General features: G+C 43.6%; 50 protein-coding genes (1 of these 50 running past the window's edge). 19 read left to right on the top strand and 31 right to left on the bottom strand.

All coding sequences use genetic code 11. The features are described from left to right. Nucleotides 1-54: the 5' end (the start) of a cation efflux pump FieF gene (gene fieF / locus FN961_RS21345; protein WP_144042193.1), read on the bottom strand. It extends 816 nt beyond the left edge of the window; only the first 54 of its 870 coding nucleotides appear in the window; its start codon is at nucleotides 52-54; its stop codon lies off the left edge, out of view. Nucleotides 55-143: 89 nt separating this feature from the next. After that, nucleotides 144-641 (bottom strand): Spy/CpxP family protein refolding chaperone, encoded by a 498-nt coding sequence (locus FN961_RS21340; RefSeq protein WP_144042192.1) that lies wholly within the window; start codon nucleotides 639-641, stop codon nucleotides 144-146. Between the two features lie 232 nt (nucleotides 642-873). Here FN961_RS21340 and FN961_RS21335 point away from each other — a divergent pair, with 232 nt between their 5' ends. After that, on the top strand, nucleotides 874-1,557 hold the full coding sequence (locus FN961_RS21335; protein WP_144042191.1) for a response regulator: 684 nt from the start codon (nucleotides 874-876) through the stop codon (nucleotides 1,555-1,557). Further along, nucleotides 1,557-2,927, top strand: coding sequence for an ATP-binding protein (locus FN961_RS21330; protein ID WP_144042190.1), 1,371 nt, complete (start codon nucleotides 1,557-1,559; stop codon nucleotides 2,925-2,927). Before FN961_RS21335 ends, FN961_RS21330 begins: the two co-directional genes overlap by 1 nt. 23 nt (nucleotides 2,928-2,950) lie before the next feature. Here the strand turns inward: FN961_RS21330 and FN961_RS21325 are convergent, their stop codons facing one another. Then, on the bottom strand, nucleotides 2,951-3,604 hold the full coding sequence (locus FN961_RS21325; RefSeq protein ID WP_144042189.1) for a TetR/AcrR family transcriptional regulator: 654 nt from the start codon (nucleotides 3,602-3,604) through the stop codon (nucleotides 2,951-2,953). Nucleotides 3,605-3,724: 120 nt separating this feature from the next. Here FN961_RS21325 and FN961_RS21320 point away from each other — a divergent pair, with 120 nt between their 5' ends. Next, complete coding sequence (locus FN961_RS21320) at nucleotides 3,725-4,621, top strand: LysR family transcriptional regulator (protein WP_144042188.1); 897 nt, start codon at nucleotides 3,725-3,727, stop codon at nucleotides 4,619-4,621. 88 nt (nucleotides 4,622-4,709) lie between these two features. Here FN961_RS21320 and dddY read toward each other — a convergent pair whose 3' ends face one another. The 3 genes from dddY to ardA form a co-directional block, all read right to left on the bottom strand. Next, nucleotides 4,710-5,954, bottom strand: coding sequence for a dimethylsulfoniopropionate lyase DddY (gene dddY, locus FN961_RS21315; protein ID WP_144042187.1), 1,245 nt, complete (start codon nucleotides 5,952-5,954; stop codon nucleotides 4,710-4,712). A 153-nt stretch (nucleotides 5,955-6,107) separates the two neighbouring features. Next, entirely contained in the window at nucleotides 6,108-6,461 is a 354-nt protein-coding gene (gene ardB, locus FN961_RS21310; RefSeq protein WP_144042186.1) for an acrylate reductase cytochrome subunit ArdB, read from the bottom strand. A gap of 28 nt (nucleotides 6,462-6,489) precedes the next feature. After that, complete coding sequence (ardA, locus tag FN961_RS21305; protein WP_144042185.1) at nucleotides 6,490-8,007, bottom strand: acrylate reductase flavoprotein subunit ArdA; 1,518 nt, start codon at nucleotides 8,005-8,007, stop codon at nucleotides 6,490-6,492. A gap of 287 nt (nucleotides 8,008-8,294) precedes the next feature. Between ardA and FN961_RS21300 the strand changes: the two genes are divergently transcribed. Continuing rightward, nucleotides 8,295-9,215: a LysR family transcriptional regulator gene (locus FN961_RS21300; RefSeq protein ID WP_144042197.1), complete on the top strand. Its 921-nt coding sequence runs from the start codon at nucleotides 8,295-8,297 to the stop codon at nucleotides 9,213-9,215. A 283-nt stretch (nucleotides 9,216-9,498) separates the two neighbouring features. Here the strand turns inward: FN961_RS21300 and FN961_RS21295 are convergent, their stop codons facing one another. Together FN961_RS21295 and acuI are read right to left on the bottom strand one after the other, a co-directional pair. Further along, the gene (locus tag FN961_RS21295; protein ID WP_144042184.1) at nucleotides 9,499-11,499 is read right to left on the bottom strand and encodes a hypothetical protein; all 2,001 of its coding nucleotides are present in this window, start codon (nucleotides 11,497-11,499) and stop codon (nucleotides 9,499-9,501) included. A gap of 299 nt (nucleotides 11,500-11,798) precedes the next feature. Next, on the bottom strand, nucleotides 11,799-12,779 hold the full coding sequence (gene acuI / locus FN961_RS21290) for an acrylyl-CoA reductase (NADPH) (RefSeq protein ID WP_144042183.1): 981 nt from the start codon (nucleotides 12,777-12,779) through the stop codon (nucleotides 11,799-11,801). Nucleotides 12,780-13,048: 269 nt separating this feature from the next. On the opposite strand from acuI, the gene FN961_RS21285 reads away from it, so the two are divergent. Then, nucleotides 13,049-14,602, top strand: coding sequence for a YjjI family glycine radical enzyme (locus FN961_RS21285; RefSeq protein WP_144042182.1), 1,554 nt, complete (start codon nucleotides 13,049-13,051; stop codon nucleotides 14,600-14,602). Next, complete coding sequence (locus tag FN961_RS21280) at nucleotides 14,592-15,470, top strand: YjjW family glycine radical enzyme activase (RefSeq protein ID WP_144042181.1); 879 nt, start codon at nucleotides 14,592-14,594, stop codon at nucleotides 15,468-15,470. Before FN961_RS21285 ends, FN961_RS21280 begins: the two co-directional genes overlap by 11 nt. Nucleotides 15,471-15,823: 353 nt before the next feature. On the opposite strand, the gene FN961_RS21275 is transcribed toward FN961_RS21280, so the two are convergent. After that, the gene (locus FN961_RS21275) at nucleotides 15,824-16,426 is read right to left on the bottom strand and encodes a hypothetical protein (protein ID WP_144042180.1); all 603 of its coding nucleotides are present in this window, start codon (nucleotides 16,424-16,426) and stop codon (nucleotides 15,824-15,826) included. Between the two features lie 1,027 nt (nucleotides 16,427-17,453). Further along, nucleotides 17,454-18,404, bottom strand: a complete 951-nt coding sequence (locus FN961_RS21270) for a LysR family transcriptional regulator (protein WP_144042179.1) — start codon at nucleotides 18,402-18,404, stop codon at nucleotides 17,454-17,456. Between the two features lie 166 nt (nucleotides 18,405-18,570). On the opposite strand from FN961_RS21270, the gene trmL reads away from it, so the two are divergent. Continuing rightward, entirely contained in the window at nucleotides 18,571-19,035 is a 465-nt protein-coding gene (trmL, locus tag FN961_RS21265) for a tRNA (uridine(34)/cytosine(34)/5-carboxymethylaminomethyluridine(34)-2'-O)-methyltransferase TrmL (protein WP_144042178.1), read from the top strand. A gap of 16 nt (nucleotides 19,036-19,051) precedes the next feature. Here trmL and FN961_RS21260 read toward each other — a convergent pair whose 3' ends face one another. From FN961_RS21260 to FN961_RS21230, 7 genes are all read right to left on the bottom strand, one after another. Continuing rightward, nucleotides 19,052-19,564 (bottom strand): hypothetical protein, encoded by a 513-nt coding sequence (locus FN961_RS21260; RefSeq protein WP_144042177.1) that lies wholly within the window; start codon nucleotides 19,562-19,564, stop codon nucleotides 19,052-19,054. After that, complete coding sequence (locus tag FN961_RS21255; protein WP_229814767.1) at nucleotides 19,545-20,123, bottom strand: hypothetical protein; 579 nt, start codon at nucleotides 20,121-20,123, stop codon at nucleotides 19,545-19,547. Before FN961_RS21255 ends, FN961_RS21260 begins: the two co-directional genes overlap by 20 nt. 162 nt (nucleotides 20,124-20,285) lie before the next feature. Then, a complete protein-coding gene (locus FN961_RS21250; RefSeq protein WP_144042176.1) occupies nucleotides 20,286-21,731 on the bottom strand; it encodes a M16 family metallopeptidase in 1,446 nt (481 codons plus the stop codon). Continuing rightward, nucleotides 21,728-23,059 carry a M16 family metallopeptidase gene (locus tag FN961_RS21245; RefSeq protein WP_144042175.1) on the bottom strand — a complete coding sequence of 444 codons (1,332 nt, stop codon included), beginning with the start codon at nucleotides 23,057-23,059 and terminating at the stop codon, nucleotides 21,728-21,730. Before FN961_RS21245 ends, FN961_RS21250 begins: the two co-directional genes overlap by 4 nt. A 57-nt stretch (nucleotides 23,060-23,116) precedes the next feature. Continuing rightward, on the bottom strand, nucleotides 23,117-24,427 hold the full coding sequence (locus FN961_RS21240) for an amidohydrolase (protein ID WP_144042195.1): 1,311 nt from the start codon (nucleotides 24,425-24,427) through the stop codon (nucleotides 23,117-23,119). Nucleotides 24,428-24,682: 255 nt separating this feature from the next. Continuing rightward, nucleotides 24,683-25,318 carry a class I SAM-dependent methyltransferase gene (locus FN961_RS21235; protein ID WP_144042174.1) on the bottom strand — a complete coding sequence of 212 codons (636 nt, stop codon included), beginning with the start codon at nucleotides 25,316-25,318 and terminating at the stop codon, nucleotides 24,683-24,685. A 22-nt stretch (nucleotides 25,319-25,340) separates the two neighbouring features. Beyond that, complete coding sequence (locus tag FN961_RS21230; RefSeq protein ID WP_144042173.1) at nucleotides 25,341-25,697, bottom strand: hypothetical protein; 357 nt, start codon at nucleotides 25,695-25,697, stop codon at nucleotides 25,341-25,343. 328 nt (nucleotides 25,698-26,025) lie between these two features. Between FN961_RS21230 and FN961_RS21225 the strand changes: the two genes are divergently transcribed. Next, on the top strand, nucleotides 26,026-28,119 hold the full coding sequence (locus tag FN961_RS21225) for an EAL domain-containing protein (protein WP_144042172.1): 2,094 nt from the start codon (nucleotides 26,026-26,028) through the stop codon (nucleotides 28,117-28,119). A 245-nt stretch (nucleotides 28,120-28,364) separates the two neighbouring features. Here the strand turns inward: FN961_RS21225 and FN961_RS21220 are convergent, their stop codons facing one another. Beyond that, on the bottom strand, nucleotides 28,365-28,961 hold the full coding sequence (locus tag FN961_RS21220; RefSeq protein ID WP_144042171.1) for a tRNA-uridine aminocarboxypropyltransferase: 597 nt from the start codon (nucleotides 28,959-28,961) through the stop codon (nucleotides 28,365-28,367). Between the two features lie 208 nt (nucleotides 28,962-29,169). On the opposite strand from FN961_RS21220, the gene FN961_RS21215 reads away from it, so the two are divergent. Further along, nucleotides 29,170-30,156: a hypothetical protein gene (locus FN961_RS21215; protein WP_144042170.1), complete on the top strand. Its 987-nt coding sequence runs from the start codon at nucleotides 29,170-29,172 to the stop codon at nucleotides 30,154-30,156. 108 nt (nucleotides 30,157-30,264) lie between these two features. On the opposite strand, the gene FN961_RS21210 is transcribed toward FN961_RS21215, so the two are convergent. Next, nucleotides 30,265-31,467, bottom strand: coding sequence for a multidrug effflux MFS transporter (locus FN961_RS21210; RefSeq protein WP_144042169.1), 1,203 nt, complete (start codon nucleotides 31,465-31,467; stop codon nucleotides 30,265-30,267). A gap of 108 nt (nucleotides 31,468-31,575) precedes the next feature. Between FN961_RS21210 and FN961_RS21205 the strand changes: the two genes are divergently transcribed. Beyond that, nucleotides 31,576-32,544 (top strand): LysR family transcriptional regulator, encoded by a 969-nt coding sequence (locus FN961_RS21205; protein ID WP_144042168.1) that lies wholly within the window; start codon nucleotides 31,576-31,578, stop codon nucleotides 32,542-32,544. 75 nt (nucleotides 32,545-32,619) lie between these two features. Here FN961_RS21205 and FN961_RS21200 read toward each other — a convergent pair whose 3' ends face one another. Then, nucleotides 32,620-34,491 (bottom strand): methyl-accepting chemotaxis protein, encoded by a 1,872-nt coding sequence (locus FN961_RS21200; protein WP_144042167.1) that lies wholly within the window; start codon nucleotides 34,489-34,491, stop codon nucleotides 32,620-32,622. 351 nt (nucleotides 34,492-34,842) lie between these two features. Between FN961_RS21200 and FN961_RS21195 the strand changes: the two genes are divergently transcribed. After that, nucleotides 34,843-35,196 carry a hypothetical protein gene (locus FN961_RS21195; protein WP_144042166.1) on the top strand — a complete coding sequence of 118 codons (354 nt, stop codon included), beginning with the start codon at nucleotides 34,843-34,845 and terminating at the stop codon, nucleotides 35,194-35,196. Between the two features lie 53 nt (nucleotides 35,197-35,249). Here the strand turns inward: FN961_RS21195 and FN961_RS21190 are convergent, their stop codons facing one another. The 3 genes from FN961_RS21190 to FN961_RS21180 all read right to left on the bottom strand — a co-directional run bounded on the left by FN961_RS21190 (nucleotide 35,250) and on the right by FN961_RS21180 (nucleotide 38,780). Beyond that, on the bottom strand, nucleotides 35,250-36,467 hold the full coding sequence (locus FN961_RS21190) for a hypothetical protein (protein WP_229814766.1): 1,218 nt from the start codon (nucleotides 36,465-36,467) through the stop codon (nucleotides 35,250-35,252). Between the two features lie 122 nt (nucleotides 36,468-36,589). Continuing rightward, nucleotides 36,590-38,008, bottom strand: coding sequence for a tetratricopeptide repeat protein (locus tag FN961_RS21185; RefSeq protein ID WP_144042164.1), 1,419 nt, complete (start codon nucleotides 38,006-38,008; stop codon nucleotides 36,590-36,592). Nucleotides 38,009-38,066: 58 nt separating this feature from the next. Beyond that, nucleotides 38,067-38,780: a hypothetical protein gene (locus tag FN961_RS21180; protein WP_144042163.1), complete on the bottom strand. Its 714-nt coding sequence runs from the start codon at nucleotides 38,778-38,780 to the stop codon at nucleotides 38,067-38,069. A gap of 211 nt (nucleotides 38,781-38,991) precedes the next feature. On the opposite strand from FN961_RS21180, the gene FN961_RS21175 reads away from it, so the two are divergent. Together FN961_RS21175 and FN961_RS21170 are read left to right on the top strand one after the other, a co-directional pair. Then, nucleotides 38,992-39,516 carry a DUF2780 domain-containing protein gene (locus FN961_RS21175; protein WP_144042162.1) on the top strand — a complete coding sequence of 175 codons (525 nt, stop codon included), beginning with the start codon at nucleotides 38,992-38,994 and terminating at the stop codon, nucleotides 39,514-39,516. Between the two features lie 130 nt (nucleotides 39,517-39,646). After that, on the top strand, nucleotides 39,647-40,096 hold the full coding sequence (locus FN961_RS21170) for a tellurite resistance TerB family protein (protein WP_144042161.1): 450 nt from the start codon (nucleotides 39,647-39,649) through the stop codon (nucleotides 40,094-40,096). A gap of 76 nt (nucleotides 40,097-40,172) precedes the next feature. On the opposite strand, the gene FN961_RS21165 is transcribed toward FN961_RS21170, so the two are convergent. Next, a complete protein-coding gene (locus tag FN961_RS21165) occupies nucleotides 40,173-40,997 on the bottom strand; it encodes an HDOD domain-containing protein (RefSeq protein WP_144042194.1) in 825 nt (274 codons plus the stop codon). 294 nt (nucleotides 40,998-41,291) lie between these two features. On the opposite strand from FN961_RS21165, the gene FN961_RS21160 reads away from it, so the two are divergent. Further along, the gene (locus tag FN961_RS21160; protein WP_144042160.1) at nucleotides 41,292-41,903 is read left to right on the top strand and encodes an energy transducer TonB; all 612 of its coding nucleotides are present in this window, start codon (nucleotides 41,292-41,294) and stop codon (nucleotides 41,901-41,903) included. A 67-nt stretch (nucleotides 41,904-41,970) separates the two neighbouring features. Here FN961_RS21160 and yjeH read toward each other — a convergent pair whose 3' ends face one another. Continuing rightward, nucleotides 41,971-43,233 (bottom strand): L-methionine/branched-chain amino acid transporter, encoded by a 1,263-nt coding sequence (gene yjeH, locus FN961_RS21155; protein WP_144042159.1) that lies wholly within the window; start codon nucleotides 43,231-43,233, stop codon nucleotides 41,971-41,973. Nucleotides 43,234-43,479: 246 nt separating this feature from the next. Between yjeH and FN961_RS21150 the strand changes: the two genes are divergently transcribed. Then, nucleotides 43,480-43,908: an Lrp/AsnC family transcriptional regulator gene (locus FN961_RS21150; RefSeq protein ID WP_144042158.1), complete on the top strand. Its 429-nt coding sequence runs from the start codon at nucleotides 43,480-43,482 to the stop codon at nucleotides 43,906-43,908. A 14-nt stretch (nucleotides 43,909-43,922) separates the two neighbouring features. Here FN961_RS21150 and FN961_RS21145 read toward each other — a convergent pair whose 3' ends face one another. The 6 genes from FN961_RS21145 to FN961_RS21120 are packed head-to-tail and all read right to left on the bottom strand — an operon-like array spanning nucleotide 43,923 to nucleotide 51,343. After that, nucleotides 43,923-44,405 (bottom strand): hypothetical protein, encoded by a 483-nt coding sequence (locus FN961_RS21145; RefSeq protein WP_144042157.1) that lies wholly within the window; start codon nucleotides 44,403-44,405, stop codon nucleotides 43,923-43,925. 12 nt (nucleotides 44,406-44,417) lie between these two features. Next, nucleotides 44,418-45,077 (bottom strand): TorD/DmsD family molecular chaperone, encoded by a 660-nt coding sequence (locus FN961_RS21140; RefSeq protein WP_144042156.1) that lies wholly within the window; start codon nucleotides 45,075-45,077, stop codon nucleotides 44,418-44,420. A 54-nt stretch (nucleotides 45,078-45,131) separates the two neighbouring features. Then, a complete protein-coding gene (locus FN961_RS21135; RefSeq protein ID WP_144042155.1) occupies nucleotides 45,132-45,809 on the bottom strand; it encodes a DMSO/selenate family reductase complex B subunit in 678 nt (225 codons plus the stop codon). Nucleotides 45,810-45,821: 12 nt separating this feature from the next. Beyond that, complete coding sequence (locus FN961_RS21130) at nucleotides 45,822-48,338, bottom strand: DMSO/selenate family reductase complex A subunit (RefSeq protein ID WP_144042154.1); 2,517 nt, start codon at nucleotides 48,336-48,338, stop codon at nucleotides 45,822-45,824. Between the two features lie 33 nt (nucleotides 48,339-48,371). Then, complete coding sequence (locus FN961_RS21125; RefSeq protein WP_144042153.1) at nucleotides 48,372-50,378, bottom strand: MtrB/PioB family decaheme-associated outer membrane protein; 2,007 nt, start codon at nucleotides 50,376-50,378, stop codon at nucleotides 48,372-48,374. A 14-nt stretch (nucleotides 50,379-50,392) separates the two neighbouring features. Continuing rightward, entirely contained in the window at nucleotides 50,393-51,343 is a 951-nt protein-coding gene (locus tag FN961_RS21120) for a DmsE family decaheme c-type cytochrome (protein ID WP_144042152.1), read from the bottom strand. A gap of 843 nt (nucleotides 51,344-52,186) precedes the next feature. On the opposite strand from FN961_RS21120, the gene menD reads away from it, so the two are divergent. From menD to menE, 4 genes are read left to right on the top strand one after another with little or no spacing between them, the layout of a single operon-like run. After that, nucleotides 52,187-53,896 carry a 2-succinyl-5-enolpyruvyl-6-hydroxy-3-cyclohexene-1-carboxylic-acid synthase gene (gene menD, locus FN961_RS21115; RefSeq protein ID WP_144042151.1) on the top strand — a complete coding sequence of 570 codons (1,710 nt, stop codon included), beginning with the start codon at nucleotides 52,187-52,189 and terminating at the stop codon, nucleotides 53,894-53,896. Next, a complete protein-coding gene (menH, locus tag FN961_RS21110) occupies nucleotides 53,896-54,678 on the top strand; it encodes a 2-succinyl-6-hydroxy-2,4-cyclohexadiene-1-carboxylate synthase (protein WP_144042150.1) in 783 nt (260 codons plus the stop codon). The genes menD and menH overlap by 1 nt, the downstream gene beginning before the upstream one ends. Beyond that, nucleotides 54,675-55,730, top strand: a complete 1,056-nt coding sequence (gene menC, locus FN961_RS21105; protein ID WP_144042149.1) for an o-succinylbenzoate synthase — start codon at nucleotides 54,675-54,677, stop codon at nucleotides 55,728-55,730. The genes menH and menC overlap by 4 nt, the downstream gene beginning before the upstream one ends. A gap of 8 nt (nucleotides 55,731-55,738) precedes the next feature. After that, nucleotides 55,739-57,262 carry an o-succinylbenzoate--CoA ligase gene (gene menE, locus FN961_RS21100; RefSeq protein ID WP_144042148.1) on the top strand — a complete coding sequence of 508 codons (1,524 nt, stop codon included), beginning with the start codon at nucleotides 55,739-55,741 and terminating at the stop codon, nucleotides 57,260-57,262. Nucleotides 57,263-57,671: the final 409 nt, after the last annotated feature.

Genomic DNA, 57,671 nt, shown 5'->3' with positions numbered 1-57,671 from the left:
GGCAGCGCGGCTCGCTAACTTGACCCAGAAATCGTATTGGGAAGTTTGGGTCATAGGATCACATTACTACTAAATATTTACTGTAATAGTAGGAGAAGAAGATGATCCTAAGTGTATCTTAAATCATTAAGAAAAGCCGAGCCTTAGTGGGCAGCTTTACCTTCACCCTTCTTGTTGCGTCTTTTTTCAAACTTCTCTTTAAACTTTGCCTTCTGCTCAGGTGTTAGCAATTGATAAATGTCATTTTGCACTTTTAGCATAGCAACCCCTTTTGCTTGACGACTTTGCTGCTTAGCATTAATGAACTCTTGTGCCTTAGCTTCATCAAAATTGTCTGCGCTGATCAACGCGAAAAACTCTGCTTTATTCTGTTTACGCGCCTCTTTAGATGAACCTTCAGCTTTCATCGATGCTCTTTGCTCTTTTACTAGTGCCTTTATCTCTGTTTTTTGACCGTCTGTAAGGTTTAAGCCTCTAAACATTTTACGGATATCACCATGATGCCCCGTACGTTCGCTTTTCATATGATGCGATTTATCTTTATGCTCATGATCACCACCCGCATACACAGTAGATGTCATTAATGCTGTACTTGCCACTATGGCAAGCAGTCCTGCTTTGAAAGTATTCTTTTTCATCATTCTAGCCTCATCAATTTATAGGGGAACTGCTCTCGCAATTTTCACAATCTAGTGTAGCGAGCCCAATGTAAGTCAGGGTTCCAGTTTCGTAAAACACTGTAAATATATGCGTAGCTCTGTGTTTTTAACTATCTAGCAGACATTTACGTAGACTTACATTGATAAACTACAATTGACATCTAAAAGGGTATACTCATCTCGTTAGTATCTAGTTTGGGAGCAATGGGAAAGAATGAACCATATTTTATTGATTGATGATGATTTAGGACTGTCCGAATTACTCGGTCAGCTTTTAGAGCTTGAAGGTTTTAAGCTGACGTTAGCCCATGATGGTGAGGTAGGCTTAGCATTAGCCCTTGAACAAAAATTCGATCTTATTTTGCTCGATGTAATGCTACCTAAACTCAATGGATTTGAAGTTTTAAAAGCATTACGAAGCAAAAAACAGACCCCAGTGCTAATGCTGACAGCCAGAGGAGATGAAATTGATCGTGTCGTTGGTCTTGAAATCGGCGCCGATGACTATCTGCCTAAACCTTTTAATGACAGGGAACTCGTTGCGCGTATTAAAGCAATCATTCGTCGTACCAATATACAAGCTGACGAGGCTCACTCTAGCATCCATGAGTTTGGCGACATTAAACTAGACCCTAGCAGGCAAGAAGTTTACTGTCAGGATGTGTTGCTAATACTAACTGGCACAGAGTTCGGGCTTCTCTTCGAGATGCTGCAAAACGGCGGCGAGCTAATAAGTAAAGACACCTTAAGTGAAAAGGTGTTGGGTAAGAAGTTAATGCCTTTTGACCGCAGTTTAGATATGCATCTTTCTAATTTACGCAAAAAGTTACCTGAACGTGCCGATGGTCGCCCTCGAGTCAAAACCATCAGAGGAAAAGGCTACATTTGGCTTCCATAATGTCACCTGACAAAATTCCTAATCGCATATTCATCAAGTTGCTACTTGGGTTTTGGCTTTGTAGCTCTATCATTATAGCTGCGGTGGGTTTGCTGCCTTTATTGCAGCAGAAACACGACCGTGCACCTCTGCCGCAGCATTTAGAAAACCTACTTTCAAGGCAAGCGAACCGTATTAGTGAAGAACCTAAGCTGCTTGAACAGCAAAACCTTAGGCGTCTTAACCATCGTCGAAATTTTAAAGGTAAACCTGTTCGTCTCTATTTAGTCGACGATCAAGGCAGAGTAATGAACACCGACAAGGTTTCTCGCGGCTTACGGCGCTTTATGCTGATGGCAGATGAAGTAGATCAACCTATCAGCCATCAATTTAAAAACGAGTTACTCTTCGGACCCTACAATTTTGATGTATTGGGGAGACAATACTCACTCTTTGGAAGACTGGCCGATCACCACCCCAGACCTTGGTTCTTCTTCTTCGCAGAAAATAAACTACTCACTTTAGGGTTAGCCATAACCTTGTCAGGCCTACTTTGTGGTCTGCTTGCCTGGCATCTTGGTAGGCCTTTACGCACCTTGAAGCTTAGCGCTAATGCACTGGCAAATGGCGACTTAACCTGCAGAGTCGATGATGAAACAACCAATCGAAAAGATGAAATAGGCCAGCTAGCCCAAGCATTTAATAGCATGGCCGATTCTGTTGAGAATATGGTGAACAGCCAACAGAGGCTGATTAGCGACATATCACATGAACTTCGTACGCCATTAACACGCTTACAGCTCGCACTCGCCCTGTCTCGCAAAAAAGGTCATGAGTCAGCTGAGATAAGTCGAATTGGCTATGAAGCTGAGCTGCTTGAAAAGATGATTGCAGAGCTGCTGGAGTTATCTAAGGTCAAACTCAATGCTAATGAGAGTAAAAGGCACCTTGGCTTAGCTGAAACATTAGGTCAAGTTTTAGATGATGCTGAGTTCGAAGCGGAGCAACAGCAAAAGAAACTGTTGATCGATATCAGCGAAGAGATAGAACTGCCTCTTTACCCTAGACCTTTATCAAGAGCCATTGAAAATTTACTGAGGAATGCGATCCGCTATTCAAACTCTAGTGTGTCTATTCAGACTATTGAAGCTCAAAGTAAAGTGATGATTGAGATTATTGATGATGGCCCAGGTATCGAGGATGAAAAAGATCTTAAGGCCATTTTCAAACCTTTCTATCGCCCTCAAAGTGCTAGAGAACGTGAGTCTGGAGGGTGGGGCTTAGGATTAGCTATCGCAGAAGCCGCTATCTTAGCTCATCAAGGACAGATTTCAGCTGAAAACATCCAACCACACGGATTGAAAATAACCATTAACTTGCCCACGATATAGTTATACCAATAATGGGATTAGTATTACGCCGCCTGAACGACTTCGAGCTCGCTAAGGCGGTATAACCACTTCTCGAAACTCACTTGATCTGGAATGCGCTTATCAGAATGTCCCATCAAGTGAGTTAACGCGTAACTAAACTGATAATAAAGGTTTTCATCGTCATAACGCTTACCCGCATCATCACAATTAATCTGGGCACCACGTAGGTAATTTGCAACCAACTCCCCTCGATCAAACCCCTGAACCAGCCCTATTTCTTTGATGAGCTCCCTGTTCCAATCCATATATGCCTTATAAACAGACTCGAACGAAGCTAGATTAGCTGCAGTAGCTTGCTCTTGTAACTCAACATTAGGTATCACCCGAGCAATAACGAATCTTTGGTATAACAAATCATCCCTTAAGCACCAGCAGTGATGCATTAAAAAGCGCATTAGCGGATCAACGTGCTCTATCTGATCAACCACTGTTCTTGCAAGCCTTTTATGAAAATGAGCCGTGGCAACTGACATCACTAGATCCGCTTCTGTCGGAAAGTGATTATAAATGGTGCCTTTCGATATCTGACTGGCATTAACCAGGTGTGAACGGCATAAATCAAAACTCTTATGCCCACGTAAACAGCGTTCAGCAACCTCTGTCAAATAACATCCTCGCTGCTCCCAACTACTCATATCGACCTCTTCACACTTTAAACATAAATTTAATTCAACTTCACATTCATAAAGTATCAAGTTATCAAGCAAGGGGGTATTGAGTAATAATGATACCACTATGAATAAACGTAATAGTCGATGTTAAAAATAGAACTGTTAGAGAGCTTTATTGCCATTGTCGAATGTGGCAACCTTTCCAAGGCTGCCGAGAGACTATATCGAACTCAATCTGCAGTCAGCTTGCAAATTAAAAAGCTAGAAGAGATTGTGGGTCAGTCTTTACTCTTGAGAGACAATAAAGGAGTCACGTTAACTGATTCAGGCAGGACGCTTCTAAACTATGCCTATAAGATGATGCAACTTAGCTCTCAAGCGATTGATGAACTAAAGGTATGTCAAAATCGTAAAATAATACGACTTGGGGTACCAACAGACTATATTTCAAGATACCTAAGCAGTTGTTTGATTGAGTTTATTCGTGAATTCACCTGCATTGAACTGGTCATAGACACAGATGTCAGCGGCAATTTGTATAAACGTCTCCAGAAGGGGGAGTTTGATCTTATTGTTGCGACCCATTGGCAACCCCCAACCAATGGTGAACTTTTGTTTGAGCGCCATTTTCACTGGGTAGCCGCTAAACATGGTAGCGCTCATTTACGTGACACGATCCCTATGGCTCTTTACCCAGAAAATTGCCCCATACGTGCGCAGGTTTTTGTTAATCATCAATTATCGATGAGACCCATTAATGTACTGCTATCAACGCCATCACCTCAAGCACTTTGCATGGCAGTTGAAAATGACTTAGCTATCGCTCCCATTGCCGAGTTTCGTATTAACGATAAAATGCAGATACTTGATCCCAATGAACATGGCTTACCGCAGTTACCGGTGTTTAACGAGTCTTTATATTTGAATCCTGAGACGCAAACCGACGCCACATTACAGTTAATAACCTTAATGAAAGCCAACGTTGCAGAGCTGGCTGTATTGCCTAACGCTTTCATTGATCTCGAAAGTGAATCTCATTAATTGGCATACGATTAAATAAGTTTACAAATTCTAGGGGGCGGGTAGTTAGGATAGTCCTGCCCCCCAACTACCAGCACTTATCTAATGATTACCACTTAACTTTGGTTAAATCACATTGAATAACTTCCCCTTTTTTTGCTGGGATACCTAGGTTATTTGCCGATTCACACAATAAAGTCGTGCCATAGTCATTACGCGTATCGTGTGCATTACTACGGGCCCAAACAGATACAATGGCACGCTCTTGCGGTTTAGCTTCACAACTACCGTCGATTTCAAATCCGTGTATCGTATTTGGGTGGAAATAGATCAGAGGATCTTGTTCTGCACTGCCAGATAACCACATCGCGTCTACATTAAGTTGACCAGCGTCGAACTGAACACGCCGCATCTTATTATCTTCTTTAATGGTTTTAACTAATGGAGAGTTTTCGCGAATTGCCATCGTTTGAAACTGATTAATGCATGCAGGTATGCGCATGTTGTAATACATCTCAGAAATCGCATGATTATGAAATGGATATAAAGTATCAACAATTTGCACTGTCATTCCTACTTCTGCACCGACTTTCTCACCATTGATTTGATCAATACGAAGTAAACCCCAGTGGCCGAAAACTTCAGCATAGGCATAACCACCACGAATATTGCTAAAGTTTTTGTCATTACGCTTACTTTCTTCTGCGTACATTGGAAACCAACCTGCAGATGCCCAAAGATTTGGCAAAGAGTTAGCACTGATGTCATAAGGGAATACCGCTGGCATCTTAATTTCGTTACCTGTCACCATTTTGTAGAAGTTTTCAGTGAAGCTATAACCGAACTGTTGAACTTCTTTATCGACCACTTTTTTATCAAAAAACTCTTTAAAAGTTGTACGATCAATCCATTTAGCAACGGGAGAGATCTCAGTTAACTTACCTCCTGGACTATAGTTCCAATTAATCTCTTTGCGGGATCCAAAACATTTTTTAGCTTCATCAGCATTGTTAAGTACTTGATGGATATTTTTTACCATCAATTGCATATCACGCTGTTCCATCACACATATTTTTTGACCACCTTGAGTGGAATCAACCAGAGCGACATCTGAATTCAAACATTCACTACCATTATCATTGGTCAATGCAATTGCAAAGCCTCTTAGATAAGTTAAGGTTTCATCCCATAGAACATCGATATATTTTTGCTCATTCACACTGTATTTAGGTTCTGCACCTAAACATTCGAATTCAGCCCCTTGGATATCTTTAGGATCAAGAAAGTCAGGAATACCTGTTGCTATAACGCTATTAGAACAAAACAAAAAACCAAATATAATTTTTCTATTCATACCATCTCCACTGTTCATCAATAAATAACCAGCACGTTTCGGGAAGCTTAATAGCGAAGAATTTAATTATTGGAAAGTGCGCAATCTATTTGAGTAAATAGATTGCGACAAAAATTGGAAAAAAAGTGGAGTTATCCATTAACAAATAGATGACTATTCCTGATGTTTATCATATTTGAACGTATGACAATTGCTACAGATAGGCTTCTTAGCCACATGCTCACCATGACACTCTACGCAAGGTAACTCTTTACCGTAGTGTAAGTTGTTGTGTGGGTTCTGCCATTTATCCTCTTCGCTTCGTGCACTTTGCTCAGCTAAATCATCAACATCATGACATTGCAAACAAGCTTGATCTGAAGGAAATTGCTTAATGCCATTGTCATGACACGCCTTACAATCTTTACCAATCACTTCTTTATGATAGTCACGTTGCTCAATTGCCTGAGCAGATAGCGTTAACAAGCAACCCAATGCTAATGCTAAAACAGCTTTTAATTTACTCATTACTCATTCCTCATTTTAACTGGCAGATTTAGGCTTTCATGATGCTGCGGGCAGCAGTCATCCCCATCACCATACATTCTGGAATTGAGCAACTACCTAAGCGACTCACACCATGAATACCACCAGTCACTTCACCAGCGGCGTACAAGCCTTTAATTGACTTACCAGTAAGGCTATCCTTAACCTCTGCTTTGGTATTAATCTGCACACCACCTTGGCAGTAATGCACTTTTGGCCATAGGCGAACCACTGTAAATGGCGCCTCAATGAACTTGCCTTTAGCTTCCGTCATGTTCTTACCAAACTGAGGATCATTTTGAGTCTTAACGTATTCGTTATACTCTCCAATTTGCTGCTTAAGCGGTGTCAATGGCACCTCAAAGTGCTTAGCTAAATCTTCAATTGAATCAAACTTCCAACCTACGTTGTACTTAATCACTTTCTTGGTGTTCGGGTGTTTTTTCGAATCTTTGTAGCTTGTGATCAAAATAGGTGGCAGTGCATCGCCCTTGGCATCACGACAATTCAATTCAGCATCTGCGCGAGTTTTACGATCAGCGATTTCGTTCATGAAACGTTGACCCGTTAAACGGTTAATTGCGATTGAATGCGGAAAATTATAGATTGAATAGTTAGACACATAACCGAAACCGCCTTCATCGGGCGACGCCCAAGGACCAGACTGAATATGGGCTAAATGAACTGGAACAGCACCAAGACGGAACATCTGATACATACCTTCACCTGTTGCACCGGGGGCATTAGTACAACCAACTTCCGCTGTTAAAGTAGGATCTTGTGACATACGCAAATCGATGTTTTGTGCAAAACCTCCCGTCGCCATAATAACGCCGCGCTTCACACGAATGTTGGACGTTTTACCAGGTTGATCTTCACCAAAATAATAATTATCATGCATTTTTACGCCAATAACTTCATCATTTTGACCAAGAATAAAACCTTCAAATTTGGTGCGATTATGAGTGTGCACCCCAATTTTACGGCACTCTTCAAGCAATGGCTGAGTGATACCCGCGCCGCAGCTCACTGTAGTTTGGTAAGTACGAGCAACAGAATGTCCACCTAACTGCTGTAAGTAAGGGTGATACTCAGCTCCGACATCCAGTGTCATCTGTAATGCTTCCATTGCATGCTTAGCAATATGATCTAGCAAAGCGACATCAGCAATACCACGACCAGCATTAACCTGATCCTGAACCATAGTATCGACAGAATCTTTTATGCCTTCTTTTTTCTGCATCGGTGTCTGCGGGGCTGCAAACAAACCACCATTAATGGCTGAATTGCCGCCGTAGTAAGACATTTTCTCAAAAATATGCACATCTTTTGCGCCTTGACGCGTAGCTTCAATCGCAGCCGCGAGTCCCGCAAAACCTGAACCGACAATTAGAATTTCAACTTCTTTGTCCCATTCAACTCCGTCCGTTTTTTCAGAAATTGCCATCGCTGGCGCTGCTATTGCGATACTTGCAGCTCCTATTCCTTTTATGAAATTACGGCGTCCAAGCAGATTATTTGTACTCACCGGTCATCACCCTTATTATTTTAATTGACGGAGAAATTATAGAGTTGGAATGACTTCCAAAATGGGAATGCAACGCCAGTTGTGTTTATTGAAAATGATTAGATTTCATAAATTGAAGTTAAGTCTAAAATTATCAAACTTCACAACCTCAGTAGCAGAAAGGAATGAGTTCCAAAATTCGATCCAGACTTAAACCAATCGGTATAGGTGCAAAGGAAAACAAGCGCTCTTAAGACATGGCTGTTAAGCTGTGCCCATTGAACGTTCAAAAGAATGACCTACTGGATATGGAACTAGAAGATATCTATCGGCAGGATTTAAGCTTGCTTATCGCACTGCAAATTTTAGTTGAAGAGTGTAGTGTCACTCAGGCAGCGAAACGCTTACACCTAAGCCAGTCAGCCACGAGTCGCATTTTATCCCGCCTTCGAGAAATGCTTGATGACCCGCTATTTTCCCGCGTTGGCCAAAAATTAGTGCCGACACAATTCGCACTAGACTGCTACCAGCAACTGCAACAACCCACGGGGCAGCTCATCGAAATGCTCAGCCCGAGAGCTTTCGTTCCCAGCGAGTGCCATCAACACTTTACTGTTGCTGTGACCGATTATGCGATGCAAGCTCTGATCCCTTTCATTCTGCCTGACATCTATTCCAAAGCACCAAATATCAAATTAGAGATCATTCCGGTACAGCATAGAGAACTGCAATCACAACTGAGTGTTCAAGGCGCTGATATGGCTATCTGTCGTGCCATTGGACAAACTCAACAATTGAACCAAGAGTTTCTGGGAAAAGTCGGCGTTAGCTGCCTGTTGTCTTCAACGCATCCACTTGCCAACCAAACATTAACCTTGAAGGATTACCTGCATTTTCCCCATGCAACCATTGCCATCAGCGACGGAGTAAAAGCCTTACTTGATGCAGCAATTATCAGTTACCCGCCAAGAAATGAGCTATTACGTACCCCACATTTAGATAGCGCCTTGGCATTATTACAATTTCACCCGGCCATTATCACCCTGCCTGCTGGCATGGCAGAGCTTGCCGCCTCCAAGCATAGATTAAGAGTCAAACCACTCCCTTTTGATATTCCGCCGTTAAATTACAACCTGTTTTGGCATTCAAGGGCTGAATTAGATAAAGCACAGCAGTGGTTAAGAGGAGAGGTCCGCCAATCAATACGTAGATTACTTAAGGCTGAATAAGTATTCCAGACACAACCCCCTCCTACACAACCTGACCTCCAAGGACCAAAGATACTCCAGATATCTTTAATGGCATTCCCCACATCCCTGTGGGTCAAGGAGGGAATGCCATTAAATATAAGGAACATTTATGGCCATGGTGTTCGAGGATATCTTTGATAGATAGGTCCTTATACAACCCCCCTCCTACACCATCCATGGTGTTCGGGGATAAGTATATCCTTATACAAAAAGCCTCGCTAATTAGCAGGGCTCTGTTTAACGATATATTCAAAACAATGGATTACCGGACTTTATAAGTAACAGTTCCTGTTTGAGTATCTCCGTCTTTTGTCGTATAGGTATAATCAAAAGTAACTCTGTTTTCACTGCCCACCATATCATCAGCAAGGTAGATATATGTGTAGTTTGAATATCGATAGCCAGAATCCAAACTGGTCCCAACTTGAGGATAATAATAATTATAACTAAGGCTTTCATTTTGAGCAGCTTTCAACAAAAATGTCTTATTTGCATAATATGGCTGACCATCAGCCACCACTCTAATTTCCCTTTGGTAGTCTTGAGCGACTCCATTTTCAATGTATGACGTTAATGTAAAGGTCAGTTCATTTAGGTTATTAATTGAAGTGGGTGTGTAAAGCACTACATTATTTGAATTTCCGCACCATCCACAATTTACTGCTACATCAGCGGTGTTTTTTGCAACAATTAAAGCACCATTAGTTGTGTGGTTTCTATTATCCAGCACAACATCATTCACATTAAATGCAGCCTTGGATACATTAAACGCTTCAGAATCATCACTATTAACATTTTCCTCTTTATCAGCAATCACATTGACTAACTTACCCACACGGTACTGATATTCTCCATCAACGAGTTCACTGACTGGAGAAGCGGTTAATTTAGTACCGTTAAATGTTAGTTCAACACTGGTATCTACAGCCACTTGCTCTATAGATACATAAGTTGTGCCTGGAGTAATCCCCTCATCATTCTGAGTGTTACCTGGGATGATAGTCACAAAATCATTAGCTAAAAGTTCAACACTTGTCTGCTTATTACTTTCTTCAACTAATGCAACTGGCGCAGAGTAAAATAGCTCGAGGGTCGTATCTTTAACATTATTGGAAAGAACTTCTATTGATGGAGATTGGTAACTAAATGTTGATAAATTCACCGCTAAATTCAGCTCGCCCTCTACCACTTCCGTTTTAAAGTCTCGATATTGAGAGCCAGAAATAGAAACAGTGTATTGCTGTTCAAACTCTGTTTCATAAATATTCACATCAGCACTCGTATAATTAAGATCGCCAACCTTAAAGCTCGGAATTTCAACACTAAGGTAACCACGATAAGCAGCATCTAATACATATTGGCCTGTGGCAGAATCATAATCAAAATACGCATTTCCATTATCATTGTTTCCTGAAGATACGCGCGCGCCCTCTAACACTTCCCCCTGATCGTCTAATACGGTTAATCGTAAACTGTATTCATTTAGCTGGTTGATCTCTTTGAGATAGAGGGTATCTTCTGCCCAAACCTTACTTGCACTCAATAATTGAGATGCTGTACCGTTCTGGTCAAGCTCTAATTCAAAGTCATTAACACCATCACTATCAACGTCAAGTTTCGCATGAATTTCTGTTGGGATCCCTTCAGCCAATGTGAGTTTATATTCACCAGTTTCCTTTGTGAAACTTGCTAAATCATCTGGCTGCTGAAGTACCAATCTATAAGCATCATATCCCTGATTGTTACTTACTTCATAAAGAGGGTATACAGAGAGATCTTCAACAAAAGTATTCTCTCCAGTCTGAAGTAGAGTCAGTACTTTCTCTTTAGGTTTTCCAACGATAAGTTCACCCAGAGCCTGATTAACCACTTGCCCTTGACCTGATAATCTCGTTAAAGACTTATATGTCATTGCAACAAAAGCTTCTGAAGGACTGCCTACTTTTAACGTGAAGTCACTATATGCAGGCTGCTTCTCCAGTAAAATTTCTGTATCTGATATAGGTACGGGAATTGACCATTCACCAGAAAACTTAATTGATACCTGAGCATCAGACAGGTCAACATCGTCTGTCGCGCCTTTCAAGGTGCCCGATAAAGTGATTGGTAAAGCATTAGTGGTATTCTGATCTTGCAGTAGTTGGTTTTGTGCTTCTAAAGCTGCAACAACATCATCGTTATTATTATTATCTTCAACTTCAAGACAGCCAGACATTGAGAGCGCAGCTGAAACAGCTAACGCTAATTTAATACGATTAGACATTAAATAATTCCTTTTATTCTTATAGTGATGAGTTCATTCAATTCGTTGATGAATGAGCCATTGGGAAATTGAGATTGGAGTGTTTTCCTTAAACCCAATCGTCAAACAAACAGCCAATAAGCAACAAAAACTTAACAAACAAAAAAGGAAATAACAACTATGAAAGGGATGAAGAAGACTAAAAAGAACATTAAACTAAATCATTGTTATAAATTAGATAAATCATTCAGCTAAACGAATTAAAGAAGTGAATTAAAACTCGGTATAGGGAGGTTTTGTCTCCCTATACTTTCTACATATTACAGCTTTACGAGTACTCGGCCTGTCACTTGGCCTTTCACTATCTTATCTGCATATTCAGGAACTTGATCTAGAGTGATCGTTTGTCCAGCTGCTTGATAATAGCTTTCAGGCAATAATTCCAGTACTTGTTTCCAAGCTGCTTGACGCTTTTCAAATGGGCAAGAGACAGAATCAACCCCCAGTAAGCGTACGCCACGAAGAATAAATGGCATCACGGTTGTTGGCAGTGCAAACCCACCAGCAAGACCACATATTGCAGCTGCGCCGCCGTAGTTCATCTGAGCTAACGCCGTTGCCAGGACTTTATTACCTACAGTATCAACGACACCTGCCCAACGTTGCTTTTCTAGCGGCCTAGTATCTTGCTCTAGCTCGCTACGCTCAATGACTTCTGCAGCGCCCAGTGAGCGAAGTAGTTCACTGTTTTCTTCAGCTCGACCAGTACTAGCAACGACTTTATAACCAAGTTGTGCCAACAAGGTAACTGCTACTGAACCCACGCCACCACTGGCACCTGTGACCAAAATATCACCTGACTCAGGTTGAATATTTGCTTCCTGAAGTGCTTGCACACAAAGCATAGCTGTTAAGCCTGCAGTGCCAATCATCATCGCCTTTTCGGCATCACAAGCTTCTGGCATCGGCACTAACCAATCTGCGTTAACACGTGCTTTTTGAGCCATGCCGCCCCAATGGTTTTCACCCACTCCCCAGCCAGTTAGAATCACTCGATCGCCCGCTTTATAACGAAGATCAGAAGATTCAATAACAACACCCGCAAAATCGATGCCCGGCACCATAGGGAAATTACGAATGATACGCCCTATTCCTGTCACCGCTAAACCATCTTTGTAGTTCAGTGATGAACATGAAACGTCCACCAGCACTTCACCTTCTGGCAGATCTGATACCTGAAGCTGACCAACATTTGCCAGGGTAGATTTACCCTCTTGAGTTAATATAAGTGCGTTGAACATGGTGAACCTCTCTAAAATGATGAAGTGACATGATAATGGAACACAAGTCATGACTGAAGTGCATTATTTGCATTGAGTTAATGTACCCACTGCATATTAGTGCTCTATAACATTATCCCACTTCCCCCTAACACTCAATTCGACCAAAAGTGCGATTTCACTCTACGGATTTCTCTTTTCGAAAAGAATGCTTAACGGCTTTTCACTTTATGGGAGTACTGATTAGCGAATAAAATATTAACCATACTAAATAGATGGATATTACCCCGATGGCTTTTCAAGATAACCTAGTTAAGATCATAAGCGACCCTAATTTATCACCAAAACAAAAATCTAACTATTTAGCGTTAGCCGCGGAAGCCAGCTTACCTTATCTGCCCATATCTAAAGAGATCAACCAAGCAAAAGAAGCGGGGATTATCTGTGATATGTTTGAAGGCCACGCACCTTTTAAACCTCGATATGTACTGCCAGATTACGCCAAATACCTGCAGCAGGGTTCTCAATATTTAGAGCTGACACAAGCCACCAATTTAGATGAAGCCCTTAATGCGTTAACGATTATCTACCACCATGTCCCATCGGTCACAAGTATTCCTGTTTATCTAGGACAATTAGATGACATCTTAATGCCTTACACTGATGGCGTTGACGCTGAAAGCATTTACCGTAAGCTCAAGCTCTTCTGGATAATGTTAGATCGCACCCTTCCCGATGCCTTTATGCATGTGAATATTGGCCCGAGCGATAACATTATCTGCCGTACTATTTTACGAATTGATGCTGAGCTCAAACAGATCGCGCCAAACCTAACCTTTATGTACGACCCCGACATTACGCCTGATGACCTATTACAGATCGCTACGAGTAACATCTGCGAATGCAGCAAACCGCATATTGCCAACTACCCTATTCACGCTAAAGCCTATGATGGCCAAGGCTTCGGGATTGTCAGCTGTTATAACTCACTCCCTTTAGCAGGAGGCGCGAACACTTTAGTCCGCCTCAACCTCAAGGAAGTAGCATTAAAGGCACTGAATGTTGAAGATTTCTTTGCCAATACTTTGCCTCACTACTGTCAGTTAACTTACGAATTAATAGAAACCCGGGCTAAGTTCCTCCATGAAGAGTCAAATTTTTTCAATAGCTTTTTAGTCAAAGAGGGCTTAATCGAAGAGTCCCGTTTCGCCCCGATGTTCGGCATTTACGGTATGGCTGAAGCAGTTAATATCCTGCAGAACAATCCCGAATTAACTGAAAATGATCTTGAGAAACCAAGTAAACACTATGGTCATAATCAAACAGCAAACCAACTCGGGCACCGCATCTCTAAAGCGCTGGATACCATAGTTAAGTCAACGCCAGTCACCTACGGCTACCATGGCCGCGCCCTGTTGCACTCACAAGGCGGCATTAGCATAGATAAAGATGTCACTCCCGGCGTTCGTATTCCTTACGGAACAGAGCCCAACCCAATAGCCCATATTCAAGCGTTAGCCGAACATCATCAATACTACACCTCAGGGATCAGTGACATTCTCACCATTGATGAAACCGTGAAATACAATTCACAAGCCATGTTCCAGCTCTGCAAAGGTGCATTAAGTTTAGGATTTAGAGAGTTTACCGCTAACGTTGCATCCAATGATCTGGTTCGAGTCACGGGTTACATGATCAAGCTTTCTGATATCGCAACCTTTAAACAGCAAGGCTCCCGAACCAATACCACAGGGCTAGGCGCAGAGGCAGCTGAAGTGACGGGTATTTTGAACCGAAAACCGAGAGTCGCTGCACAAGAGTTATCGCCTAACTATGCAGAATAAACTGGCAACCGTCAGTCAGATATTGCCTTTTTCTTGTGTTGACGGGCCTGGAAGCAGGCTCGTTATCTTCCTGCAAGGGTGCAATTATAACTGCAAGAACTGCCACAATCCTCATACCATCAATTGGTGTGATCATTGTGGTGACTGCATTTCCACTTGCCCTACACAGGCACTGACGTTAGTGACGACAAAAGGTATCTCGCGAATAAATTGGGATAGCGACCTTTGTACTCAATGCGATATATGTTTATCGGTATGTCCTAAGCAATCTAGCCCAAAGACACGTCAATACGGTATCGACTCTCTAGTCACGCTGATTCACCATCAACGCCACTTTATCAACGGCATCACAGTCAGCGGCGGCGAAGCAAGTTTGCAGCTGCCCTTTATTATCGAACTGTTTAAAGCGATTAAATCCACTGAAGCGTTAAGTCACCTTACTTGTATGATCGACACCAATGGCAGCTTAAGCATCAGTGGCTGGCACAAGTTACTTCCTGTTCTCGATGGTGCGATGATCGATCTAAAAGCGTGGCAGGAAGAAACACACAGATATATTACCGGCCGCGACCATCACAGAGTGTTTCAATCACTCGAACTGTTATCACAACACGCAAAGTTATATGAAGTGCGCTTATTACATATCCCCAATATCAGCGACTTCGATTCTGAGATAGAGGCCGTCGCAACCTATCTTAAGCAGTTACCTAACAGCGTTCGAATCAAACTCAACGCCTTTCAACATCACGGTGTCACAGGCGAAGCCCGCCAATGGGGCACTTGCAGTGAAGCACAGATGCTTGAGTTAGCGGCACGGCTAACTGAACGTGGTGTGACTAACCTGGTGTTACCCAATGTTTATTTGTAGGCTTGGATCTAAGCCTCGTCAGATTTCATCGGAAATGAGTACTCGGTAAGTGAGTCATAATATTCCACATCTTATGTGTAGGTTCATATGCGAGAATTCACCGCTAGTTATATCTAAAGCGATGTAACCTTTAGTCTCCTAGTCATTTGATACAGGGAATCAGCTTCCTGCATCTGTGGTTCCAATGGCTTGCAGCCGGCGTATGTGGAGACACTGCCGTGACACGCTGCAAGTCCATCCATGGAAGCTCGGCCATGACGTCCATGTCATAGACGGTCACGGCCGCATCTACACTAGGTTAGAAAAACACAAAACCGAGGCGGCTGTGTTTTTAACCGAACACAAGAATCTAATTATTTTCGCACACTTCTTAATAGATTCTTAAAACATATGTAGCTTTGTGTAATTTTTTTGTCTTTTTCGACTATTAAATTTTCAAATTCAGTAGAGTCTACGCAGCTATGGTTAGAATTAACCAACCCGACTGCACTATTAAATATATCTTTAGATTTTGTAAATAATTGATTAAATTTATCTTGCTCTTGTGACGACAAAAAACTTAAAGAAAAGTCCATTGACCGATCAAATGTCGCCAGTTGTAAGTTAAAGTTCGCGCGTAAATCTAAATAATCCTTCTGATGGTTGTATACAGTTACCTTCGTGTAGATATCTAAGTATTCATCAAATGATTGATATAGCAACCTTAACTGAGTTTCTAAATTAACTATGGATTTAAACTTCTCTGCGTGATCAAACTGACTTTTCCATGTATGGAGAGCAAATAGAGCAATAAGCATCGTACACGCTGTGATTATGACGCCTCCAACGGAAGACATAGCTTGTATCAAAGCTAAGAACTCTTCAGTTGTGTCATCAAATGAAACTCCGATGGCAACTCCTATCAGCAGAAAAAGTACTGCAATCAAGATACCACCCATAAAGAATATAATTTTCAAATATGCTCAACCTTTAAAATATGTAAACACTGGCTAAATGGTGAATATTTATTATCAATCAACTACCTTTTAAAACCTAATAAGAGTTGTTGATTAGTAAGTGTTAATTGGCCACATTCTACTTACAGGGGACACACATTCCCCATCGAAGTTGACGAAATGCGCAGATAAAAATGCCGTAGAGCCATCATGGATGATGGTTCAGGCTCGGGGGGACATGGATGTCCCATCTGAGTCGTTAGGCGATTTTTGTTGGAGCATGAGACCCGTACCTAATGCATGTAACTTCGTCGGGGCGTCATGGTGGATGCAAGGAGGATAAGGACGAGCAGTCCTCCTTGCCCGGGTGTGGGATGGAATCCCACGACTTTAGTTGTTAGGCACAGTCTAACTATAGAGTTCAGGCGCAGCCTGATAAGTGGCAAGGCAATGACCTTTATCAAACGAAGTTTAACTCTGCCCTCAAGTGCAACTTAACTAAATTTGAGTCCGAAATTTAAGCAAAAAAAAGCATCCCTGTGGGATGCTTTTTTGTTTTGCTGCCTAACACAAATATAGATTTGTTAGGCTTACTAAAGTTACCTGTAAGGGCCTTTAGTTGTATCCGATAGTGTTCTACATAAGTCGGATTGAAAAGTAGCCCGGTCGAAGCTTCTAATAGCAATGCCTCAGCACTGTCGAATCCGGCTCAGCCAGCGTAGCGGGCTAATGTCGAACTCCCAGTTGATTGAGTCTTCGTTATATCAATGAAAACCCCGACCTAAACTGCTAACTTCACACTATCAAAATAATGTGACCCACGTCAAACTTTTATTTTTTTACGTTTAAATGCTGTTAAAACAGGACCTTTAAATCGTTAACGCTACTTATAAGCATTAAAGTCACATATATAAAAGTTATTCACTACAAGGTCTAACTGAATAAACGACACATTACCCTGCTGGAGGCAATAAACTGCAATGTGAGTAAGACTTTCTAAGACACCATCAAATAACAATACAATCGGATATTCATCAATAAATGTAAATTAAACCTTCATTCGAAGGCTGCTAAATTCTTGTGTGGTAAACGCTACTATCTGCTCATACAACCACCGGTGGGCGGGATCATTCATACTCTGCCTGTGCCACACAAGGCTATAGGCCACTTCGCCATAATCAAGTGGTAACGCTTTAGTCACTAACCCTCGCGCCTGAAGTGCTGATTCAGCCCAACGGCGAGAACAGGTAAACAAAAGCTCACTGTGATGACACATCAAGGCGGCACAGCCAAAATCAGGTACTGATATAGGCACCACCCTATTGTAGGCCTGTTGAGCCAGTAACATCTCAAAAAATGGGGTATTCAGATCAGCGTCAGCAATACCAATATGGCTATAATCTAAGTAATTATCCAGGGTCATTAGTGTTTGAGTAGCTAATGGATGTTCTGGATTCATCAAGCAAACCATCTCATCGTTAATCAAAGTTTCCCATACCAGTTCACTGCGTGAAATAGGCGGCTGGCTTAAATCGTGGGGCAATATAATGAAATCCAACGCCCCCTTCACTAAACCATCGAAACCTACGGTATCTTTAGAGCAGATATCTAAGCGAATATTGGGAGCTAAATTAAGGACATGGGCGCTCAATTTTACCGCCAATAGTTCAAAGGTACTCTCACGCATGGCTAGCGAGAAACGTCCCTCATAGTGAGCTGGATTAAAAGTTTCTTGGGTGATGATTTGATTCATATCATTAATAATCTGGTGCACGCCCGGTCCTAAACGACGGGCTAAAGGTGTGGCCACCAGCTTGTTGCCATGACGGTAAAAGAGCTCGTCATTCAAACTGAGTCTTAACTGGGCAAGGGTTTTACTCACCGAAGATGGACTCAGGCATAAACGCTCAGCACTTGCAGTCACACTTAAGGTATCTAACATCACATGTAGAGTGATCAGGTGCTTCATGCTGATCCGAGAGAGTTTAGCGAGATCCATTAAGACTTCCTTTGAACGGGTGCTGTATTCATCAACTGGAATATAGACGTAAACATCGATGCGGTATATTACTAAGCCCCATAATCACGACTCGCCTCACTGAAGTTTTCCGCTGCTTCATTTTTTACCGTATAATCACGGCTCTTTATTATTTAGGCAGGCCAGCATGTTTCATATCGCGCTTTACGAACCCGAAATCGCTCCGAATACCGGTAATATCATCCGATTAATCGCTAATAACGGCTGCAAACTGCATTTGATTGAGCCATTAGGTTTCGATTTAGAAGATAAGAAACTGCGCCGTGCAGGGTTAGACTATGCTGATTTGGCCAATGTCACTCACCATAAAAATTTCGAGGCTTTTCTTGAAGCGATGGAAGGCAAGCGCATTATGGCTTGTACTACCAAAGGCAGTCGACCGCACACGGAACTGAGTTTTGAGAAAGAAGATGTATTGCTCTTTGGGCCTGAAACCCGTGGATTACCTATTGAGATTATCGAGTCTTTACCAACCAGCCAACGTCTTAAAATTCCCATGACACCATCAAGCCGCAGTTTAAACTTGTCCAATGCGGTTGCGATTATTAGTTATGAAGCTTGGAGACAAATAGGATTCGAAGGGGCAGTATAATTAGGGGGCAGCAACACTAGTTTGCAACAGGGATCATCTCGATCCCTCGATAAAAAAGATAACGATCACTGTCGTCATCCAAATACTGCATATTTTGCAGCCAAAGCCATCCAAATTCTTTAGCATCGAACCTCAGTTGAATAAGCGCTGGGCGTCTGTTCAACTTGCCTTCACCTAATAACGAATAACTGCCTTGATTAACGTAAAGGCTAAACTCCTGCTCCTTATCTTCATCGACACCGTCGAAATAGATCAAAAAGGTAGAATCACCTCGAACTCTAAACCACCATGTTTCACTAAATGGATGTTTTGCGCTGGGGTTAACCGTTAAGATCAGCTGACGCTTATCATCAGAACAGACTGCATTGACATGAGTTTGTATCGGTTTCTGTTTTAACTTAGCAGAACTGCCCTGCCATTGACCGTCGAGCGCACTGCAAAACTCACTAAAATTGGCTCTCTCGGCCCATGTTGTAATGGGTAAAAATAGACAAAAAAATACCCCATACTTAAAACAGTTCAATATCATCCTCTGTGGTTTTTTGATGTTCTTCTTTATATTGCTCTAATACTTCACTAACAGGCGTACCTTTCAGTAGAAGCTCGAACATTTTCCTTTCGCAGTCAAGTGAATAACTATCCTGAATCCTATCTTGCAGTTTCTGCCATGCTTCAGGCGATATTCTGCGCTCTTTACTGTTTAGCACTTCTTCCATCAAAGCCAAACCCATGATCACATGTTGTAGACGCTGCGAAATACGATCATAGAACTGAAAAGCAACCACTCCCTCGTTCACTTTATCGACCAGAATGGTACTATGTGCCATAACTAGAACAGGGGTATTGCTCTGCGTAGACAGGAAATCATTCACCTCACCTAAGTGCTCTGCCATATCGGTAAACAGTGCCCCCAGACTGGTGACATTGTGCTCACCATCAGTTAATGACAGCTCTATCTGCGCCATGGCTAATATTATTACCTTTATACTTTCTCGGACATGACACCAATCAACGGTATCATCCACGTCGGAACCATTCGTGTTCTCAAACGTTCCCTCTGAACTCTTAGTCACCACACCAATCTCCAATCTCACATCCCTTTGCATAAAGTGTAGAACAGCAAAGCAAAAATGAAAGGAGACCTAAGATGCGAAAGGGAATAAAATTTGAAAATAAAGAGACTTGTAATCATTACAATTTCCAAGTCTCTAACAAGCTTATTTGCAGCCGGTAGACTGAACAAACAAGGGTTAACCTCCGAAGCCTATGGCTTGTATATCAACCTGAGTCACTTCGCCATATTCGCTGGCCACTTCAGCGATTTTTTCCGCATTGCCAATCAAGACAAACTGTAGATTTTGTTGAGGAAAGTAGTCACGAATTAATCTTTTCGTTTCCGCTAAAGACAAACCATCAACATTTGATTGAAAGTCATTGATAAAACGATCATCAAAACCATATAAATACATGTCGGAAAGTAAACCTGCTAACTGACCACTGGTTTCATACTTAGGTGGAAACTGACCTTTTACATAAGCTTTGGCCGAATCTAATGTCGTTTGATCAATACCGACCTCCCACAATCTAGCGTAGGTTGCTAGAGCCAGCTCTATGGTCTCCTTGGTCGTTTCCGATTTGGTAAACGTGCTGATCCTAAATACGCCACCTTCTGAGTAAGCGATAAACCCAGAACGAGCACCATAGGTCAGACCCGCATTCACCCTTAGTTCATCATTTAACCATGAGGTAAATCGGCCTCCTAAGATGGTATTAATGACCTGTAAGCCAACATAATCAGGGTTGTCTCTGGCAACGCCTTTGCCTCCGATAAGAAACGTTGTTTCTATGGCATCGCTTTTATCGACTAACAACACCTTACTCGTGGTTAACTTGGATTTCGCTGACGTAAGATCCGCCTTAGCTATCGGCTCAACATTTTTCCACTCACCAAACAACTGCTCCAATTTAGCCTTCATTTGAGGCACGTCGAAGTCCCCCACCAAGGTAATTGCAGTATTAGATGGCTGATAGTAACTCTTATGAAAAGCCCTTAATTGAGAAATCTCAAGTTCTGCTAATGAGCGACTATTACCAGAACTGGTATTGCCGTAGGGATGCTCACCAAATATCAACTTATCAAAATAACGGCTAATCACTGAACGTGGGCTCTCTTTAGCCTGAGATAGACCTGCTATTTGACGCTGGCGAAGTTTATCAAACTCCTCCTTATCAAAATCGGGAGACAACAGCAGACTTTGCACTAATGGCAGCATAATATCGCTGTCTTTAGCCATAAAATCCGCTTCAAGATAGCTGCCCTCTTTACCTGCATCGGCATTGATAGCAGCGCCTAAGAAATCAACCATAAGCTCAATCTCAGTTTTACTTTTTCCTTTCGCTCCCAGTAACAAACTTTGTGCCGTCATGCTTGCCACACCGGCAGTCGTATCATTAATCGCACCCGCCCTTACAACGGCGTTGACGGTAATTAATGGCACCTCTTTTTGCGGCATAAAATAAAGGGTTAAGCCATTATCAAGCACATACTGCTCATAGGCTGGAACACTAAAGCTCCCCGTTTCGACCACTTGACTTGGAGGCGTATTCGCACAAGCTGACAACATCAGCACGCTACCTAAGGCCATGGCAGCCATCAGCTTATTTGAACGATTAGATAGATGAGTTAATGTGTTCATTCATCAGCTTCCTCTGTGGCGGCTAAAACGGCAACGGTACGGTTGGCACGGCGTAAGTAAGTTTGTGCGACTCGCTGAATATCAGCAGGCGTCACCTTGTTGTAAGCCTCTGGCGCATTAAAGAGCTTATCGAAACTACCAAAGTAGAGCTCATAAGTACCGATGGTATTGGCCTTGCCGTTAATCGTTTCCATCGAACGATAGAAGTTCATCAACTTAATATTCTGTACTTTCTCAAGCTCCTCTTCGGTGACTCCGACACGGGCAATGTTATTTATCTCAGTAATCAAGTTGAGTTCCAGCTCCTTGGCTGTCACCCCTGGGTTTGCCACTCCCATCACATAGAAGAGATTAGGATCTAGCGTCATTGGCAAATACGCTTCAACTCCTAGAGCGAGTTGTTTCTCGACCAGTGATTGATAAAGACGCGAACTATTGCCTGTCGCTAAAATAGTAGCGAGAAGATCCAGTGCGTAATAATCTGCATGAGATGTAGCAGGCACATGATAAGCCAACATCACATTCGGCGTGCTCACCGAGGCTTTTTGCACAAAGACGCGGCGCTCTCCTTTTTGTAAAGGCTCTACAGTTTTAATCGCTTTGGGCGGTACTTGCGCAGGAATTGGGGCAAAGTATTTATCGGCCAACGCTTTCACTTCCGCCAGCTTTACATCACCAGCAATAATCACAACCGCATTGTTTGGAGCGTAGTAGGTTTTATGATATTGAACCAAGTCATCCAAGCTCCAAGCTTCAATGTCAGACTCATGACCAATAACAGACCAGCTATAAGGATACGCCCTAAATGCGGCACCTTTTATCTCTTCTTGCAGCGTTCTCCAGTTTGAGTTTTCCAATCCAGTGGTACGCTCTGATGCAACAACACCACGCTCACTTTCCACCATTTTGGCATCGATATCTAAACTCGCGATGCGATCGGCCTCAAGATCGAAAATAGTTTCGATGGCATTCGAGGGGAACCAATCTGTATATACCGTTAAATTTTCAGTGGTATACGCGTTATTTGCCCCACCTGCGGCTTCCATGGTGCGATCAAACATCTTGGGACCATATTTAGCCGATCCGTTAAACATCATATGCTCAAAGAAGTGTGAAATACCGGTGATACCCGGCACTTCGTTACGGGATCCCACCTTCCAGAATAGGTACATATTCGCGTTTGGAATTGAAGCGTCTTCCAACACCATTATTTTCATTCCATTATCTAGCGTAAAGCTGGATATATCTTTCGCTTCAGTGGCCTGTACGGCAGTTGAGGCAAAAATTAGCCCTGTTGCCATCACCAGCCCAGTTAATCTACTGAACATCAGTCTCTCCCTAACTTTAATCAATACTTTCAATAAAATACTAAATCGTCCAAATACTTACTTCAATGACGTCACCGCAAGTTGTGTCAATGCCTCTACCCCAACCACCAATGCGCTTTCATCGACATAGAAGCGAGGTGAGTGGTTACTCGCAGCCGTTTTATGATCGATTCCTGCTGGAGTCACACCTAAAAAGAAAAACAAACCCGGTGTTTCCAGCGCATAATAGGAAAAATCTTCCGCTCCAGTGATAAGTCCAGGTTCAATCAGCATCTGTTCGCCGACGATATCAGCTAATACAGGTTTCATCTCAGCCACCAGCTGCACATCATTCACAGTAACTGGATAGCCCTGATCTATCAGCGTCGTAGCAGTAGCGCCCATGCTTTGTGCAATCATGGTTGCCGTGTTAGCAAGTCTTAACTTAATGTCTGCGCGCATATCCTGATCGAAGGTACGTATTGTGCCAATAAGCTTCACTTCATCAGGAATAATGTTCGAGCGTATACCACCATTTATCGCACCAAAACTCACCACGGCTGGTGCTGCGGTTACATCAACCTGACGGCTGATGATGGTCTGAACTCCGTTGATAATCTGCGCTGACGCGACAATAGGATCGACCCCATTCCAAGGACGAGAACCATGAGTCTGCTTACCGCTGACTTTGATGGTAAATGAGTCCTCACTAGCCATTGCTGGCCCCGCTCGTAAACCTATCATGCCTGTTGGCATACTTGAGGTAACGTGCAGTCCGAATATCTTTTCTGGCTTCCTGTCAGCAAAAAGTCCCTCTTTCAGCATGAGTTCAGCCCCTCCCTCTTCGCCAGCTGGCGCACCTTCTTCTGCTGGCTGGAAGATAAACATGACATCTCCCTTTAACTGATCTTTCACTTTTACCAAATTCTGGGCAACCCCCATCAATATCGCGACGTGTGTGTCGTGACCGCAGGCGTGCATCACACCAACCTCTTGCCCTCTATAGGTGTCTGTCGCTTTAGATGCAAAAGGCAGATCCACCTCTTCTGTCACCGGCAAACCATCCATATCCGCACGAAGCGCAATCAAGGGACCCGGCATGCCTCCCTTTAAAATCGCAACAACACCGGTATGCGCAATACCCGCTCTGACTTCTAAGCCTAAAGACTCTAGATGTTGTTTGATCACTTTGCTGGTTCGAAATTCTCGATTAGATAACTCTGGGTGCTGATGCAGATCTCGGCGCCATTCAATGACACTCGGTTCAACACCTAGTGATAGTTGTTTAACGTCAATGGTCGATCCCGCTTGAGCCATAAAAGAACTTGAGGAGGCGATAACCCCTGCCAATACCCACTTAGATGCCTTGACCATGTATGATCTGTTCATCATTTTCATCCCTATGATTGTTATTATTGTTGAATTGTTAACTTTCTAACCCTACAGAATAAAGGGTTAAAACAAGTACAGATTAAAATTCAAACTCTATCAGATGGCATATTGGAAATAAAATCAAGGGTAAGGAAGAGATAAGTTTGTAAGTAAGTACTGACAGTTTTTACTGTCAGTAAAGATCTTGAGGATTAGTGTGAAGGGATGTTCGAAAAAATAAAAGAGCTCTCAAGTTGAAGGGGAGCCCAAGCATTAATTTTTATGGAAAAACACTACGTCGATATCGATCACTTCTAAACGCCAACCAAAATGTTGAGCTATCCACTCAAAGGTTTCAATTGAATAGAAACAGATATGGGTTGGATCGCCTTTGTAGTACCACTGATTGAACACTTGCTTCTGCTCTACCAATTTAGTCATTACCGCTAAAATCCCACCCGCGTGAAGCAAGGTGTTCAGTTGTTTCAGTAAAGAGCGGGCATCAGCAATATGCTCTATCACCTCTGTCATGGTAATGAAATCGTAACTGCGTGCTAGATTTTCGGGGACATGATGGTAATACAGATCATAATTATTCATAGTGATACCAGCCTCTGCAGCCATCACACTGATAGTCGGGCCCGAACCGCAGCCAAAATCTAACCCTTGGGCATGTTTAGGTAACTGTGCCAACAACGGATTAACGGCTCTTCCCAGAAAATGCCGATACCTAATATCGTCTGGATCATTTCGGTGTTGATCGTAAGTGTTCTTCTCATCTTCATCGGAAAGTAGGTATCTTTGTGGCACCACCACGAGATGGCACTGACTACACCGCAGGTACACTCTCTTATTATCTTCATCAAAATGGGACAGAGCATCATACTGACATAAGGGACATAGACTCAAAATATTTCCAACTGCTTATGATTTAGGGTTTAGGTATTTTTCGTTCTTTAGCCGCCGCTTCTTTAGCTTGCCTAAGGTATTTATCTTCCCGTGACTCACGCTCTTTAAACTGTGTCTGCGCTTTCTCTCTTTGCTCAGACTCCCAGTCACCGTTTTGCTGCTTTTTTAATATCTTTCGTTCACGCGCCAAAGTTTCCCCTGCTGCATCACGTGCTTTTTGTAACTGTTCCTGCTCCAAAGTTTTAGATAGTTTATCTGCTGCTTCTGCTTTTTCACTTAAACTTAATCCATCCTTTGCTTGCAGCAAATTTGAAAATAATACGCCAACACAAGCCAAAATAGAGATATATTTAATCTGCTTACTAGTTGAAAATTCCATCTTCCTCTCCTAAATTACCTCTAAATATTAATATAATCTTGAACTTAGTAAACTCTTAACTGAAAACCCGACCCCAAGCAAATAATCAGCACACTATGCTAACTCAACACTGAATACATCATCTTTTATCTGCAAAATACGTTTATAGCAACTCAGCTATCGAAAATACCGATATAAAATAACCTTTCCTATTTGTCATACAGAAGGAATCAGGGTAGTTTTAACACTAAATCAATTTTATTTTAATAAATAAGATACATCCATCACTGAACTCAGGTCTAAATTTCCAGAGAATAGGAAACAGGACACGTCACTAGGGAGTATAAGAATGGAGCCCTGGCCCATTTTGTTGTCTAGACTCAATTCACATAAACAAAACTTAACTGATCAACTCAACATTTGGTTGAAAGCAGATCATTCACTCCCTTTGGCTTTAATTCAAGACGATCAATTCATCGGTGCAAATCCTGCTGCACTCGCTTATTTTCAAGCTCAAGTCGATAGCTTTATTCATGCTAGTCCCAGTGACTTTTCTCCTCGTATCCAATCATCAGGCAGAAGCAGTGTAGAATATACACGCCAAATGATTGAGCAAGCATTACAAGGTGAAATAACTGAGTTTAATTGGCAGTATATCAGCCAAAAAGGCGATGATCTGCCGACTAAAGTCACCCTATTTCCTTTCAAATTTGGCCTCCAAGATGTACTTGTTGTCCAATTTGAATCAAAAAATAGGCGAAGCCACACCAGACCTCGTCTAAGTAATGGATTTGATACCTTACCGAAAGAGTTAATGTCGACGATATTAGAAGACAATGCTGAAGCTGTGTATATCACAGATGCAGCTCATCAGATTATTGCAGTGAACAAAGCCATGTGTCGTATTTGCGAGTACAGCACAGAACAGCTACTCAATAGCAGTACCGATCTGATCAACATCTATAATCGCCCCAATGAAGAGCGTGAATTCATTAGCGCGCTTCAAGAAAGGGGGAGTTGGCAAGGTGAAGTCTGGAAACAACGATCCGATGGTTCAACGTTCCCAGCCTGGAAAAGCTGTCGTAAGATCTCGACCCAAGATAAGCTTTACTATGTCACCATCTTTAGTGACATTAGCTCAAAGAAAGAATTAGAAACCCAGTTAACCGAACAGGCCATGTATGACACGCTTACCGGTTTACCCAATCGTTTCCACCTGATCAAGCTGCTAAATCAAGCCATTAAGCAAACTAGAGCACACCCTGATACATTGGGTGCAGTGATGTTTCTCGATCTCAATGGATTTAAAAACATCAATGACTGCTTCGGTCATGCCACTGGTGACAAGGTTCTCCAACTCGTTTCGGCGCGATTAGAAGCCAGTTGTATCGAAAACGCCGACATTGCCCGTCTAGGTGGAGATGAATTCACGCTTATTGTTCAGAAATGTAATAACCGAGCTGAAGTTGAAGAACTCTCTAAGCAGATCATGTCACTATTTGACACTCCCTTCGAGATCGATGATCAAAAACTGTATTTAGGCACCAGTATAGGAATCGCCCTATTCCCTGAACACAGTGAACAAGCCAATAAACTATTAAGTCTCGCTGACACAGCCATGTACAGCGCTAAAATCAGTCCAACGCATTTACGCTTTTATGATAAAAAAATGCATCAGGAGGCTGAGCAGAAACTCCATACTTTGAGCGAACTGCGTCATGCCCATAACCTAGATCAGTTTAAACTCGCCTACCAAGCCATCGTCGACCTTGAATGTCACTCCGTCATTGGGGCTGAAGCCCTACTCAGATGGCACAGACCTGATGGGGAAATTATAGACGCCAGTGATTTTGTGCCGCTACTCGAAGAAACGGGCCTTTTGATCTCTATTGGTCAATGGGTGCTAGAGCTTGCTTGTACCCAGATGGTGCAATGGCGAAAAGATAATCCAGAGTTAAAGGTTTGCGTCAATGTTTCTCCCATGCAGCTGGAGCATCATGACTTTGTCCAACAAGTCACTCAGGTATTAAACCAAAGTAAACTGCCTGCAGAAGCCTTAATGCTCGAAATTACAGAGCTGGCATTGTTAAGACAGCCTGAAGCGGTCACACAAACATTATTGGCTCTAAAGAAGCTTGGTGTGAGCATCGCCATCGATGATTTTGGTGCGGGTCTCTCCTCACTCAGTAAGTTGAGCAACCTTCCTATCGACTGCTTGAAAATAGACGCTGGTTTTGCTCAAAGGCTCAGTGAACCTCAAGGTAAAGAACTATGCCAAGCCATGATACAGTTGGCGCAAGCACTGGATATCAGCTTTGTTATCGAAGGAATTGAGACGCAACAGCAGAAAGATATATTAGAGCAGATGGGTAAAGGTTTTGGACAAGGTTACTTCTTCGGACACCCCAAAGACGCCTCACAGTTCATGTCGGATAATCTATAAAATGCTAATGATATCGAAGTGGAAAGTTAATCGATAACTGACAGTGAAAGCTATGTTAGACCTATCAATTATCGATAGGCACTGCCTCCCTGCATGGACAGTGAACTAACACAGCTTTCACACCATCTGTACAACAGATGATTCATATACATTAAACACTATTTTGTCTTACATAAGCGTGATCGAAATGTTATTTCAATCATCGCTCATGGATAGAGTTCACAAAAAAGCTAATCCCTAAACTATCACGACTCATAGCGCTTTCTCACATCAGCAGGCATTGACTGAATACGTTGCTGAACCATCGCCTCAAGGGCATTGGTTAATGGTGACACCTTCAGTTCCGGTTCAATAGACTTCAACATCATCGCTGCCGCCTCTAAGGTCGATAAACTGTCTGCTCTGCTGGCTTTGCGGATCTTGTAATTGGAAGCAGACTCTAAGTCCAGATGCAGTGCAGGATAACCTTGTAACCAAGGGTTTAGCTGCAAAAGCTTGTAAGCTTTTCGCCAGGTCCCATCAAGGAATAACAACACCACTTGATTCTCAAGCTGAGTCTGCATTACATCAGAGCTGTTATCCGACGGGTAAACTAAATAGATTGGCTTAGTACAGCCATCAAGGTACTGGCGTAATGACTTAAAATCATCTGGTGACTCACCCACATAAACACGAGTTTCTGGGATCACTAATGCCATCAAACGGACGCTGTTTTTGGCGTGCCCTACTTCACTGGGATCTTGCAGCACGATCAGTTCTGTAGAGACCGTCATAGGCTCGATACTCGAACACAAGCAGGCCGTTAACGGATAATGACATTGAGGACAATTAGGACGAGACACAAGACATGACTTTACGAATTAATAGTGCTGCTAGTTTACATTATTATGATGAAACAATGGAACTGAAAAGCACTGCGCAACCAGCGGTTAACAATTAACACTTTACTTAGTAACATCCATAGCATTACACTTCCCTAAATAAATATAACTACATTTTTATCAAAGCTTTAGTCGAATCTAATTTATTGACCAACTTCAAGGATGAATAATGAACAGCAACTCCCTTTCCCTCGCATTACTATTAGGGCTTACTGTACCTTGTGTAAGTGCAGCCACGGAAACCGATCCCAGTAACACATTCCAGCATGAGGCGAACCTCACTTTCGGTACTCATACAGACGGCTTCGATGATGGCTTATGGAACCTAGATTATCGTTATTACTTCAACCCTGTGGACGCAGATAAAGGCCCCTATGCACTCAGTGGATTTCTTGCACAAGAGTCTAATATCGGTGCCCAATATGCACAAATAGCAGTCGTTACAGATATTGTTGCTTATCAAGTTGATGGGACCTATGTTTTTGACTCTAATTGGTTTATTGGTGCTCAATATAACAGAGTCTATCTTGACAATGACTACTTCGATGTTGTCTCTTCTGTAGATGACATTGTCGAATATGAGGCACATATTGGCTACTTCTTTAATGAAGCTTCTGAAATTTCGTTCTCATATCAAACGAGCTCCACTTCAGATACTCAATCATTTAGTTCGCCTGAGTTTTCCTTTAACTCTAGCAGTGACTCAGATTACCAGTTGTACTCAATCGCAATGCACAGCTTCATCCCACTCGCATCATCCTCTGGTTTAGATTTACTGGCGAGTTGGAGCTATATCAATCAAGATTATGAAACAAGCAACACATTCAATCTGTATGATGATTTCACAAGCACCTCTAAAACAAATAGCAATACCGTCAAGTTCTCAGCTGATTGGTACATCAATAGATCATGGTCTATTGGTGCTAACTATGTTTGGAGTCAATATGATACAGATTCTGAATACATGACAGAAGATACTTTAAATCAGTACAGTTTTGATGACACCAGCAATGAGTACGCCATCACCACCGCCTATTGGTGGCAAATATCTCAGCACTTTGCAGCTAAATTTAGCGTTGCAAAACAATTTGGTTTAGACGGTGATGGTTTGCCCGATGGTTTACTTATCGGGATCTCCGCTAACGCGCGCTTTTAATCGTATCACTTGACCAGTTCTTCCATAAAAAAGCCCGCCTTCTGTGGTTAGCAGTCAGCGGGCAAGGGTGTTTAGGTCAGGTTGTAATACTAATTCTTAAATTAAGCCTTAATGCGCATATTGCTCTTGATGCCAATGATCAAAGCGAGACATGGCCATCATAATCAATAAACTTGTCATCAAGCCTCCCATGACTAGCGCTACCGCATAAGGTGCCGTTAGCTCCGTTTGCTGCACTAGACCAACAAGCAGTGACGCCCCACTCATTTGTATAAAGCCTAATATCGCGGTCGCAGTGCCAGCTCGCTCACCGAAAGCTGCCAAAGCCATGCTAGTCGCAGGGCCAAGCAAAAGGGCGAAACCAATACACAGCAACATCATAGGTAGCATAAAACTAAAGGCTGCCATCAGGCCTTGTGTTGGTCCTACAGTTTGCAATAGTACTTGCATCAAAGCTGATACCAACATGGTTGAAAGTGCAACGATTACGGTAGGTCGGTTACCAATCCTATTAATCACCATAGGGGCGGTGAAACAAGCAATGATATTCACAACAGCGTTAAGAGCAAACAGCCCACTGAAGGTCAATTCAGATACACCTAAATGATCAATAAGCCAAACAGGTGCATAAGAAACATAACTTAAAATGGAGGCCATACCCGCCATACAACAAAGAGCATAGAAGACAAAGTGTGGCTCAATAAGCACTGGCTTATAACGCGACCAACGATAAAGAGGGCCTGTCATAACCGTATTCGCTGGGCGAGTTTCCGGTAATCGATACCCAACAACAATCATCATCACGATGGCATAAAGCGTCATAAATACGAAGGTTGAACGCCAGCCAAACTGCAGTGCTAATAAGCCACCTAATGTAGGAGCCAAAGCGGGAATCACACAAATCATGCCGTTGAGATAACTGTAGTAGCGAGCACTCTCTTTAGGCGTAAAGCAGTCTCTAACCGCACTAAACACCACAATTGATGTTGAGCAAGCTGCCAGCCCCTGTAACACTCTGGCTATCTGTAGCCAATGAAACTCCATTGCAACCGAAGCCAGTATGCTGCTGGCGATATAGAGCAGAATGCCGCCAAGTGCGATTGGACGACGACCATAACGATCCGCTAATGGTCCTATTGCTATCTGACCAACACCCATGGCAAACAGGAAAAGTACCAAGGTTGACTGTATTTCACTGGCGGAAACCGCAAACTCTGCAGCCATGACAGGCATAGAGGGCAGATAAATATCAATGGCTAAAGGGCTTAACACCACCATAGACATTAGAATAGGTAACAAATTACGGCGCATGGTTTCTCTCAAGATGGAACATTATTTAATTGAGGCCATTTTAGCTCACCCATGATATGAACAGAAATGGTATTATTTCAGGAATGAATTTCCTTTTAGGAATATCTAATGAATTTAGATAATCTGGCCAGAATAGACCTAAACCTACTTGTTATCCTACAGGTTCTGCTTGAAGAGCAGAGTGTCACTCGAGCAGCAAATCGGCTTCATGTCAGTCAATCAGCCTTGAGTAAAAGCTTACATCGCTTGCGGGAATCGCTGGGCGATCCTTTATTCATTCGTACCGCTCATGGCCTAAAACCCACCGCACATGCTATGCAGTTAAGTCAAAAGTTACCGAGCATGTTACATGGGCTATATCAGCTCACTCAGCCTCCTGGCTTCGTTCCTGCGGCAAGTACACGTCAGTTTTCCTTTGCGATGGTCGAGAGTGCCTATGAAACTCTTCTGCCCTACTTTATCGGCCCTATCCTTAATAACGCACCGAACCTCAAACTGGACACTTATGGCTGGATTGAAAGCTCGATGACAGGACTCCAAAAAGGCCAAATAGACTTTGGGATCTCGGGGAGAGATCTACATTCACAATCTGCGCTACAGATAGATAACCTGCCTGCTGGTATTGCCCATAAAACCCTCTTTACCGATCATCAAATCTGCCTTGTCAGAGAAAATCATCCGATTATTGCCGTTGTGGCTTCGGGGAGATGGGATATGCAGGTGTACCTTGAAATGTTCCATGTGCAAGTGCGCTGTGAAGGTAATGAGTGGTGGGCATTGGATTATCACCTCGCTGACCTCGGACACAGGCGTCAGCTAAGTACTACAGTATCGGATTTCTATGGGGCCGCAAGTGTATGTGCCCATAGCGATTTGATTTTTACTTTACCTTCCAGTTTCGCCAGACACGCCAGAAAATTCTACCCACTGGTAGAGCTGGATCTGCCCTTCGAGTTTATGCCACTCGCTTATGTATTACTGTGGCATGAAAGGAACAATGAAGAACCGGGGCATAAGTGGATTCGGGAGACCATCTGCAAGAACGTGGCAGAAGCCTTTAGTCATGTCGATGATTGATACAAAAGAGTAAAAGATGAGCCCAATGCGGGCTCATCTAATACCAATCAGTATAAAGATTTTGCTAATAACACTTTATAGAATAAAAGTGGCGACCTTAGCGTTTAAATCATTGGCTCTTTCCTTGAGCTCTCGCGCATGTTCCAAAGTATCCATAGCTGAGCTAGTGATATCATCGGTTACATCTTTAATCGCGATGGTATTTTGCGTTATCTCACTCGTTACCTGAGTTTGCTCTTCAGCCGCGGTTGCGATTTGGCCTGCCATATCAGAAATAAGCGACACAGCCTGAGTGATCTCCTCTAACGCAAGCGCTGCATTGTCCGCATCACTCACACTGTTACTTGCCAGCTTTTGACTTGTTTCCATCAGCTCCACTGCTCGCGCCGTCATCTTTTGCAGCGTCTCAATGGTAGAATGGATCTCTTGTGTTGAATCTTGAGTTCGACGTGACAGCACACGAACTTCATCGGCAACGACAGCAAAACCACGCCCTTGTTCACCAGCCCGTGCAGCTTCAATCGCCGCATTAAGCGCTAACAAGTTAGTTTGCTCGGCAATCCCTTGAATTGTCGATAAAATACCTGAAATAGACTGCGCATGTTGGCTCAACTCACCAATCACTTCAGTGGCTAAGGTCACCTCATTGGCTAAAGAGTTAATTGAATTACGCGTCTGATCGACCTGATTTCGCCCCTGCTCACTGCTCGTTGATGACTGCTGAGCAGCCGCGGCGGTATTTTCTGCATTCGAGGCTATCTCCTGGGTCGCACAGGCCATTTCAGTCACTGCAGTCGCAACCATCGTGACTTCTTGCTGCTGTCTTTGTAGCTCATGCACTGAGGCCTGATTGGTATTTAAACTGCGCTCAGCGTCTAAATCCAGCTCTGTTGCTAGCTGACGAATATGACTGATTAGCTGATGCTGACTGCCAACAAAACGGTTAAAACTCTCAGCAAGTAATCCCACTTCATCACGACTTTCAATCTCTATTCTCTGGGTGAGGTCACCATTACCATCAGCAATTTTAGCCAGCGCCTGAGACACCTTAGTTAGTGGCCCAAGTAAAACATTCATCAAGGCTGATATAGCCAGCACACTGGCGATCAACACGATAAGGGATAAACCTAACTGAGTCATCAGCAGCGAACTTAAGGGCGCTTCTAGCGTTTGCTTGTCCAGCACCAGTATCAACTCCCAATTTGAATCAGGAATATCCACGCCCCAAAGTAGCTTGTCCCGCCCCTCTTGTTCAAAGTAAGCAGAAACATAATCATTACTCGAACGGCTCATATCAGGCAGCCCACGAGACAAATCATTATCGATTTCATAGGCAGGGTGCATCGCCTTACTCGCATCTTTATAAGCGATAACAGTGCCATCTTTATGCATTAGCACGGCATAACCATCTGCTGGAAGCTCCATGCTATTAATGTCATCGACTAAGCTTGCAATGGGTAGGTCACCACCCACAACACCGCCCGCCGCTGGCTGAGCCAAAGTCACCACTAAGATATTGTAAGCCACATCGATATAAGGCTTAGTCACAATGAATCCACCTTCATTCACCGCTTCTCGGTACCAGTCACGGCTCCGAGGATCATAGCCATCACGGTTTATACTGGGATCAGAATCATGCATCACACCATCGTTTGAACCAAAGTAAGTCAGTTCAAACCCACCTGATACTTGCGCTTGCTTTAACGGATTTAACGGTTCATACAATGGTTGTGAACCTAAGGCTTTGATCATGTTTTCACGGGCGGCAAACCACTGTTGGATATTTTGCGCCTGCTGACTACCTAGCCTCTGCACTTGCTCCAAGCTACTTTCCTGCAATAGTGCCTTCTGGCTCGAGTAGCTTTGCCACGACAGCAAGACAATCACCAGCGAAAGAGCAATGACGACAGAAAACAGAATTTTTTTCTTGAGTGAGTGAGATTTCATAATGACTCTGTTGAACAGTGATGATTTGAGTGGGCAATGAGAAGTAAACTTCCGATCACGCTAAATTAGAAATGCAGTTTATTACATACGCTCTGTGGCGACTATGGCGCATGATCACATAAACGCTTAAGATAAAGTAGCGGTCTCATTTAAATCAGTCTTTAGTAGATAACGGTGTAGGATAATTAAGCTAGGGGTGGTTTTTTCATACAACTAATGGCGGAAAATAAGCTAAAAGTTGCTGAACAATTCCTGAATAGATTGAGACAATCGATTAGGTTAACTGAAATTAACGTGATCTAAGCTTAATAATTATGCAGAATAGGGATCAGTTAATTATTTGGAGTTCTTATGATCTATAGTCAATTTCAGCAGTCACCTTTTCAGACTAGATTCTCCGGCACCAGAGGTTGGATGGCATTTGCTATTGGACTCGTAGTTATCACATTAACGTTAATCGCACTTCCTTTCGTGCTGTTAATTGGCGCTATCAGCTTTGTTCTACTGAGTTTATTTGGCCGTATCTTTATGAAAAGGCAGTTGGCACGTTTTCGCCAACAGCAGTCGCAAGCCACTCAGCAAAGTCAGTTTAATGAGTCAAGTGAGAGCCAAGATCAGGCTGTATTTGAAGAGACTCGTTTTGGCAGTAGCCGTCATCAAGCTAAGCCACATCAGGGACGTACCTTCGAGCACGATCCTAGCTAGCCCAATGATTATCACTAAAACGCTTGCCTTGGCAGGCGTTTTTCGTTTTATCCTCAAGTAAATTGTGAAGCCATTAACGGACGTGTTAATAAGGCTTCAAACCGCTTCCAACGCTCACTCTGAGTAACCCCTCCCTTCTCCACCCATTGAGCGACACTGTCTTCGCCATGATTATAATTAATCACATAAGCTCGGTTTGCTTGGTAGAAGCAAACCCGTTGTTCAGCACGTGACTGGCTATACAAACCATAACGCACCAGTAAACTCTCAGCTTCAACTGGTGAAATATCACCATCGGTCAATTGCCGACAAACAGAGTTATCTAGGTGAGCTAATTTTTTATAGCAGGCTAACACTCGATGATAATGTTCAATATCGCCCTTAATTCCCGCTAACGGCATCAACTCATCACGTTCAAATTCAATCAGATCTTTATCTGACATGATCAAACTCAAGCCATAGTTAGCACTGCCTTCTGACAGAAAAGATATCGGGCTATATAACGGGTAGATTGCATATTCAAGCCACTGCTTTTTCCTAACAAGTTCCCTTTCTTGCAGTAGATTAAACACATGATGTCCGGGATAACCTTCGTGACTAGCCAGCTCCATACAACGTTCAAGGTAAAGAGGTTGGTCTTGGTTGAGCTGAATTAGACTCTGATAACCACCCTGATACCAGTTATACGCACTCCACACTTTATCGTTAACGAACTCGATACTGAAACTCTCATTTTCAGGCAGCTCAATATAAGCAGAGGTGAGCTCTCGCGCTTTTTCAACCGCCGATGCGAACACTTGAGGAATGCAGTGATGAGGTACGATAAATTGCCCTCGATATGCTTCAAAGCGCTGGGTTAGTGAGCCTTCCCCTGGGAGTAATTTGGCAATGTCATCGAGCACAGGCTGGAAGCTTTCGGGAGAGTAATGATCAGCTTGGGAGTCATATAAACCTTGTGATTCAAGCGCAAAAGAGCCCCTGTCTCCAAGTAAGTGTTTGATGTAATACTCTACTGACGCGAGCTGCTTAATCAAAAACTCTCGACGCTGTTCAATCTCGAGTCCTTCAAGCTTAAGTCCATCAAGACAAGTTAATAGATTGCGGACATCAAGGTTAAGTGTCGCTAGTGGTTGTTGCTGATACTCCTCTCGCCACGATTCAGGGCCATAATAAGCATCAACATAGTTAGGATCGTGCAAACCAACGGCTAGCACGAGTTTGACATAGGATCTGGCAATATCATCAAGCTGTTGATTAAATTCTACATTCACTAAAGCCACCTTTTTTGGCTTTATCAGCCCGTTTAAATTAAAGGCTTAATGTAACCACTTGGTATATTGCATGCAACATGCAATGATAGATTATGCATTTAGCACTCAGCTCAGTGAACTTTCTACAGAGTCAGTAACTCTTGAGCTCGAATTAACGCGGCAAGCTCTGATTGATTCTGAGTAACACCAATGACATTGGTAACTTGCTGAGCCAAAGAGTCCCAAAGCGGGGCGATCACAGCCAGTTCTTGTTCATTGCCGTGCTCGCGAGCCAATTTTAACAGCGACGCACTCCCTACCACATCAATTTTGCCTAACACACCATCGGCCAACGCAATACTGAGTTCAATCATAGCTGGCACACTGTGGCCATATTTGATCACTTCACGTAGATAGAGCTCTGCCTGTGAAAGATCGGTGCCAAAAGCATTGTCATCATTAAGCATTGATTGAGCACGCGAAAACATCGCATCAACCTGACCCAGTTCAGCCGCTTCAGCCATCCATTGCTCACTGGCAAGAGAGTCCGCTTCACAGCCTTCTCCTTGGGCTAACATAAGCGCCAGATGATATTGAGCATGAGGAAAACCTGCTTGCGCCGCTTTAGCGATAAATTGATGCGCTTTTACCAGCTCCCCTTCTTGATAATAAAGCACACCTAAATTCGCCATCGCTTCCGACTGCTCGAGTTCAGCAGCCCGATACAAGTAATCCTGCGCCTTCACCCTATCTACAGCTAGGCTCTCGCCCCCAACAAGATAAAAGTAACCCAACAGCGCCATGGCATTAACAATTCCCGCTTCAGCAGCTTGAGCGATCGCCAGCTCACCAGCAGAAATATCAGCCTCACCACTGTAACCGTGGATCTTAGCAACGCCATATTCATAGCGAGCATCCATGTCACTGACGGCAGCTAAATCAAACCAGTATTCCGCTTTTTTAAGCGTGTCAGCAGAGGAGGTCGTCAATACTTGCCGATCACCATGACTGTCAGCCAGCGCTTCCTCCTGCTCACGTTGCATCAAGGCACGTGTTTTAAGGGACATACCAACAAGATACTGAGCCTGCGGATCTGACTCCATCACCGCTCGATAACAGAGATCTCGCCCCGCCAAAGAGTTAAATGCTTCAAATCGATATTTAGGCGCCGGCTTTCCCGTTACCTGTAAAAAGAGCGAGTCGAATAAGCTCAGCAGCCTCTCTATCGACTTTTCACTTAACAGCAGTAGTTGTTCAGAAGTAAGGTGATACTTCTCAGGATGGGCCCCTCGATTGCCGTCACCGCGTAACTTATGCATTGCCCTTGTCGCACGAACATTAATCACCCGCTTATTATTCAGGGTTTCAATTCTGTCGTAGAGGTTAGGGCTATCGAAAGTAATGCCGGCAGGCTGGGCGAGCAGCTCTGTTAATTTATGTGTAAGGCTGCGAATTTGAAGTAAAGCTTGAGTGGGAACATCAGTAACATAGCTCTTAGCGACACTATAATCGTTCCCTAGTTCAGGTGAAAAACGAGTAACAAATTCGACATCAGTTAGCAAAACAGAGTCTCCGGGAATCGAGTTCCCGGGAGCGAATGCCCGGGAACAACGCTAAATGTTAAACTTGCTCATCCAGTTTCGGTCGTGAAACCATATATAAACGGAATAGAGCAACGTTAACGAACAATCCCATAAATGCCACGAAAACTTCGACGATTAACTGCAGTGGAAAACCAACTGACTGCGCCAAAGATGACAGTGAGCCACCAATAAGAGAAAGCGGAATATACAGCATCAACACCATCAAGGTTTTAAAGGCGATAGGTCCACTGAATTTGAAGCTGCCCTTGATCGCTTCTAACGGTGTTAAACGCTCAACCACCACCATAAAGTTCACATAAGCCAATCTTGCAAATATATAAATACTCATAGTAAGACCCACAAGCCATAGAGGACCAAAAGCAGCAAAAAGCATCACTGGCGCTAGAATCGCCAAGCCGGAGAAGACACCTGCTAACAACAAACCAGGAACAAAGTTCAGACTGGTTTTAAGAATCAATGCCGTATTCGCCTCATGACCCTGTGAACGTATCTCTAAGAAAATAGTTACGGCGGCAATTAAGAGCGAGAAAACCAACAATAACGCCATAACAGCAGCCATATGCAGACCACCGAATTGTGGGTTCTCCAAGTCAGCGTTTGCCATCTCCATTCCTAGCCACAACTGAATACCTACCTGAATAAACAATATGGGGACAGTAAGGATAGCTAACTGACTAATATGATTGCGAAAGAAGTTATAGGCTTCGGTAAATATCGCGGACAATGGCATGGACGTTTCCAGTAGATAAAAGATAATAAATTAATAGGCTGAATAGGATACCCAAAAATCACGTTTATTGCACAGGTGAATTGAACAATAGGTGAACCGCTTAACATCGAAACGATAAGATACTATTGTTAAAGTTAATGCATTATTTGTGCTAAAAAAGCTAGAATGACTGTCACGACAGGAATTAAATACCCCCATAGGAATTGTAAACATGAAACTATCAACTCTACTTGGCTTGCTTATGAGCTGCACTTTAATCACGGCTCCTGCAACAGCTGGCTGGTTTGATGATCTTTTCGGTAAAGAGGAAGTGAAGCCTGTTGCAACCGAAACTCAAACCCAAGGTACCGATCTTGTCAGTAATGTGATGTCTCAACTTGGACTCAACAAATCTCAAGCTGAAGGCGGATTAGGGAGCTTATTAACCTTAGCTAAATCTACACTTGGTGGAGAAGACTTTGGTCCAATCGCTAAAGCAATTCCAGGCATCAATGAATTACTCTCTGCAGCACCAGCAATAGATAACGAATCAGGCATGTCAGGTCTACTTTCAAAGGCCGGCGATCTAGGTGCTTCACTGCAAGGTGGCGCACAGGTTTATGATGCATTTGAAAAGCTTGGTATCTCTAAAGAACTTGCCGCACCTATGGTAAATATCGTTAAGGGTTACTTAGATTCTCATGCCGGCGATGGTACCAGCGATATGCTAATGAAAGGCTTAAGCACCATTTTATAAAGTATCGCCTAAGACAATCACTGGGTTCATCTTATCTTTTTATTAATGACAATAAGATGAACTCATCTCTTTTCTTCTACTCTAAGCTTATAAGCTTAATTTATTAAATCATTCATTGGCGGGTCTATTTATGATAGCAGCACTAAAGAAATTCTTAACCTCCCACGCCCAAGCTGCCACACCCGAAGAGCAGACACATCATCTAAACTTAGCAGCCGTAAGCCTATTGCTTGAAGTGGTTTTTGCCGATGAAACACTATCAGATGAAGAGGCAAAGTTACTGCCTTCGATGTTGACTGAAGCCCTCGACTTAAGTCAATCTGAAGCAGAAGGACTGGTAGAGGAAGCGACAAAAATACAGGGGAACTCTACCTCTTTGTATGAGTTCACCAACGAGATAAATCAGCAGTGCAGCATCGAACAGAAGCAAAAACTCATTCTAGCGATGTGGAAATTAGCCTATGCCGATGGCCAGCTTTGTCGATATGAAGACCAAATCATTCGTCGCACAGCCGAACTGCTCTATCTCAAACACAGTGAGCTAATCCAGATGCGCAACGTTGCAATGGAAAACAAGTAAGTCATCACGATTGGACGCTCAGCACTCATTTCATTCTGCTGAGCTTCTATACCTCAAGCACGGTGAACTAAAGCCGTTAAGTTAGTTGGCCTGAAATTTCAAAACCTTTTCCGCGAAGCGCTTGAATTTTGTTGCTCAAACCGCCCATTTCCATCTTTAACCCTACCGAAGTCACCTGCTGAGATAACCAGCATGTTTTTTCGTTATCATCGACAGAGTCCCACTCAAGTAACACAATATGAGACAACTTCAGGATCGCAGCCTGAGAGGAGAACGGATCCGCATCCTTAGGGTTATTTTGATATTTAATTCCCTGAACAAGTTCAGATGAAAAGTTCCAGTTTTGCGCCAATAAGGATGCAACTTCCGATGAGGTATAACCTAAAACTCCCATCTCAACGGCCAATTTTTCAGCGCCACCAGCGATAGACTCTTGAATTTTAAGTGCCTTATCCGGCTCTATAGTTGCAATAAGCAGATCACCAATATCATGTAATATGCCACAGGTGAATGCCGTTTCAGGCTCAGCACCACAACGCTTAGCGAACTCTTGGCCATACAGAGACACCTCAAAGCAACTGCCCCAGAATTCACCAATATCAATCCCTGCGACCGTCGGAATAGTACCTATCACAGCCGAGGCTATCACTAACGTTCTTAAGGATTGTTGACCAAGTCTAACCACTGCCTCGTCGATTGAGCCGACTTCTCGGCTACGGCCATAATGTGCCGAATTGGCTAAACGTAGCACTCTGGCACTGACCAGAGGATCACGGGAAATTTTTTCAGAAACTTCAGCAATAGAAGCACTGTCATTGTTAACTACATCCAATAGTTCACTCACTGCTTTAGGTAAGCGTGGAAGTTTATCTATATGACTCAATAAGGCCGCTGTTCCCATCATCTATCTCCTTATTAATGAATAAGTATCAAAATAAAAATATAGAACAAGATCAGCGATATTTCCCTGAAATAGGTGAATTTTTTATGAACCACTTAACTTGATAATCGCTAAAAAATAGCAATAGCCCTCCTCAACCACGAATGAGCAAACACAAAAATAGTTAGCCGAAAATTAATCTAGAATGCGTTAAAAAAAGATCACACAACAAAATTAATTGCTGTTTTATTAGTCAGGCTAATGAAAAGGTGATAACTATATTTAAGTGACTTCACTTACTGTAAGGATACTTTTATGATAACGATTTCACTTTTAAGAAAAGCATCAATAACCCTTTTTGCATCAATTATTACCCTTGCCCTATTTGCCTTTATGGCAAAATTAATCGATGCGGAACATCCACAAACAATAGAGACTGCTCAAACTCCTGAGTTTGAGATAGCACCAACAATCAAAGACGCAAAACCAATTAAAAAACGTGTTGAATTAAAGCCAAAAGAGGACTTAATCGAGCCGGTAATCCCCCAAAGAGTCATTCCCACTTCAGGTGGAGAAATAGGCTCTCACAGAGTCGACCCCATTAGAATGCCCACTTTGGTAACAAAACATAACAGACGGGCAGTCACTTCAGAGGCGCTTCCTATCGTTCAAGTGTCACCTAGATATCCAATTAGTGCAGCTCAGAGCGGTAAAGAGGGCTACGTTATCTTAGAATTTGATATCACAGAAAAGGGAACTGTCAGTAACGTCAAAGTGTTAGACGCCAACCCAAAACGGATCTTCAATAAGTCGGCGATTCAAGCGATAAAGAACTGGAAATATAAGCCTAAAATGGAGGAAGGAGTACCAGTGGTTCAACCTAACCAACAGGTCCAGTTAGACTTTACCCTAGAACAGCAGATCTAATAATACTGATAACTCAATACTATTGAGCCCAAATAATCTGGGCTCAATAGTCATCGTTTTTCAAAAATCACACAGCAGGACTGACATCTCTACGCGACAAAATCACCTTTTGCCACCACAGTAGTGGATATAAACAGGCCATTAAGATCAAGGCGTAAGCCATGCTCACTCCCAGAGCAAAGCCTAAAATCAAACATAAGACGCAACTCAGATAGATTAAAGGCAAAAAACGCTTTCTCAGTAATTTGATGGCCGCCAACATAGAAACAAAATAGATGATCACAAACACCCCATTAGTCCACGCAATAAGGTGTTCCAACTCTTGCCCTGTGACATACGTCAGTACAATCACCACTGCCATCATCGCCAGTACTACACTTGAGGCTCTAACTGGCGCGTTGTGACTATTTAGGTGATCAAAATACCGCGGTAATATCCCCTCACGGCTAAAACTCCAAACAAGGCGAGCCGTACTGGCGGTATAAACATTCACCGTAGCTAAACCGCTCGCGATGCCTAGTATGCCTATCACTTGCGCACCATAGCCTCCAAGTAGGGCATCAAACACTCCAACCATCGCGACATTAGCATTCGTTGGAAGCATGAGTAAAAGAAAGGTACATGCAAGGTAAACCAGCCCCACTAATACTGTTCCTATGATCATTGCTGGGATCATATCTTTCTCAGGGTCACGGAAATCATTGGCTAGATGCGTCATTGCTTCAATGCCAAGAAAACTCCAGAATGCGATGCTAGCAGCAACCATGATAAGACTGACATCAGTGTTTACGCCAGAGGCAACAGACTCCATTTCACTCAGGTTCATACCTGCAGCACCAAACAACACCACCATGACAGAAACAATGGCTAAGGTGAGAGCAAATTGCAGTTTAGCCGATACCTGAACGCCTCTAAAATTCAACACGAACAAGATACCCAACAGCAACACCTCAGTCATCACTTCTGCCCAGCCAGACAATGCCACGAGCGCATTTACAAATTTAAAGGTCATCATAATTGCAGCGGGTGCGCCCAATGGCACCACCAGTAGAAAGAGCAAGCCAATCGTTCGACCCGAAGTTCGCCCGAACGCTTTCTCGACGAAGTAAGCAGGACCGGCGGCATGGGGAAACACACTAGCTAAACGTCCAAATACCAAGGTCACAGGAATAATGGCCAGCGTCAGTACCAACCACGCGATCAGTGCCCCACTTCCAGCTGCTTCTATCGTCATCTGAGGCAAGATAAATACCCCAGTTCCCAATAAGGTGGTCGCCATTAATCCAGCGCCTTGCCATCGACCGATCGTTCCTTTCACACCTGAGTTCATTTGATATTCCCATACCTAAAACCAACATAATGACGTTTATCAACTAAACGGTTCACACATCTTGAGTTCTATTAATTTGTAGTCATACATTGATATTGATAGGCTAAGTATAAATGTTAACCAAAATACAAACTGTCATCGTTAGCCCTCATAAACACTCCTAAACCGACATAATGTTGGTCTATAGAAAAATTCCGACATTATGTCGGTTTCAGGGCTATCAGTGATAACAATAGGAAAAGTAACTTGGATAAATTTGATAGCGCCATAATCGCAGAGCTTAGGCACAATGCTCGCCAAAGTGTTTCGCACATAGCCGAGGCCGTTAACTTGTCACGCTCAGCGGTATCCGAACGGATAAAGAAGCTGGAACATCAAGGTATTATTCGTGGTTATCAAGTGCTACTAAGTCAGTCACAAAAAGAGGGAGTCTCAGCCTATTTTGAGATCCAACATCAATGCCCAAGGTGTGAAGATGTGGTGCATGTGTTCCTAGCAATACCAGAGGTCATCACCTGTCGAGGGATAACTGGCGATATGGATTTGCTCGTCTATGTTCAAGCAAGTTCAATGAGAAGACTGCACGAGATTCGGGAGTTTATCGATGCTCAGACCGATATTATAAAATTGAAAACCCACGTGGTGATGAGCGAATGGATAGGTAATCAAGGGTAACTCAGAGAAAAGGACTAGCCCCCCATATTTCGAGTTCCCTCTCTTCTCTGACGATACAGATTATCGAGTTGAAGCCATGCATCAAGCACACATTTTATCTTATTAGCTTGTGCCGTTTTTGCCGACAGAACCACGGTAGAATCAGTATTATCAGCTTGTTCAAACTCCTTATTCACTAAGTCGGCATAGTGACGACTCAGGCGTAAAATAAGCTGCTCAGCTTGACTCAAATCACCGTGGGAAAGCTCCTTAATAAACAGCAGATAAAAGCTGTCAAAAAGCACCGAGAAAACCAACTCGTTATCTAAAGCGCTAAACTCAACCCTTTCATCCCCCTCACGAAAACTCATCCCAGCGATAAGGTTAACCACAGTGGTGAGAGATGTCGCGCCACTAAACAGTTCACATACTTGAGGATTTTGATTCAAAAAACACTGTAATCGATAGGCAAATTCTGCCTTTGCATTTTGCTGACTTATGGCTTGAATCACACTCATCTCAATGCAACCTTATCGATGTAAGCGAGCTGGCATAGGCACAAGATTAAACTCTTCTGCTAACACCTTTTGAAAATCCAGTGCCAAATACGCAATACCACGATAAAAATCGGTTTGTGCATGTTCGATCGCTAACTCAAAGCATCGATGTGACCACGGCAACATATGCTGCTGTAAAAGTACACTCAAGGTACGACGCACTGACTCATCATTCGGATTGACCACCAGCAAACCTAACAGTTGATCGATTACGGCAAAAAATAGCGCAATATGATCCAGCGGTTGCTTGTATTCAAGAGAAAAACTGATCTCATGCTGCTGATAAAACCCCATTAGATCAATGGTCGACTTGTCATTTAGCAGCTGTTGTTCACCCAAATACACTGAGCCCCATGGCATTGCATTAGGCTCACCAGGGCCAAAAAATAGCTGGCCATAATCAAGCTTCAGCTCATCAAGTTGATCAACTGACCATTGCGACAGATAAGCCATCAACGCAGCTCTACCCGCTTTATTATCCGATGAATGAGAGAATTCAGGCCAGGTTTCAGCCACGCCGTGCACGTTAAAACTCTCTACCATTTCTGCAGTCGGGTAGTTAAGTAGGACATTATGCAGTATCCGCGCTAGCCCTTGACCCGCTTCAAAATCAAATCTGTTATCTGATGACATAAAAACCTCGATTAAAGGCGCCCTTAGGCGCCTTTTGTACAAACCGGAAGGAGATTAAACTTCTGAGAAGTTTAGGATCTGTCCATCACCACTACCCGCCGGACGACCATTCACATTGGCCTTGATGATCAGGTTAGGAGAGGTGATTGAAGGTGATGGCAATGGCGCAATATGCCCGTCGCCTTCACCATATTTAGCACGTAGGTTTTCCATGGTATCGAAGTCCAAAGCGCGCAGTGGGCAAGACTCAACACACACTGGCTTACGACCTTCTGCGATACGCTCAAAACAACCATCACACTTGGTCATCACCTTACGTTCGCGATCAATTTGCGGCGCATCATATGGACAAGCACGGGCGCAGCTTTCACAGCCGATACACAAATCTTGCGCAACATGAACTAAGCCATCTTCACGACGTTTGTGCATTGCACCTGTTGGGCATGCTTTAACACACACAGGCTCAGAACAGTGGTTACAGCCAATCGACATGTAATAAGCAAACACATTTTGCTCAAAACAGCCATTATTGCCTTTAGTCCACTCACCACCGCCATACTCATACACTCGGCGCCAAGTGACGCCTTCAAGTGAAGGTAAAGTGTTACCTTCAGGATTGCTGTTGTTACGAATTTCATTACTTTGACGGTCTTTGCACGACACGTGACACGCTTTACAGCCACTGCACTTAGTGCTGTCTACATAAAAACCATATTGAGTTGCTTGAGTCATAATTTACGTCTCTTAAATCTTTTTAATGGCAACACGGTTAGTGTGCTGAGGATTGCCTTTGGCAACAGGGCTTGGCTGATAACGTGTTAGCGAGTTAATCGCGCCGCCTTCATCTATGATGTGACCCGTGCTACCCACTGTGTTACCAGGTTTGAACCAAGCGCCTTGTCCTAGTGCTAATACGCCCGGCGCGACACGTGGCGTGATGCGCACCTTAACGGCAATCGAACCTCGCTCGTTGTACATCTCAATTTCATCGCCAGCGCTTAAGCCCTGCTCAGAAGCATCCATTGGGTTTACCCAAACGGCATCTTCTACCGCTTCACGAAGCCAAGGTACGTTGTGGTAGCTTGAGTGAGTACGACCCTTAGTGTGATAACCCGCTAACTGGAACGGGTAATCAGTGCTGGTATCGGTATCTTCATAACCATCCCAAGTGACCGTGTACTGCGGGATAGCAGTAATCGTGTCGCCTTTAACTCCAGTGGTTGACTCTTGATCCCAGTTCGCCGCACGCCATGCAAGCTCTGCTGAGTAGATCTCAATCTTGCCACTTGGTGTTGATAAGGCTTTGCCACCCTTGATATAGCTTTCAAGTGCGACATGTTTGTCGTTCATGTTCTTACGGAAGAAACCAATCTCTTGCGCTTCTTTATAAGTCGCAGGGAATGCAGGGAAAACCCCTAGGTTAGTGCTGCTGTCTTTGGTTTTTTGGTAAAGCTCTTCAAGCCACTGATCTTCAGTCTTACCTTCGGTGAATTCAGCTTCACAACCCATGTACTTAGCAATCAATGCAGATGCTTCATACATAGACTTGCAGTCCCACATTGGCTCAATCGCTGACTTCATTGCGGTGATGTAACCCAGTGCGCCAGATGCGTAGCTGTCGTTAACTAAGTCATTTGACTCTAACCAGCTGGTATCTGGCAGAATAATATCGGCAAACTTAGCGCCCGGCGTCATCCAGCAATCACAGCTAACAATCAACTCAACACCCGTTTCATCTTCTAGGATTTTTGCCGTGTTATTGATTTCAGCGTGCTGGTTCAACAATGAACTGTCAGATGCAGAGATGATCACCTTGATGTTAGTGCCAAGCGGTGTGTCTAAACCGTCAGTACCACGAACCCCGTGACTACGTGCAGTCATGGTTTCGCCATTGTGAATAGCTTCAGACCAAGTAAAGAATGAGATGCTCTCTTTGACTGGGTTGCTACCTGTTGGAATACCGGCACGAGACATACTGCTCATGTACGGCAACTCACCGTTAGATGCGCCTAAAGTGCCTAACTTGCCAGTCAACACTGACAACATGTACAGCGCACGCATGCTTTGCTCACCGTTAGCTTGACGGTTTACGCCTGCACCAACCACGATATATGGCGCTTTAGCATTTTGTAGGTCTGTAGCAATTTGCTCAAGTTGCGCAGCTGGAATACCCGTGATCTTTTCAGCCCATTCAAGGTTTTTCAGCGGCTGATCCGCATAAATCCCCTGACTTAGAATGTAGTCACGGTAGTTTTCTTCCGGCTTCATCACCTTGGCATATTCTTGCTTAGTGGCATCACCACTTGTTTCAAAAATTTCTTTTTGTGCAGCAATAGAGGCCGCGTCAAAACCTACCGCGTACTTGTTGATAAAATCGAGTGAGTTAGCATCAACCCAACCAGAGCTAATCATTTGATAAGCAATTGCCTCAGCAAATGCCGCATCAGTACCTGGACGGATCGGTAGCCACTTAGATTCTTTACCTAACATAGAGTCGGTATAGCGAGGATCAATCATCACAACTTTCAAGCCATTGCTCTTTTGCAGCGCTTTTAAGTAGTCATAACCTTCGCCTGAACCAGACTGACGGATCTCACTTGGGTTATAAGCCACACCTAACAAGAAGTCACTGTTGGCCAAAGTTACCGTTGATGAGCCAGTAGTACTGCCGGTACCGAAAGTATGCTTAGCCGCTTCCATCTGCTGCGCCCATGAGTAGTTACCATAGGCGTTAAGGCAGCCACCGTTTAAGTTAAATAGACGGTTAAAACAGGCATTAGAAGCAAAGCCATAGTAAGCACCAGAACCATAGCTGCGGAAAATGGCTTTGTTGCCGTGCTCAGCAATTACAGAGGTTAACTTGGTACCAATGGTTTTAGCCGCTTCATCCCAGCTAATTGGCACAAACTTACCTTCACCTCGTTTACCAACACGCTTCATCGGTGTTTTTAAACGATCAACAGCATAAGTACGCTGACGCAATGAACGACCACGAGCACAGGCGCGCACTTGATAGATATCATCGCCATCAACCACATCATGATCCGTTTCAACACGAGTGATAACACCATCACGACTGAACACTTTAACTGGGCAGTTAGAACCACAGTTAACCAAACAAGATGACCAAGTAATTTGCTCTTCACCTACTGGTGGCGTGGGCGGCACGACATTGGCATCATCTGAACTGGTTTTACAACCTGTGACACTTGCTGCACAGCTCAACGCTGCACTCATTTTTAAGAAACTTCTACGTTCCATCAATATATCCTCTTGCGATTTCCGCACTGCGCCTTAGCGCAACAAATAGCTAAACGACAACATCACTTGGTGCGCGTTATAGTCATGATTAAGCTCACCCAAAGTGGTTAGCCCTGGCACAGTATTGATGCCCATTTGGGCGCCATCTGTATCGTAATAACGTTCGTATTGGTAACTCAGCTTCAAGGCCATCTTTGGACTCAAGGCATAATTGGCATACATATTCACGCTATGGTTATAGGCGAAGTAATCACCGTATTGCAGTGCGCTGTTTGTCACCGCACTACCGTCGAGGTAGGTATCACTAATAGAGTTACTGAACAGGTAGTCGCCGCCTAATGTCAGCTTGTCTTCCATCAAGCCGCTGTAGCTAATACCCGTGCCTAAGTTGATAAACTCATCTTGAATATTCGCTTGCCAATCTGGAGAACTAAAGCTTTGGCTGCCTGCTTGTGTAGAGTCGATCCATTGCTGACCAGCAAAACCATAAGCCGATATATCTTTGCTCAGCTGCACACTGATATTGAGGTCGTAACCATAGTCTTGCGACTCAGTTAACCCGATAGTCGTAGCGTTATAATCATCGATGGCATAACGCCCTGTCAGATCAATACTCACCCACGACAGCAGCGAGTGATTAAGCTTAAGCTCAACCGCGTTACGGGTACGATCCGCAAGGTAGTACTTACGCATCAAGGCATTGTCTTCAGATGACGTCAGTTCATTGACTTCATACTCACTGCCACCACGCACGCCGTGACTCGCTTTAACATTGATATTAACGTTATCCAAGGCGCTGATATTTAGCTTCGCCCACAAATTATTCTCATCGGTTTGCTCGCGCTCACTGTAGCTGCGATCGATCTCTTTTCTGTCAAAGCCTGCTTGAACCCGGTAGCCGCTTGCGAGTCGATAACTGGCATTTAGCTTATAGGTGCTACGCTCAATATCCTGAGGGACATTTTGCTTAAAGGCGCCACTTAAACTGTTGTAGCTGTACTGGGTGAACTCCCAACTTGAGCTTTTATTATCTCGCTTTGAATGATCGACACTGGCACCGACACGCAAACGGTTATTCAACATCGACGTCACGGCAAAACGGCCATCGAACGTATCGATCTGACCATCCCAGCTCTGCAGTGGGTTACCACTCACTTGGATCAGTGAATCATCTTGAATCATCCGTCCCGTGACCAAACGGCCTGACATGACAGTGCGATCAAGCTGATACTGACCTGATATAGAAAGTTGATGTGCTTGATTATCTGGGGCTGCCGAATAAACATCATTCATGTAAGGCAGGCTAAGGTCATCAATATTATTGCTGTAGTAGCTGCCAAAATAGTTCAGTTCAGTGAGCCAATTATCACCTGCTAATGAAGCGCCAGCATCAAGTTGCTTAGTGGTCGAGTCCACAGGTAAGCCAAAATTGGTTGGACTTGGCGCAACAAAACTCGCTGACTGGTGACCGGTTTTCTCCTCCTGGCTAAAACGAACAAAGGTGTTATAAACCCCTTCACCAAAGCTAAAACCGATGGCTGAGTTTTCACGTTGCAGGGCTAAATCAAACTGATTTGGATACACGCTTGGGGTTAACATGCCGTCGTTTTGCCACAGCTGGCTGCGTACATCACCCGCTTCGAAGGTTTTGATCGCCTGATAATCCAATTCCAGTTCATACAAGCCAGATTTACCCACCTTGATGTTGGCAAATCCGTTATCCATTCCCAGTTGGTGGGCCTGCATACTCGCTTTATAACCCGTGTCATTGAGATAACGCACATCACCACTGATGGCGGCAATTACACCCTCTTCATCGGAAGATAATGCATTACCAGCATGAGCATCTTCAGGACTGTTATAGCCAGTAAGTAACGTGACACTGCCTGTGTACCCCGTAGCCGATACGCAGCGTTTGCACTGATATTTGTCCATATTGACGGATTCAGTATTGGCATTGCCCACACCAAAATTAGCCGCAACAACCGAGCCAGACATGGCTAACAGAGATACGGTGATGATATTCAATTTAAACGTCATAATTTACGCTCCAATTATCTCTGAAACAGGCTGCCAGAAGGGTGGTTAGAACCGTGGATCTTGTTATGGCAATTGAGGCAACTCTTACCCCCACCAAACGCATCGACTCCCGGCTCTTGTACGACTCGACTTGCGTGGCCATCTGGAGCATGACACTGCTGACAAAGTTGAGGTGCACGGCTGTTTAGCATGTCTTCATTCACACTGCCGTGGGGGTTATGACAGGTCACACAGTTTTCAGTTACTGGCGCATGCTCCCACAGTAGTGGGCCACGCTTTTCGGCGTGACAGCTGTAGCAAGTATCATTAATCGTCGGCTTATTGAGGGCGCTTTCATTCATAGAACCATGTGGCGAATGGCAATCGACACAGGTCATTTGATCCCACTTTAAAGGATGCGATGAACGCTTATTCATGTCGGCTTTTTCTTTGAGATGACAAGAGGTGCAGGTGTCGTTAACCATCAACTGATCCAGAGCAGGATCTTTGGCGCTGTGCACGTTATGACAATCAGCGCAGGCTATCTCTTCGAGGTTATGGGTACTGGTATGCCATGCCATCTGCTTAGGATCGTTATGACAACCTTGGCAGACACTGTTTTGCGCCGATGCAGAAAGCTTGCTGTCATCACCAAAGGCAATCATCGGCTCTTTGCCACCCTTGTTGTGCTTACCGAGAGGCCCATGACACGCTTCACACTGCAGACCAGCCATTGGCGATTGCTTGTTATTCATCGCACCGTGCGCGCCATCAAAAATAGCCATTACCGCTTCATTTTTGCGATGACACATAAGGCATGAATCCGCTCCTTTAGGAGAATATTGCCCCTGAGTGAATTTTTCGGTGAGTTGCTGTTCAAGCTGATCACCGGTGAGCTTATCCCAAGGCGTGGCGTTCACACTTAGAGATATACACGCAAGTGCGGCAATCCCTATTAATACCTTATTAAAAATACGACAAATCATTAATCGAGCCTTACATAATTAACACAACAGTTAACTCACCAATTCGAATAAGCAGTTAACCAGTTAAGATGCCAATATTTTAATGTAATCAGGTTCATATTCTTGATTGTTAAACTAAGTAAAAACAAATTTGAGATAGGCTCAATGAATATACAAAAAGTGTGAGGTAACACATAAGCAGATTAAGAATGAGTATTATTTAGATTTTGACGCTCACGCATATAACCACATGAAATAAATGGTTATAAATAAAAAGAAGATAGGTTGACGCTGAATGAATGTTAATGCATACGCATCAATATGTTAAATTAACAATCGCTACTTAAGTGGATGCCAATGATGGAGATCAAATTAATAAAAAATAATTTCTAAATCAGTCACAAACGAATAAACACTGAGTTACACAGTTAACTCATCACTTTCAGTAATTAATTAGATAATGATCAGCTATTTATTTTACGCTTGTTGACGTACATCTAAATTTTCAAATATTCGCATTATTTAAGTGACTACTAATTTAATGACTGCAATTTATATCAATACCTATAAATATATAATCAGTGTATTCCGTTTATCTCTTTACTTTGTGTGAGTTGTTAATTTAATCATCAAGGGGAAACAGCTTATCAACAGTTCAGATCAAATGAAGCTGACACTTCGATGAAATAAGACTGTGATTAATGCCTGTCAGTAAGGTTAAGCCAAGATTCTTAAAGTTAAATCTAACTCTAAAAATGACACCCGTTAGGCTTTGTCACGGCACGAGTAGCTATCAGGGTTAAACAATTTTCCTTTAAACTCAATAGGGGTACAATATAGAGATTGAATCTAGGGTACCTATCCATGCAAATCAACAAGACTGCTGAGCTGAACCTATTATGGGGCACGCTTATTTTAGAAGAACTCTCTCGCTTAGGTGTCCAACATGTATGCATGGCGCCGGGCTCTCGCTCGACACCACTGACCTTAGCCGCCGCGAAGCAAACTAAATTAAAGCAACATTTGCACTTTGATGAGCGTGGACTCGGGTTTATGGCACTTGGCTTAGCCAAAGCCAGCCAAGCACCAGTGGCCATTATTACGACTTCCGGCACCGCGGTTGCCAACCTCTATCCAGCAGTGATTGAAGCTTGGTTGACCCGCGTTCCTCTGATTGTATTGTCCGGCGACCGTCCTCCAGAGCTTATTGATTGCGGCGCAAATCAAGCCATTATTCAGCCAGCTATTTTTGCTCAATATGCCAAGCAACTAAACCTGCCGACACCGGATTTGTCCATACGCCCTGAGGCGCTGTTAAGTTTGCTGGATGAAGCTGTCAGTAATCAAAGTCAACCTGTACACATTAACTGCATGTACAGAGAACCCTTATACCCATCCACCATGAGTGCTGACTTTACTCAATATTTGAGTACCTTAGGCAATTGGCAGCACACAAACTTTCCCTATAATCAGTACGGAAAATCAAACCTTAGCAGCCTGCCAAGCCAAGACGCCATGATGCGCTTTGTGCACGGAAAAGGGGTGATCATCGCAGGGACTCTCTCACCGCAGCAAGATCCTGAAGCATTAATCGCACTGTCGCAAAAGCTGGGTTGGCCGCTACTCACCGATGCACAATCCCAGCTCAGACAGCACACCGGTGTGATTGGTAATATCGACCAACTTTTACACCAACCCAAGGCTAAAGCCCTATTGATGCACGCCGATCGTGTGCTTGTGATAGGTGGACGTATACTCTCAAAACGTCTGATAGATTATCTTGCTGACAACAAATGGAAGAGCTATTGGCAGGTATTACCTGAGCAGATGAGGTTAGATCCCAGCCACAGCGCCAAGCAGATATGGCATGCCGATGTCGAAGCCATCACTTCACTCTCATGGCCGCGCTCATCTGATGCAAACTGGGCACTACAACTTACCTTGCTCAATGACGAGCTCGAAAAACTATTTGAACAGCAGATAGATAATGCCGAGTTTGGTGAAGCTATGGTGGTACGCGCCATCGCAAAGTCGCAGAACAAGCAGCAACAGTTGTTTATTGGCAACAGTTTACCCGTTCGCCTATACGACATGTTTGCCCCCCTCACCACAGAGCATGGTTCGATTTTTACCAACCGTGGCGCATCCGGCATCGATGGACTGCTTGCTACCGCATGCGGCATAGCGAAACATCAAGCGGTACCGACAACCTTGCTTATCGGTGATATCTCTCAACTGCACGATCTCAACTCTCTGGCGATCGCCAGAACCAGCAGTAGCCCATTGGTGATCGTCATTTTGAACAATGATGGCGGCAACATCTTTAATCTGTTGCCTGTGCCCGATGAGAAACTCAGAAACGATTACTATCGCCTCGCCCATGGACTTGAGTTCGGTTACGGCGCCGCCATGTTTGGCATCCCATACAATCGGGTAGAGGATTTAGAAGGCTTCAACGATGCCTATCAAGATGCCATTGAATACCATGGCGCTTCCGTTATCGAAGTCATCGTTGGGCAAACCCAAGCCAGCGATCAAATAGCCCGCATCGCCAGCTGGATAAAGCAAAGCTAATGCTGGCGCTGTCATGTTACGGAGATAAGGCGAAACCCGCATTGGTCATGCTGCATGGCTTTCTGGGTAACCAAGCAGACTGGCAAAGTATAGTCGTGCACTTAACTGAGCATTTTTACTGTGTGTGTGTCGATCTGCCTGGTCACGGCCAAAGTCCAACCTTGACTCTGGCGACGCCAGGTTTTGATCAGATAGCCGGGCATATTCAAACCGCTATAGATGCCCTTGCCATAGAAAAATATCACCTGCTAGGCTATTCACTTGGTGGACGTATCGCGTTGCACTTGGCTCGCGATCATGCGGATAAGCTTCTGAGTTTATGCGTCGAGTCATGTCATCCCGGCTTAGACAGTGCTGAAGAGAAACTGTTGAGGGGAAAAAGTGATCTCGATTGGAGCCATAAACTGACTAGCTTACCTATCGATGAATTTCTCTCACTGTGGTATCAACAAGGCGTATTTGCCGAACTATCTTTTGAGGATCGTCAGCAATTAATCAACAAACGAAGCCATAACAGCAAAGCAGGCCTGTTGAGTATTTATCTGGCGAGTTCATTGGCTCAGCAAACTAACCTTTGGGATCTGCCTAACCTTATCAAGATCACTTGCCACTATATTGTCGGCCGTCATGACAGCAAGTTTCTAGCCTTAGCCACACGTTGGCAGCAAGTTGCGCCCATTAATGTGCACGCGGTGGAGCACGCGGGCCACAACGTTCATCTGGCTGCACCTATCGATTACAGCCGTAAACTAATCCAACTACTTATCGAGGATAAACTTTGAAGATCAATGCCATCGAACTCTATCAATACCTACAGCCATTAGATAAACACCTGCCAGTAGGTAAGCAACGCATTGATGTCCGCAAAGGCCTAATCCTTAATGTTGAAGTTTTAGATGAGGCTATGACATCGCATATCGAACAAGTAGAAATATCTCCTCTTTCAGGTCTTGATATCGACGGCAATCCTATTACTGGTTTTAGTCTTGAGAGTATCGAGCAGGTGATTAACGAGATAAAGTTGAGTGCAGCGCAACTTATTGGCCAGTCAATAGATAGCTTGCTCGATCTCTGTGACAAGACGCAACTGCCCTCCCTCGCGTTTGGCTTAAGTTTACTCCACGCACAATTCAAAGGGCAATTAATCGGTCATCAAATCTCTTTGCAAACGATGAGGTCTGTGCCGCTTATCTATCGTGCTCAAGATGAACTAGTAAGCGTACTTCACGCGCGAGTGCGGTCATTAGCAATAACCATTCATTCGATTAAAGTGAAAGTGGCGCAAACCTCACTTGAGGAAGAAATAAAGCTTATTCATGAGATCTTAGCCATACGCCCAGATCTCAAACTGAGATTAGATGCCAACAGAGGCTTTACCCTCGAGCAAGCCATCGAGTTTGCCGCTTGTTTGCCGATGAGTGCCATAGAATACATTGAGGAACCCTGCATCAATCCACAAGATAATCAGGCCTTTTATCACGCCATCAAGATGCCTTGGGCGTTAGATGAATCCTTAAATGATCCTAACTATCAATTCGAGATGCAAGATGGGCTTACTGCCTTAGTCGTTAAACCTATGCTCATTGGCAGCTTGGAGAAGCTACAACAATTACAATCTGACGCTGAGCATGCTGGAGTCAGGTTTATCCTCAGCTCAAGCTTAGAGTCCAGCCTTGGTATAAATGCATTAGCCAAGCTAAACCAAGTGATGACTCCAGGTGAGATCCCAGGGCTTGATACCCTCAGTGCTTTTAGTGCCGACATATTAATCACTTCAGGCAAGTCTCGTCTGCTAGGCTTAGATACACTCACTCTGATAAACCAGTATCGATAGGTAACCACTTGGCCACAGACAGCTCTGAGTTACACGCTCTCTCTCCACTGCATCAAGCTGCGGTGCATTCTCCTGAACATCCGGCGCTGATATGGCACCAAGATGGAACCAGACAGGAGCTAAGTTATAAAAGCCTCAGTCAAAAAGTCATCGCACTCGCTGAACAGCTTAGCGAAAAGGGGTTATCTGTTGGCGATCGATTAGCGTGTGTCGATAATAATTCAGTCGAGTTGATCATCCTCTATTGGGCTTGTATCGACACCGGAATACTTTTTTGTCCACTCTCACCTCGATTCCCCATAGAGCAAATTGCAGAGCTAATTAAGCAGCATCGGCTCAACTATATCTGGGCAGGTAATGAGTACAGCCCGTTATTTTCACGCCATCAAACTCAGCTAACCCAAGCACCTGAACGATTGTTTTTGAGTTCAGAGCTATCCACAACCAAACTCGAATTAGACTTCACTGCAACCAGCCTGAATTCAGCAGCAAAAAACACAACTACGATTCCCGCGAATATCATTTTAACTTCAGGCAGTAGCGGTAAACCAAAAGCAGCAGTCCACAGTCTTGGTAATCATCTCGCTAGCGCGAAAGGCTCCAGCGCCCTTTTTCCACTTAATGCTGGTGATGGCTGGCTACTATCACTGCCGCTATTTCATATTGGGGGATTAGCCATTCTTAACCGCTGCGCGTTAGCAGCGGCAACTGTTGTGATGCAAGATAAAGAGATGAGCCTAGCTGCTCAGCTTGGCCAAGATCCTATTACTCACCTGTCTTTGGTGCCGACCCAATTAGTGCGTCTGCTTGATAGTGAACCCGATGAAAAGACTACATCTTGCCTAAACGGAATCAAATCTTTGCTCCTTGGCGGCGGCGCTATCCCTCTTGATCTGATTGATAAGCTTAACACCCTGTCGATCAGCAGCTTTACCAGTTATGGCATGACTGAAATGTCATCCCAGATCACCACTGGGTCAGCAAGCGGCGATGGAAACAGTGGACAAACGATCTCAGGCAGAGAGGTCAAAATACTCGATGAACTGATTTATGTGAAAGGCGAAACTCTATTCTTAGGCTATCTCAATTGGCACGAAAACCAGCCTCAGTATGATCTACCTTTGGATGATGAAGGCTGGTTTGCCACTAAAGACAGAGGCTACTGGGACAAACAGGGAAACCTGCATATCTTAGGTCGGAGCGATAACATGTTTATTTGTGGTGGTGAGAACGTGCAGCCTGAAGAGATTGAAGCAGCGCTAAAGCAATACCCAAACATAGAAGATGCCATCGTGTTTCCGCAAGCCAACAATGAATTTGGCAACCTACCCGCTGCAATCATCAAATTTTCAGACCCCGAGCAAGGCTTTATTTCAAGAGGACCAGAGAGTAAAATACTGGAACAGTTTTTAAATGATCACATTGCCCGCTTTAAACGCCCACGAGTTTACTACCCATGGCCAGAGATCGAATCAGTGAGCTTGAAAGTGTCTAGAAAACAGGTGATTGAAGCAGCATTGAAAGGGGATTAACTACGAATAATACCAATCAGTATAAGAAGTTGATCTACTCAGAGTGTTTTTTGGCAAACTAATTCAAGGCGAATGGATGACATAATGGTTGTTCCCTTATGAGTTCATTCAACGCAGAAGTAGGCAGCCAAAAACACTCCTTACAGGCGAGTTTTAGCGGTTCTGATGCTGTGTTAACGAGCTTAACCGTAGAATACTATGCTCTTCACTCGTTGCCTTGACTCAGGACCGCTAAACTCTCGCTGAGCGATCAAATCTTTATACTGATTGGTATTATTCCCTTGTGAGTTCATTCAACGCAGAAATAGGCAGCCAAAAACACTCCTTACAGGCGAGTTTTAGCGGTTCTGATCCTGTGTTAACGAGCTTAACCGTAGAATAACTATGCTCTTCACTCGTTGCCTTGCCT

Origin of the sequence: Shewanella hanedai (assembly GCF_007197645.1) — a bacterium.
Taxonomy (GTDB): domain Bacteria; phylum Pseudomonadota; class Gammaproteobacteria; order Enterobacterales; family Shewanellaceae; genus Shewanella; species Shewanella hanedai.
Note: the sequence above shows the minus strand (reverse complement) of the source record. Positions and strands in the feature narration are given on the sequence as shown.

Coding starts and splice junctions, on each gene's coding strand:
- FN961_RS21340 (WP_144042192.1), bottom strand. CDS start 641: ATGATGAAAAAGAATACTTTCAAAGCAGGACTGCTTGCCATAGTGGCA.
- FN961_RS21335 (WP_144042191.1), top strand. CDS start 874: ATGAACCATATTTTATTGATTGATGATGATTTAGGACTGTCCGAATTA.
- FN961_RS21330 (WP_144042190.1), top strand. CDS start 1,557: ATGTCACCTGACAAAATTCCTAATCGCATATTCATCAAGTTGCTACTT.
- FN961_RS21325 (WP_144042189.1), bottom strand. CDS start 3,604: ATGAGTAGTTGGGAGCAGCGAGGATGTTATTTGACAGAGGTTGCTGAA.
- FN961_RS21320 (WP_144042188.1), top strand. CDS start 3,725: ATGTTAAAAATAGAACTGTTAGAGAGCTTTATTGCCATTGTCGAATGT.
- dddY (WP_144042187.1), bottom strand. CDS start 5,954: ATGAATAGAAAAATTATATTTGGTTTTTTGTTTTGTTCTAATAGCGTT.
- ardB (WP_144042186.1), bottom strand. CDS start 6,461: ATGAGTAAATTAAAAGCTGTTTTAGCATTAGCATTGGGTTGCTTGTTA.
- FN961_RS21300 (WP_144042197.1), top strand. CDS start 8,295: ATGGAACTAGAAGATATCTATCGGCAGGATTTAAGCTTGCTTATCGCA.
- FN961_RS21295 (WP_144042184.1), bottom strand. CDS start 11,499: ATGTCTAATCGTATTAAATTAGCGTTAGCTGTTTCAGCTGCGCTCTCA.
- acuI (WP_144042183.1), bottom strand. CDS start 12,779: ATGTTCAACGCACTTATATTAACTCAAGAGGGTAAATCTACCCTGGCA.
- FN961_RS21285 (WP_144042182.1), top strand. CDS start 13,049: ATGGCTTTTCAAGATAACCTAGTTAAGATCATAAGCGACCCTAATTTA.
- FN961_RS21280 (WP_144042181.1), top strand. CDS start 14,592: ATGCAGAATAAACTGGCAACCGTCAGTCAGATATTGCCTTTTTCTTGT.
- FN961_RS21270 (WP_144042179.1), bottom strand. CDS start 18,404: ATGGATCTCGCTAAACTCTCTCGGATCAGCATGAAGCACCTGATCACT.
- trmL (WP_144042178.1), top strand. CDS start 18,571: ATGTTTCATATCGCGCTTTACGAACCCGAAATCGCTCCGAATACCGGT.
- FN961_RS21260 (WP_144042177.1), bottom strand. CDS start 19,564: ATGATATTGAACTGTTTTAAGTATGGGGTATTTTTTTGTCTATTTTTA.
- FN961_RS21250 (WP_144042176.1), bottom strand. CDS start 21,731: ATGAACACATTAACTCATCTATCTAATCGTTCAAATAAGCTGATGGCT.
- FN961_RS21245 (WP_144042175.1), bottom strand. CDS start 23,059: ATGTTCAGTAGATTAACTGGGCTGGTGATGGCAACAGGGCTAATTTTT.
- FN961_RS21240 (WP_144042195.1), bottom strand. CDS start 24,427: ATGAACAGATCATACATGGTCAAGGCATCTAAGTGGGTATTGGCAGGG.
- FN961_RS21230 (WP_144042173.1), bottom strand. CDS start 25,697: ATGGAATTTTCAACTAGTAAGCAGATTAAATATATCTCTATTTTGGCT.
- FN961_RS21225 (WP_144042172.1), top strand. CDS start 26,026: ATGGAGCCCTGGCCCATTTTGTTGTCTAGACTCAATTCACATAAACAA.
- FN961_RS21215 (WP_144042170.1), top strand. CDS start 29,170: ATGAACAGCAACTCCCTTTCCCTCGCATTACTATTAGGGCTTACTGTA.
- FN961_RS21210 (WP_144042169.1), bottom strand. CDS start 31,467: ATGCGCCGTAATTTGTTACCTATTCTAATGTCTATGGTGGTGTTAAGC.
- FN961_RS21205 (WP_144042168.1), top strand. CDS start 31,576: ATGAATTTAGATAATCTGGCCAGAATAGACCTAAACCTACTTGTTATC.
- FN961_RS21200 (WP_144042167.1), bottom strand. CDS start 34,491: ATGAAATCTCACTCACTCAAGAAAAAAATTCTGTTTTCTGTCGTCATT.
- FN961_RS21195 (WP_144042166.1), top strand. CDS start 34,843: ATGATCTATAGTCAATTTCAGCAGTCACCTTTTCAGACTAGATTCTCC.
- FN961_RS21180 (WP_144042163.1), bottom strand. CDS start 38,780: ATGCCATTGTCCGCGATATTTACCGAAGCCTATAACTTCTTTCGCAAT.
- FN961_RS21175 (WP_144042162.1), top strand. CDS start 38,992: ATGAAACTATCAACTCTACTTGGCTTGCTTATGAGCTGCACTTTAATC.
- FN961_RS21170 (WP_144042161.1), top strand. CDS start 39,647: ATGATAGCAGCACTAAAGAAATTCTTAACCTCCCACGCCCAAGCTGCC.
- FN961_RS21165 (WP_144042194.1), bottom strand. CDS start 40,997: ATGGGAACAGCGGCCTTATTGAGTCATATAGATAAACTTCCACGCTTA.
- FN961_RS21160 (WP_144042160.1), top strand. CDS start 41,292: ATGATAACGATTTCACTTTTAAGAAAAGCATCAATAACCCTTTTTGCA.
- yjeH (WP_144042159.1), bottom strand. CDS start 43,233: ATGAACTCAGGTGTGAAAGGAACGATCGGTCGATGGCAAGGCGCTGGA.
- FN961_RS21145 (WP_144042157.1), bottom strand. CDS start 44,405: ATGAGTGTGATTCAAGCCATAAGTCAGCAAAATGCAAAGGCAGAATTT.
- FN961_RS21140 (WP_144042156.1), bottom strand. CDS start 45,077: ATGTCATCAGATAACAGATTTGATTTTGAAGCGGGTCAAGGGCTAGCG.
- FN961_RS21135 (WP_144042155.1), bottom strand. CDS start 45,809: ATGACTCAAGCAACTCAATATGGTTTTTATGTAGACAGCACTAAGTGC.
- FN961_RS21130 (WP_144042154.1), bottom strand. CDS start 48,338: ATGGAACGTAGAAGTTTCTTAAAAATGAGTGCAGCGTTGAGCTGTGCA.
- FN961_RS21125 (WP_144042153.1), bottom strand. CDS start 50,378: ATGACGTTTAAATTGAATATCATCACCGTATCTCTGTTAGCCATGTCT.
- FN961_RS21120 (WP_144042152.1), bottom strand. CDS start 51,343: ATGATTTGTCGTATTTTTAATAAGGTATTAATAGGGATTGCCGCACTT.
- menD (WP_144042151.1), top strand. CDS start 52,187: ATGCAAATCAACAAGACTGCTGAGCTGAACCTATTATGGGGCACGCTT.
- menH (WP_144042150.1), top strand. CDS start 53,896: ATGCTGGCGCTGTCATGTTACGGAGATAAGGCGAAACCCGCATTGGTC.